This is a genomic window from Cyanobium gracile UHCC 0139 (assembly GCF_034931325.1).
In the GTDB taxonomy this organism is placed as follows: Bacteria; Cyanobacteriota; Cyanobacteriia; order PCC-6307; family Cyanobiaceae; genus Cyanobium; species Cyanobium gracile_B.
The window spans coordinates 114,227-165,802 of the sequence record NZ_JAYGHX010000006.1 but is presented as its reverse complement, the minus strand read 5'-3'; the positions used below and the strand labels follow the sequence as shown (position 1 = coordinate 165,802).

General features: G+C 66.8%; 67 protein-coding genes and 2 pseudogenes (1 of these 69 running past the window's edge). 32 read left to right on the top strand and 37 right to left on the bottom strand.

Annotated features, from left to right (window positions below):
• Nucleotides 1-3: 3 nt before the first annotated feature.
• Complete coding sequence (locus VB738_RS11295; protein WP_323305824.1) at nt 4-681, bottom strand: MerR family transcriptional regulator; 678 nt, start codon at nt 679-681, stop codon at nt 4-6.
• A gap of 163 nt (nt 682-844) precedes the next feature.
• On the opposite strand from VB738_RS11295, the gene VB738_RS11290 reads away from it, so the two are divergent.
• Nucleotides 845-1,591 (top strand): M28 family peptidase, encoded by a 747-nt coding sequence (locus VB738_RS11290; protein ID WP_323305823.1) that lies wholly within the window; start codon nt 845-847, stop codon nt 1,589-1,591.
• A gap of 21 nt (nt 1,592-1,612) precedes the next feature.
• On the opposite strand, the gene VB738_RS11285 is transcribed toward VB738_RS11290, so the two are convergent.
• Together VB738_RS11285 and VB738_RS11280 are read right to left on the bottom strand one after the other, a co-directional pair.
• The gene (locus VB738_RS11285; RefSeq protein WP_323305822.1) at nt 1,613-3,151 is read right to left on the bottom strand and encodes a SulP family inorganic anion transporter; all 1,539 of its coding nucleotides are present in this window, start codon (nt 3,149-3,151) and stop codon (nt 1,613-1,615) included.
• A 157-nt stretch (nt 3,152-3,308) separates the two neighbouring features.
• Entirely contained in the window at nt 3,309-3,986 is a 678-nt protein-coding gene (locus VB738_RS11280) for a peroxiredoxin-like family protein (protein WP_323305888.1), read from the bottom strand.
• A 175-nt stretch (nt 3,987-4,161) separates the two neighbouring features.
• Here VB738_RS11280 and VB738_RS11275 point away from each other — a divergent pair, with 175 nt between their 5' ends.
• Nucleotides 4,162-4,410, top strand: a complete 249-nt coding sequence (locus VB738_RS11275) for an AbrB/MazE/SpoVT family DNA-binding domain-containing protein (RefSeq protein WP_323305821.1) — start codon at nt 4,162-4,164, stop codon at nt 4,408-4,410.
• Nucleotides 4,407-4,832, top strand: a complete 426-nt coding sequence (locus VB738_RS11270; RefSeq protein ID WP_323305820.1) for a type II toxin-antitoxin system VapC family toxin — start codon at nt 4,407-4,409, stop codon at nt 4,830-4,832. Before VB738_RS11275 ends, VB738_RS11270 begins: the two co-directional genes overlap by 4 nt.
• On the opposite strand, the gene VB738_RS11265 is transcribed toward VB738_RS11270, so the two are convergent.
• The 6 genes from VB738_RS11265 to VB738_RS11240 all read right to left on the bottom strand — a co-directional run bounded on the left by VB738_RS11265 (nt 4,829) and on the right by VB738_RS11240 (nt 10,386).
• Entirely contained in the window at nt 4,829-6,364 is a 1,536-nt protein-coding gene (locus VB738_RS11265; protein ID WP_323305819.1) for a cryptochrome/photolyase family protein, read from the bottom strand. The two genes, VB738_RS11270 and VB738_RS11265, sit on opposite strands and share 4 nt — an antisense overlap.
• Nucleotides 6,365-6,374: 10 nt before the next feature.
• Nucleotides 6,375-7,673 carry an FAD-binding domain-containing protein gene (locus VB738_RS11260; RefSeq protein WP_323305818.1) on the bottom strand — a complete coding sequence of 433 codons (1,299 nt, stop codon included), beginning with the start codon at nt 7,671-7,673 and terminating at the stop codon, nt 6,375-6,377.
• A 179-nt stretch (nt 7,674-7,852) separates the two neighbouring features.
• Nucleotides 7,853-8,698 carry a hypothetical protein gene (locus VB738_RS11255; protein ID WP_323305817.1) on the bottom strand — a complete coding sequence of 282 codons (846 nt, stop codon included), beginning with the start codon at nt 8,696-8,698 and terminating at the stop codon, nt 7,853-7,855.
• 11 nt (nt 8,699-8,709) lie between these two features.
• Nucleotides 8,710-9,177, bottom strand: a complete 468-nt coding sequence (locus VB738_RS11250; RefSeq protein WP_323305816.1) for a hypothetical protein — start codon at nt 9,175-9,177, stop codon at nt 8,710-8,712.
• Between the two features lie 51 nt (nt 9,178-9,228).
• Nucleotides 9,229-10,203: an HAD family hydrolase gene (locus VB738_RS11245; RefSeq protein WP_323305815.1), complete on the bottom strand. Its 975-nt coding sequence runs from the start codon at nt 10,201-10,203 to the stop codon at nt 9,229-9,231.
• A 12-nt stretch (nt 10,204-10,215) separates the two neighbouring features.
• Nucleotides 10,216-10,386 carry a hypothetical protein gene (locus tag VB738_RS11240; RefSeq protein ID WP_323305814.1) on the bottom strand — a complete coding sequence of 57 codons (171 nt, stop codon included), beginning with the start codon at nt 10,384-10,386 and terminating at the stop codon, nt 10,216-10,218.
• Nucleotides 10,387-10,548: 162 nt separating this feature from the next.
• Between VB738_RS11240 and VB738_RS11235 the strand changes: the two genes are divergently transcribed.
• The 5 genes from VB738_RS11235 (at nt 10,549) to VB738_RS11215 (ending at nt 13,755) form a co-directional block, all read left to right on the top strand.
• Nucleotides 10,549-11,886 carry a cation:proton antiporter gene (locus tag VB738_RS11235; protein ID WP_323305813.1) on the top strand — a complete coding sequence of 446 codons (1,338 nt, stop codon included), beginning with the start codon at nt 10,549-10,551 and terminating at the stop codon, nt 11,884-11,886.
• 20 nt (nt 11,887-11,906) lie between these two features.
• Nucleotides 11,907-12,080, top strand: a complete 174-nt coding sequence (locus tag VB738_RS11230) for a hypothetical protein (RefSeq protein ID WP_323305812.1) — start codon at nt 11,907-11,909, stop codon at nt 12,078-12,080.
• Between the two features lie 19 nt (nt 12,081-12,099).
• Nucleotides 12,100-12,633, top strand: a complete 534-nt coding sequence (locus tag VB738_RS11225) for a thioredoxin family protein (RefSeq protein WP_323305887.1) — start codon at nt 12,100-12,102, stop codon at nt 12,631-12,633.
• Nucleotides 12,630-13,451: a cytochrome c biogenesis protein CcdA gene (locus tag VB738_RS11220; protein ID WP_323305811.1), complete on the top strand. Its 822-nt coding sequence runs from the start codon at nt 12,630-12,632 to the stop codon at nt 13,449-13,451. The genes VB738_RS11225 and VB738_RS11220 overlap by 4 nt, the downstream gene beginning before the upstream one ends.
• An 82-nt stretch (nt 13,452-13,533) precedes the next feature.
• Nucleotides 13,534-13,755: a hypothetical protein gene (locus VB738_RS11215; protein ID WP_323305810.1), complete on the top strand. Its 222-nt coding sequence runs from the start codon at nt 13,534-13,536 to the stop codon at nt 13,753-13,755.
• A gap of 148 nt (nt 13,756-13,903) precedes the next feature.
• Here VB738_RS11215 and VB738_RS11210 read toward each other — a convergent pair whose 3' ends face one another.
• Nucleotides 13,904-15,808, bottom strand: a complete 1,905-nt coding sequence (locus VB738_RS11210; protein ID WP_323305809.1) for an ATP-binding protein — start codon at nt 15,806-15,808, stop codon at nt 13,904-13,906.
• Nucleotides 15,809-16,051: 243 nt separating this feature from the next.
• Between VB738_RS11210 and VB738_RS11205 the strand changes: the two genes are divergently transcribed.
• The gene (locus VB738_RS11205; protein ID WP_323305808.1) at nt 16,052-16,777 is read left to right on the top strand and encodes a GAF domain-containing protein; all 726 of its coding nucleotides are present in this window, start codon (nt 16,052-16,054) and stop codon (nt 16,775-16,777) included.
• Here the strand turns inward: VB738_RS11205 and VB738_RS11200 are convergent.
• The gene (locus VB738_RS11200) at nt 16,754-18,235 is read right to left on the bottom strand and encodes a glycosyl hydrolase family 57 (protein WP_323305807.1); all 1,482 of its coding nucleotides are present in this window, start codon (nt 18,233-18,235) and stop codon (nt 16,754-16,756) included. The two genes, VB738_RS11205 and VB738_RS11200, sit on opposite strands and share 24 nt — an antisense overlap.
• A 119-nt stretch (nt 18,236-18,354) precedes the next feature.
• Here VB738_RS11200 and VB738_RS11195 point away from each other — a divergent pair, with 119 nt between their 5' ends.
• From VB738_RS11195 to ahr, 3 genes are all read left to right on the top strand, one after another.
• Entirely contained in the window at nt 18,355-18,999 is a 645-nt protein-coding gene (locus VB738_RS11195; RefSeq protein WP_323305806.1) for a rhodanese-like domain-containing protein, read from the top strand.
• Nucleotides 19,000-19,025: 26 nt separating this feature from the next.
• Nucleotides 19,026-19,286: a hypothetical protein gene (locus VB738_RS11190; protein WP_323305805.1), complete on the top strand. Its 261-nt coding sequence runs from the start codon at nt 19,026-19,028 to the stop codon at nt 19,284-19,286.
• Between the two features lie 98 nt (nt 19,287-19,384).
• The gene (gene ahr, locus VB738_RS11185) at nt 19,385-20,404 is read left to right on the top strand and encodes an NADPH-dependent aldehyde reductase Ahr (protein WP_323305804.1); all 1,020 of its coding nucleotides are present in this window, start codon (nt 19,385-19,387) and stop codon (nt 20,402-20,404) included.
• 33 nt (nt 20,405-20,437) lie between these two features.
• On the opposite strand, the gene dcd is transcribed toward ahr, so the two are convergent.
• The 4 genes from dcd to VB738_RS11165 all read right to left on the bottom strand — a co-directional run bounded on the left by dcd (nt 20,438) and on the right by VB738_RS11165 (nt 24,183).
• Entirely contained in the window at nt 20,438-20,962 is a 525-nt protein-coding gene (dcd, locus tag VB738_RS11180) for a dCTP deaminase (protein ID WP_323305803.1), read from the bottom strand.
• Between the two features lie 34 nt (nt 20,963-20,996).
• Nucleotides 20,997-22,304: a hypothetical protein gene (locus VB738_RS11175; protein WP_323305802.1), complete on the bottom strand. Its 1,308-nt coding sequence runs from the start codon at nt 22,302-22,304 to the stop codon at nt 20,997-20,999.
• The gene (locus VB738_RS11170) at nt 22,294-23,844 is read right to left on the bottom strand and encodes a class I adenylate-forming enzyme family protein (protein ID WP_323305801.1); all 1,551 of its coding nucleotides are present in this window, start codon (nt 23,842-23,844) and stop codon (nt 22,294-22,296) included. Before VB738_RS11170 ends, VB738_RS11175 begins: the two co-directional genes overlap by 11 nt.
• Before the next feature lie 126 nt (nt 23,845-23,970).
• Nucleotides 23,971-24,183 carry a type II toxin-antitoxin system HicB family antitoxin gene (locus tag VB738_RS11165; RefSeq protein ID WP_323305800.1) on the bottom strand — a complete coding sequence of 71 codons (213 nt, stop codon included), beginning with the start codon at nt 24,181-24,183 and terminating at the stop codon, nt 23,971-23,973.
• Between the two features lie 71 nt (nt 24,184-24,254).
• Between VB738_RS11165 and VB738_RS11160 the strand changes: the two genes are divergently transcribed.
• The gene (locus VB738_RS11160) at nt 24,255-24,395 is read left to right on the top strand and encodes a hypothetical protein (RefSeq protein WP_181280148.1); all 141 of its coding nucleotides are present in this window, start codon (nt 24,255-24,257) and stop codon (nt 24,393-24,395) included.
• An 85-nt stretch (nt 24,396-24,480) separates the two neighbouring features.
• Here VB738_RS11160 and VB738_RS11155 read toward each other — a convergent pair whose 3' ends face one another.
• The 6 genes from VB738_RS11155 to VB738_RS11130 form a co-directional block, all read right to left on the bottom strand.
• On the bottom strand, nt 24,481-24,714 hold the full coding sequence (locus VB738_RS11155) for a DUF4926 domain-containing protein (RefSeq protein ID WP_254972442.1): 234 nt from the start codon (nt 24,712-24,714) through the stop codon (nt 24,481-24,483).
• Nucleotides 24,715-24,717: 3 nt separating this feature from the next.
• Nucleotides 24,718-25,047, bottom strand: a complete 330-nt coding sequence (locus VB738_RS11150; protein ID WP_323305799.1) for a DUF6883 domain-containing protein — start codon at nt 25,045-25,047, stop codon at nt 24,718-24,720.
• A gap of 122 nt (nt 25,048-25,169) precedes the next feature.
• Complete coding sequence (locus VB738_RS11145) at nt 25,170-25,376, bottom strand: hypothetical protein (RefSeq protein WP_323305798.1); 207 nt, start codon at nt 25,374-25,376, stop codon at nt 25,170-25,172.
• Nucleotides 25,377-25,411: 35 nt separating this feature from the next.
• On the bottom strand, nt 25,412-25,630 hold the full coding sequence (locus VB738_RS11140; protein ID WP_323305797.1) for an addiction module protein: 219 nt from the start codon (nt 25,628-25,630) through the stop codon (nt 25,412-25,414).
• A gap of 101 nt (nt 25,631-25,731) precedes the next feature.
• Nucleotides 25,732-26,094 carry a DUF86 domain-containing protein gene (locus VB738_RS11135; RefSeq protein ID WP_323305796.1) on the bottom strand — a complete coding sequence of 121 codons (363 nt, stop codon included), beginning with the start codon at nt 26,092-26,094 and terminating at the stop codon, nt 25,732-25,734.
• Nucleotides 26,091-26,408: a nucleotidyltransferase family protein gene (locus VB738_RS11130; protein WP_323305795.1), complete on the bottom strand. Its 318-nt coding sequence runs from the start codon at nt 26,406-26,408 to the stop codon at nt 26,091-26,093. Before VB738_RS11130 ends, VB738_RS11135 begins: the two co-directional genes overlap by 4 nt.
• A 60-nt stretch (nt 26,409-26,468) precedes the next feature.
• Here VB738_RS11130 and VB738_RS11125 point away from each other — a divergent pair, with 60 nt between their 5' ends.
• Entirely contained in the window at nt 26,469-26,879 is a 411-nt protein-coding gene (locus tag VB738_RS11125) for a hypothetical protein (RefSeq protein ID WP_323305794.1), read from the top strand.
• Here VB738_RS11125 and VB738_RS11120 read toward each other — a convergent pair.
• The 6 genes from VB738_RS11120 to VB738_RS11095 all read right to left on the bottom strand — a co-directional run bounded on the left by VB738_RS11120 (nt 26,814) and on the right by VB738_RS11095 (nt 29,112).
• Nucleotides 26,814-27,314, bottom strand: coding sequence for a GNAT family N-acetyltransferase (locus VB738_RS11120; RefSeq protein WP_323305793.1), 501 nt, complete (start codon nt 27,312-27,314; stop codon nt 26,814-26,816). The genes VB738_RS11125 and VB738_RS11120 overlap by 66 nt on opposite strands.
• A complete protein-coding gene (locus tag VB738_RS11115) occupies nt 27,314-27,526 on the bottom strand; it encodes a DUF1778 domain-containing protein (RefSeq protein WP_323305792.1) in 213 nt (70 codons plus the stop codon). Before VB738_RS11115 ends, VB738_RS11120 begins: the two co-directional genes overlap by 1 nt.
• Before the next feature lie 155 nt (nt 27,527-27,681).
• Nucleotides 27,682-27,912, bottom strand: a complete 231-nt coding sequence (gene brnA / locus VB738_RS11110) for a type II toxin-antitoxin system BrnA family antitoxin (protein ID WP_323305791.1) — start codon at nt 27,910-27,912, stop codon at nt 27,682-27,684.
• Nucleotides 27,899-28,162 (bottom strand): BrnT family toxin, encoded by a 264-nt coding sequence (locus VB738_RS11105; RefSeq protein WP_323305790.1) that lies wholly within the window; start codon nt 28,160-28,162, stop codon nt 27,899-27,901. The genes brnA and VB738_RS11105 overlap by 14 nt, the downstream gene beginning before the upstream one ends.
• A 483-nt stretch (nt 28,163-28,645) precedes the next feature.
• A complete protein-coding gene (locus VB738_RS11100) occupies nt 28,646-28,891 on the bottom strand; it encodes a type II toxin-antitoxin system HicA family toxin (protein WP_323305789.1) in 246 nt (81 codons plus the stop codon).
• Nucleotides 28,888-29,112 (bottom strand): 2-oxoisovalerate dehydrogenase E1 subunit beta, encoded by a 225-nt coding sequence (locus VB738_RS11095; RefSeq protein ID WP_323305788.1) that lies wholly within the window; start codon nt 29,110-29,112, stop codon nt 28,888-28,890. Before VB738_RS11095 ends, VB738_RS11100 begins: the two co-directional genes overlap by 4 nt.
• A gap of 550 nt (nt 29,113-29,662) precedes the next feature.
• Between VB738_RS11095 and VB738_RS16465 the strand changes: the two genes are divergently transcribed.
• From VB738_RS16465 to VB738_RS11080, 4 genes are all read left to right on the top strand, one after another.
• A complete protein-coding gene (locus tag VB738_RS16465) occupies nt 29,663-29,893 on the top strand; it encodes an HNH endonuclease (protein ID WP_416233178.1) in 231 nt (76 codons plus the stop codon).
• Nucleotides 29,812-30,369 carry an HIT family protein gene (locus VB738_RS16460; RefSeq protein ID WP_416233177.1) on the top strand — a complete coding sequence of 186 codons (558 nt, stop codon included), beginning with the start codon at nt 29,812-29,814 and terminating at the stop codon, nt 30,367-30,369. Before VB738_RS16465 ends, VB738_RS16460 begins: the two co-directional genes overlap by 82 nt.
• A gap of 101 nt (nt 30,370-30,470) precedes the next feature.
• A complete protein-coding gene (locus VB738_RS11085) occupies nt 30,471-30,695 on the top strand; it encodes a hypothetical protein (protein ID WP_323305786.1) in 225 nt (74 codons plus the stop codon).
• A 71-nt stretch (nt 30,696-30,766) separates the two neighbouring features.
• Complete coding sequence (locus tag VB738_RS11080; RefSeq protein WP_323305785.1) at nt 30,767-31,753, top strand: ImmA/IrrE family metallo-endopeptidase; 987 nt, start codon at nt 30,767-30,769, stop codon at nt 31,751-31,753.
• 2 nt (nt 31,754-31,755) lie between these two features.
• Here the strand turns inward: VB738_RS11080 and VB738_RS11075 are convergent.
• Nucleotides 31,756-32,643 (bottom strand): annotated as a pseudogene (locus tag VB738_RS11075) (hypothetical protein).
• An 802-nt stretch (nt 32,644-33,445) separates the two neighbouring features.
• Nucleotides 33,446-34,288 carry a thymidylate synthase gene (locus VB738_RS11070; protein ID WP_323305784.1) on the bottom strand — a complete coding sequence of 281 codons (843 nt, stop codon included), beginning with the start codon at nt 34,286-34,288 and terminating at the stop codon, nt 33,446-33,448.
• A gap of 483 nt (nt 34,289-34,771) precedes the next feature.
• On the opposite strand from VB738_RS11070, the gene VB738_RS11065 reads away from it, so the two are divergent.
• Both VB738_RS11065 and VB738_RS11060 read left to right on the top strand, forming a co-directional pair.
• Nucleotides 34,772-37,954 carry a DEAD/DEAH box helicase gene (locus VB738_RS11065; protein ID WP_323305783.1) on the top strand — a complete coding sequence of 1,061 codons (3,183 nt, stop codon included), beginning with the start codon at nt 34,772-34,774 and terminating at the stop codon, nt 37,952-37,954.
• Nucleotides 37,955-38,005: 51 nt separating this feature from the next.
• Complete coding sequence (locus VB738_RS11060; protein ID WP_323305782.1) at nt 38,006-39,637, top strand: DUF3427 domain-containing protein; 1,632 nt, start codon at nt 38,006-38,008, stop codon at nt 39,635-39,637.
• A gap of 14 nt (nt 39,638-39,651) precedes the next feature.
• On the opposite strand, the gene VB738_RS11055 is transcribed toward VB738_RS11060, so the two are convergent.
• Together VB738_RS11055 and VB738_RS11050 are read right to left on the bottom strand one after the other, a co-directional pair.
• On the bottom strand, nt 39,652-40,092 hold the full coding sequence (locus tag VB738_RS11055; protein ID WP_323305781.1) for a putative toxin-antitoxin system toxin component, PIN family: 441 nt from the start codon (nt 40,090-40,092) through the stop codon (nt 39,652-39,654).
• A complete protein-coding gene (locus tag VB738_RS11050) occupies nt 40,076-40,318 on the bottom strand; it encodes a hypothetical protein (RefSeq protein WP_143594041.1) in 243 nt (80 codons plus the stop codon). The genes VB738_RS11055 and VB738_RS11050 overlap by 17 nt, the downstream gene beginning before the upstream one ends.
• A gap of 106 nt (nt 40,319-40,424) precedes the next feature.
• On the opposite strand from VB738_RS11050, the gene VB738_RS11045 reads away from it, so the two are divergent.
• The 6 genes and pseudogenes from VB738_RS11045 (at nt 40,425) to VB738_RS11020 (ending at nt 42,512) form a co-directional block, all read left to right on the top strand.
• Nucleotides 40,425-41,033 (top strand): DUF3427 domain-containing protein, encoded by a 609-nt coding sequence (locus VB738_RS11045; protein WP_323305780.1) that lies wholly within the window; start codon nt 40,425-40,427, stop codon nt 41,031-41,033.
• Nucleotides 41,034-41,109: 76 nt separating this feature from the next.
• The gene (locus tag VB738_RS11040; protein ID WP_323305779.1) at nt 41,110-41,307 is read left to right on the top strand and encodes a type II toxin-antitoxin system HicB family antitoxin; all 198 of its coding nucleotides are present in this window, start codon (nt 41,110-41,112) and stop codon (nt 41,305-41,307) included.
• Complete coding sequence (locus VB738_RS11035; protein WP_323305778.1) at nt 41,307-41,438, top strand: type II toxin-antitoxin system HicA family toxin; 132 nt, start codon at nt 41,307-41,309, stop codon at nt 41,436-41,438. The genes VB738_RS11040 and VB738_RS11035 overlap by 1 nt, the downstream gene beginning before the upstream one ends.
• 39 nt (nt 41,439-41,477) lie before the next feature.
• A pseudogene (locus VB738_RS16455) lies at nt 41,478-41,762 on the top strand (hypothetical protein); the annotation flags it as partial.
• Between the two features lie 68 nt (nt 41,763-41,830).
• Nucleotides 41,831-42,157 (top strand): nucleotidyltransferase family protein, encoded by a 327-nt coding sequence (locus VB738_RS11025; protein WP_323305776.1) that lies wholly within the window; start codon nt 41,831-41,833, stop codon nt 42,155-42,157.
• Complete coding sequence (locus VB738_RS11020; RefSeq protein ID WP_323305775.1) at nt 42,120-42,512, top strand: DUF86 domain-containing protein; 393 nt, start codon at nt 42,120-42,122, stop codon at nt 42,510-42,512. Before VB738_RS11025 ends, VB738_RS11020 begins: the two co-directional genes overlap by 38 nt.
• A 21-nt stretch (nt 42,513-42,533) precedes the next feature.
• On the opposite strand, the gene VB738_RS11015 is transcribed toward VB738_RS11020, so the two are convergent.
• Nucleotides 42,534-42,674, bottom strand: coding sequence for a hypothetical protein (locus tag VB738_RS11015; RefSeq protein ID WP_323305774.1), 141 nt, complete (start codon nt 42,672-42,674; stop codon nt 42,534-42,536).
• 126 nt (nt 42,675-42,800) lie between these two features.
• Here VB738_RS11015 and VB738_RS11010 point away from each other — a divergent pair, with 126 nt between their 5' ends.
• The 3 genes from VB738_RS11010 (at nt 42,801) to VB738_RS11000 (ending at nt 43,800) form a co-directional block, all read left to right on the top strand.
• Nucleotides 42,801-43,034, top strand: a complete 234-nt coding sequence (locus VB738_RS11010; RefSeq protein WP_323305773.1) for a nucleotidyltransferase family protein — start codon at nt 42,801-42,803, stop codon at nt 43,032-43,034.
• A 128-nt stretch (nt 43,035-43,162) separates the two neighbouring features.
• A complete protein-coding gene (locus VB738_RS11005; protein WP_323305772.1) occupies nt 43,163-43,408 on the top strand; it encodes a FitA-like ribbon-helix-helix domain-containing protein in 246 nt (81 codons plus the stop codon).
• Nucleotides 43,408-43,800 (top strand): type II toxin-antitoxin system VapC family toxin, encoded by a 393-nt coding sequence (locus VB738_RS11000; protein ID WP_323305771.1) that lies wholly within the window; start codon nt 43,408-43,410, stop codon nt 43,798-43,800. Before VB738_RS11005 ends, VB738_RS11000 begins: the two co-directional genes overlap by 1 nt.
• A 7-nt stretch (nt 43,801-43,807) precedes the next feature.
• On the opposite strand, the gene VB738_RS10995 is transcribed toward VB738_RS11000, so the two are convergent.
• The 3 genes from VB738_RS10995 to VB738_RS10985 form a co-directional block, all read right to left on the bottom strand.
• Nucleotides 43,808-45,481, bottom strand: a complete 1,674-nt coding sequence (locus tag VB738_RS10995) for a protein adenylyltransferase SelO (protein WP_323305886.1) — start codon at nt 45,479-45,481, stop codon at nt 43,808-43,810.
• A gap of 102 nt (nt 45,482-45,583) precedes the next feature.
• Nucleotides 45,584-46,165 carry a Uma2 family endonuclease gene (locus tag VB738_RS10990; RefSeq protein ID WP_323305770.1) on the bottom strand — a complete coding sequence of 194 codons (582 nt, stop codon included), beginning with the start codon at nt 46,163-46,165 and terminating at the stop codon, nt 45,584-45,586.
• 33 nt (nt 46,166-46,198) lie between these two features.
• Nucleotides 46,199-47,767 (bottom strand): FAD-dependent monooxygenase, encoded by a 1,569-nt coding sequence (locus VB738_RS10985; protein WP_323305769.1) that lies wholly within the window; start codon nt 47,765-47,767, stop codon nt 46,199-46,201.
• A gap of 228 nt (nt 47,768-47,995) precedes the next feature.
• Here VB738_RS10985 and VB738_RS10980 point away from each other — a divergent pair, with 228 nt between their 5' ends.
• Nucleotides 47,996-48,484, top strand: a complete 489-nt coding sequence (locus VB738_RS10980) for a hypothetical protein (protein ID WP_323305768.1) — start codon at nt 47,996-47,998, stop codon at nt 48,482-48,484.
• Here VB738_RS10980 and VB738_RS10975 read toward each other — a convergent pair.
• On the bottom strand, nt 48,456-49,556 hold the full coding sequence (locus VB738_RS10975; protein ID WP_323305767.1) for a serine hydrolase domain-containing protein: 1,101 nt from the start codon (nt 49,554-49,556) through the stop codon (nt 48,456-48,458). The two genes, VB738_RS10980 and VB738_RS10975, sit on opposite strands and share 29 nt — an antisense overlap.
• Between VB738_RS10975 and VB738_RS10970 the strand changes: the two genes are divergently transcribed.
• Nucleotides 49,542-50,402, top strand: a complete 861-nt coding sequence (locus VB738_RS10970; protein WP_323305766.1) for a hypothetical protein — start codon at nt 49,542-49,544, stop codon at nt 50,400-50,402. The genes VB738_RS10975 and VB738_RS10970 overlap by 15 nt on opposite strands.
• Nucleotides 50,403-50,408: 6 nt before the next feature.
• On the opposite strand, the gene VB738_RS10965 is transcribed toward VB738_RS10970, so the two are convergent.
• Nucleotides 50,409-50,960 carry a PadR family transcriptional regulator gene (locus tag VB738_RS10965; RefSeq protein WP_323305765.1) on the bottom strand — a complete coding sequence of 184 codons (552 nt, stop codon included), beginning with the start codon at nt 50,958-50,960 and terminating at the stop codon, nt 50,409-50,411.
• 178 nt (nt 50,961-51,138) lie between these two features.
• Here VB738_RS10965 and VB738_RS10960 point away from each other — a divergent pair, with 178 nt between their 5' ends.
• On the top strand, nt 51,139-51,576 hold the beginning of the coding sequence (locus VB738_RS10960) for an efflux RND transporter periplasmic adaptor subunit (protein WP_323305764.1). 777 nt of this gene lie beyond the right edge of the window; 438 of the gene's 1,215 nt are visible here — the first part of the coding sequence; its start codon is at nt 51,139-51,141; its stop codon lies beyond the right edge, outside the window.

The window sequence follows — 51,576 nt, the reverse complement described above, 5'->3', positions numbered from 1 at the left end:
GGGTCAGCGGGAGGCGTCGTCGAGCAGGGCGTTGAGGCGGTCCAGGAGGTGCTGGAGCCATTGCTGGCGCCGGGGGCCGGCAGGAGGCGGCAGCACGGAGTCGCGGACGTGCACTTCGATGCCGGGGGCGAGGGTGAAACGCAGCCAGCGGCTGCCGTTGTCGCTGGAGCGGGATCCGGTGGGAGTGCGGTCGGAACGGGAGCGGGAGGACAGGGGTTTGTTGAGCATCCCGAGAACGGAGCCCATCGCGGCAGCTTTTCGTGCGAAGGACAAAGAATCGCCTCCCGCAGCATCGGCGTCGTCGGACGTCCCCGAAAGATCCCGCAGGTAGCGCAGGGCCTCGTTGCCGGTGGCGACGGAGGGAGCGGCGGCCGCCGCCCCTTCCCCATCGAGCTGCTCCAGCTGTTGCTCCAGATCGGCGTCGGCCAGAACGCAGAAGGGAGCGATGGCGGAGAGACTCAAACCGCGCCGGGCCAGGGCGCGCACCAGCACCAGTTGCAACAAGTGCCGGTGGCCGTACACCGCGCTGCGCCCCTCCTTGCCGGGGCGATCGATCAACCCCTGGGTGGCATAGAGACGCACCGTGCGCGGCGAGATCTCCTCGTCCAGCAGCTTGCCGGCGACGAGGAGGAGTTCCTCGAGGCCGTAAAGGGCGTCAGCTGGGGCGAAGACCTTGACCATTCCCTAATTATCCACACTTGCAGTGCAGGTGTCAAGCGAGTAGGCTTCGTGCCCCATCGAACGCCTCGACATCGACCACCCCACCCCTGACCCCGCGCCCCTGCTGGAACACCTGCAGCACCTGGCCCGGCCCCGCCACGCCCGCTGGGATCCCATGGGCCTGATGGCGGTGCGCGCCTACCTGATCGAACAGCTGGGCGCCCTGGGGCCGGTGGAGGAGCACCACTTCCATGAGGGCATCGATGCGGGAACCAACCTGATCCTGCGGCTTCCCGGCCAGCGCCCGGAGCTCAATCCCCTGCTGGTGGCGGCCCACTACGACGGCCCCCTGCACTCGATCGACGCCGACGACAACGCCTCCGGCCTGGCGGCCCTGATCGAGCTGGCGGTGCACTGGAAGGCCCAGCCGCCCAGGCGGCCGGTGTGGATCGTGGCCTTCGATCAGGAGGAGTGGGGCATGCTCGGCAGCACGGCCCTGGCCAGGGAACTGCAGGCCGGTGGCCAGACGCTGAAGCTGATGGTGAGCCTGGAGATGCTCGCCTACACCACCGAAACCCAGAACTACCCCCATCCGGCGATGAAGGCGATCTACGGCGATCGGGGCGACTTCATCGCCGTGGTGGGCAACCTGGGCGCCGGCGCCATGCTGCCCGGCCTGGCCAGCCGGATGGGGAAGCACGTGGTCACCAAGGTGCTGCCGGTGCCCGATGCCGGCCGGGCGATTCCCGATGTGCGGCTCAGCGACCACAGCCCCTTCTGGGATGCGGGCTACGACGCCGTGATGGTGACCGACACCTCCTTCCTACGCAACCCGCACTACCACCAGATGAGCGACACGATCGACACGCTGGATCTGCCGTTTCTGGCGGCCGTCACGGAGGGGTTGAAGGAGGGGCTGGGGGGGCTGTGAGCCTGCCCCGATCGATCCGATTCAATGCGCCGGGCCCAGGCCCCGTCCCCCGCCACCGGCTTCCTCGGCCTGGCCGATGCGGGCGAACAGATCGGTGCTTTCGCGGTTGAGGTGCACCACCTCCACGGCGCTGCCGCCCAGCTTGAGCCGGCGGATCACCTGGTCGAGGGCGCTCACGCCGCTCTGGTCCCAGATATGGGCGTCGGCCATGTCGATCGTCACCCGGGCCGGGTGTTCGTGGATCTCGAACCCCGCCCGGAAATAGACACTGCTCACGAAGAACAGCTGGCCGCGGACCACATAGACGCGATGGTCGTCGCCCTCGAGGCGACTCTCCACGGCGATCACCTTGGCCACCTTGCGGCTGAACAGGATCCCGGCCAGGGCCACGCCGGCGAGCAGGCCGATGGCCAGGTTGTGGGTGATCACGGTGATTCCCACCGTGAGCAGCATCACGGCGGTGTCGCTCTTGGGAATCCGCCGGATCCCTGTGATCGAACCGATGTTGGCGGTGTTGATGGCGATCATCACCATCACGCCCACCAGGGTGGCCATCGGGATCTGGTTCACCCAGTCGCGAGCCAGCAGGATCATCGCCAGCAGACTCACCCCCGACGTCAACGTCGATAGCCGCGTACGGCCGCCGTAGCCCACGTTCATCACCGACTGCCCCACCAGGGCGCAGCCGGCCATGCCGCCGAACAGGGAACTGACGATGTTGCCGATCCCCTGGCCCCGGGCCTCGGTGTTCTTGTGGCTGGTCTGGTCAGTGAGGTCGTCGAGGATGTCCTGGGTCAGGAAGGTCTCCATCAGCCCCACCAGCGAGATCGCCAGCGCCGTGGGCAGGATCAGGCCCAGCGTGCCGAAGCTCAGGGGCACCTGGGGCAGGGCGAACTGCGGCAGGCCCGCAGGCAGCGTGCCCAGGCTCGCCACCGTGGGCAAATCGAGTCCGAGGCTGATCGAGATGCCGGTGGTGATCAGGATGGCGATCAGGGCCGACGGGACCACCCGGGTGAGGCGCGGCAGCAGATAGATGATCGCCAGGGTGAGCAGCATCAACGCCCAGACCGCCGGCAGCTGGGCGGCCTCGACCACCACGTTCTCCGGGTGAAAGACATCGAGCCCCAGCTGGGGCAGCTGGGCCAGCAGGATCAGGATCGCCAGGGCATTCACGAACCCCGCCATCACCGGCTGCGGCACGAAGCGCATCTGGTGGGCCAGCCGCAGGTATCCCCAGGCGATCTGGAACAGGCCGGTCAGCAGACCCGCCGCCAGCAGGTACTGCAGGCCGAGCCCGTCCCCCAGGGCGTCACCCTGCTGCACCAGGCCCGTCATCAGCAGGGCGGTGGAGCCGGTGGCGGAGGTGATCATCGCCGTGCGGCCCCCCACCACCGCCAGGGTCACCGCCAGCAGGAAGGCTCCGAACAGCCCCACGCTGGGGTCCACCCCGGCGATGCCGGAAAAGGCGATCGCCTCCGGGATCATCGCGAAGGCCACCACCAGGCCCGAAAGGATGTCGCGGTGGGGCTGGCCCCACCACTCCTTGATGGAGAAGGTCATGGGAAAGGAAGTGGACGACACAGACCCGTATCAGCACGGCAGGTCAACCGCGGCTGGAGCGGCAGACCGGCGGATACCGCAACAGCGGCCTACGGGGGTGTGATCGTCATGGGAAGGACCGTACCAGCCCGGACCAGGGGGGTTCCCGCCACCCACCTCAGCCCAGATACGGATCCAGGAAGCTCAGCGGCCGGGCCATGGTGGCCGAGAAGCCGAGGATGCCGGGGTCGCGGTGGCTGTAGAGCAGGGTGTCGTCGGCCTCCAGCAGATAGGTGCCGCCGCGCTGGGTGAGGAAGTCGTCGCGGGGGACGTAGGTGCGCCAGTGGCCCAGCACTTCGGCCATGTTGCGCAGCCGCACGGTGGCCAGCTCAAAGGGGCGCTGGAAGCCGCGGCCGCCGGCCCGTGCGAAGAACGACCCTTGGATCGGCGGCAGGGGGCCCGCCTGGATCGTCTCGTCGTCGGCGATGCGCTGGGGGGCGCTGCGATCGCCGGTGTAGCCGCGCAGCACCTCGGCCAGGGTGCCGGGGGAACCGAGGCCGGCGCACATCAGCAGCAGGTTGGGCCAGGGCCCGCCGGCCTGCTTCAACCCCTCGTAGAGCCCCAGGTCGCGGTGCAGGTCCGGCTGAGCATCCACCAGCAGCCGCTCGCTCGGGTAGCCGGTGAAGTCGCAGAAGCGTTCGCGGCCAGCCGCGTCGCCGATCCCGATTGCCAGCACGGCGATGCCGGCGGCCTGCAGCTGCGGCAGCACCGGCACCAGGGCCTGGGCGTACTCGAGGCTGTCGAAGTCGCCCAGCTGGCTGAGCAGCAGCACCAGCCGCCGCCGGCCGGGCCCCATGCCCTCCACCGCCGCCAGGCGCTCCAGCAGCAGGGCGGGGGCGGGCGGCCGGGTGGCGGCGGCGTCAGCGGAGGCGGTCACGGACAGGGCTGGGTCAGGGCGGGACCATGCTCGTCGATCCGCGCTGCTCGATTGATCCTTACCAGGTAAGACCCACCTTCAGGAGCCGGTGGCCATGCCAGCCGAAGACGCCGCCACCAGCTCGATCACCAGCAAGGGACAGGTCACCATCCCCAAGGCCTTGCGTCAGCAGCTCGGTCTGGCCCGAGGCGGTCGGGTCAGCTTCCAGCTGCTGGGCGATCACATCGAGGTGCGCTCCTGCAAGCCGGAGCAGCCGCTGCCGGCCGGTGGCTTCGGTCTGCTCAGGAGCCCTCGCCCGCCGGTGCCGGCGGACTTCGACCCGGCCAGCCTGCTGACGCCGTGATCGGCCTCGACGCCAACATGCTGACCCGCTATTTCGTGGAAGAGGACGGGGCCGATGCCGCCACTGAACGCCAGCGCCAGGCGGCCCGGCAGCTGATCGAATCGGGGCAGCCCCTGTTCCTGCCCAAGACCGTGGCCCTGGAACTGGAATGGGTGCTGCGGGGCTACTACGGCTTCGCGGCTGGGCAGGTGCTGCTGATGTTCGACCACCTGCTGGCCCACCCCGGCCTCAGCGCAGAAGATCGCCTGGCCCTGGAACAGGCCCTCGCCGGGCTGCGCAGCGGGCTCGACTTCGCCGATGCCCTGCAACACGCCAGCTGCCGTGGCTGCGACACGCTCGCCTCATTCGACGACCGGGGCTTCGGCCAGCGCATCCGCCACCTGAACCTGGCGCCCCGCGTCGTCGTTCCCAAGGCCCCTTAACGGGTGGCCCGCGCCAGGAACCCCTCGGCGGCGGCCTCGAGTGCCTCGCGCCGCTTGGGGTCCATCTTCTCCAGCAGCCGCACCATCATCGAAAGGCGGGGATTGGCCGCAAAGAAGGCACGGTGGCGGTCGATGAAGCGCCAGTAGAGGCCGTCCCAGACCTCGCACCAGGGGCCCTTTTTGTAGTCGCCCATTTTGAAGATGTAGTTGGAGCCGCCGATGTAGGGCTTGGTGGCGAACAGGCCGCCATCACTCATCTGGCCCATGCCGTAGACGTTCGGGCCCATCACCCACTCATAGGAATCCAGGTAGCGCTCCATGAACCAGCGGTGCACCTCACCGGGGTGGATCTCACACAGCAGCATCAGGTTGCTGATCACCATCAGCCGCTCGATGTGGTGGTTGTAGCCCAGGCGGTTCACCCGTTCGATCGCCGCATCCAGGGGCGGCAGGCCGCTGCTGCCGTCGTCCCAGCAGGGGGCGAGGCGGCGATGGTGGTCCCAGACGTTGGCGGCCGACTGGCGCTCACCATGCACCCGGTCGATGCCGCGCACGAACTCGCGCCAGCCGATCACCTGGCGCAGGAAGCCCTCCAGCGAGGCGATCGGCACCGGCTGGCCGCCCGACTCTCGGCACCGGGCGTGCTCCAGGGTGGCGGCGACCACCGCCGCAGGCGTCAGCAGGCCGATGTTGAGCAGGGGCGACAGCAGCGAGTGGTGCAGGGTGGCGTGCCGCTGGCTGAGGGCGTCTTCGAACGGCCCGAAGCCATCGAGGCGTTCCGCCAGGAAGCGCTGCAGCCAGTCCGCGGCTCCGGCCTGATCGAAGGGGATCCACAGGGGGCCCAGCTCGCCGGGGTGGTCGGGGAAATGGCGGGTGATCAGGGCGCGCACCGCCGGCTCGTGGGGGCTGGCCGCCACCGCCGGCAGCGGCGGCTCCACGTAGCCCTTGGGCAGCTTGCGGCGGTTCTCCACATCGAAGCTCCAGCGGCCGCCGGTGGGGCTGCCATCGGGCTCCAGCAGCAGCCCGAGGCGGCGGCGCTGGCGCTCGTAGAAGGTCTTCATGAACGGGCGGCGGCGGCCCTCGAACCAGCTCCGGCTGCCTGCCACCGATTCCAGGAACGCCGGTGAGGGCAGCACGGTGAGGCGCACGCCCTGCTCGTCGCAGAAGCGCTGCAGCCGCAACGCGAAGCTGCGGTCGGCCACCTCGGCCACCCGGAGCTCGCGGCCGTCCAGTTCGCCGTCCTGCGTCTCGCGGCCGCCGTTCAGCTCGACCGCCAGCCGCTGCCAGAACGGCACCCCCTCCGACTCCGGCAGCTCCCAGTAGCGCACCGCCACACCCCGCTCCAGCAGCGCGTCACGGAAGCTGCGCATGGCCACGAAGGTGTGCAGCAGCCGCAGGCGGTGGTACCGCCAGGTGCTGGCCACGGCCAGGTCCTCGATCATCAGCGCCCGCTGGCCGGGGACAAGCTGGAGGGGCGAGGGGCTGAGCCAGTCGGGGTGGAGCTGGTCGCCCAGGATCAGGGTCAGGGCCACAGGGTGAGGGTCACGAGGGTTGGGGCACCGGGGGGGCCCAGAGCCGGCGGTGGGTCTGCTCGGGGTCGTAGAGGCCCACCTGGCGCTCCAGATCGAAGCGGCGGGGGCTGCCGCCGAAGCTGCGCGGATCGGAGCCGACGCCGGCCAGGTAGGCCCAGTTGCCGGTGTTCAGGGCCGGGTGGGCGTCGATCAGGGCCCACTCGAAGAAGCGGGCACCCCAGGTCCAGGGCAACCGCAGCTCATTGACGAAGTGGGAGGCCACCCACTGACGGCCGCGGTTGGAGAGGTAGCCGGTGGTGAGCAGCTCGTTGAGCTGGGCGTCGATCAGGGGATGGCCGGCGTCGCCGCGGGTCCAGCGGGCGAAGCGCTTCCGATCTTCCACCCAGTCGGGCGGGCGCTGCTGAAGGCCGCCGGGGGCATGGAAAGCGTCGCCATGCTTCTGCTCCGACCAGAGGAAGAACTCCCGCCAGAGCAGTTCCTGCTTCATCCATTCCGAGCCCTCATCGGCGCCGTGGAGCTCCTGGTAGCGAAGAACCTCCCGCCAGATCCGCCGCACCGAAAGGGAGCCCACCCCGAGGAAGGGGGAGAACTTGGCGGAGAACTCGGTCCCCACCAGGCCGTTGCGGGTGGCTTTGTAGTCGCGCAGCCCGCTGGAGTCGAACAGGTAGTGCTGCAGCCGGGCCAGGGCCGTGGGTTCATCACCGGGAAAGGGGAAGGCGCTGCGGGGATCGCTGCCGGCCCCGGGCGCCGCCGGCGGGGGAACGGGCGGCACCAGCCAGGCGCGGGGGAAATCGTCCCAGCTGTCCCCCAGGCCGGCGAGATCCGGTGGGGGCAGCGGCGGTTCCGGGTCGCGTTCCAGGGCCCGGCGGAACGGGCTGAACACCCTGGGGAAACGGTCGGCCGCCACCGGCCAGGTGGCGAACAGGCGACTCTCCTCGGCGTGCAGCACCGCATCCGGCTGCACCTGGGGGCGGAGCTCGGCGAGGGCGGCCGCGGTGGTGAGCTGGGGGTGGTGGAGCAGGGCAACGCCCTGGGCCACCAGGCGGGCGTGCAGTGAAGCGAGGGCCTGGGCCTCCAGGCGCCGCTGGTGGGGGCCCCTCAGCCGCCGGGATTGGGGCCGGCAGGCCAGCACCAGCAGCCGCGCGCCGCTCTGGCGCGCCAGGGCCACGGCCCGGTGCAGGGCGGGCTGGTCATCAAGGCGCAGCTGGCCCTCCAGGGCCAGGGCGATGCTGGGGCCACCCGCCATGGTGCGTCGCCGGGGCGGCCAGCCTGGCAGGGGCGGGGCGGCCACCGCGAGGCTGGGCTCCATGACGGATTGCTGCAGGCCAGGACGGAGCGATTGCGCGTCTTAAGGATTGCTCTAGATTTTGCCTATGAGGGAGTTCCCCGTGCACCGATCCATCGGACTGCTGACCGCCACCGGCCTCACCGGCCTGGCCTTGGTGAGCCTGACCATGACCTTTCTGGGCTGAGCCGGCCCCCCCAGCGTCAGGGGGACGCCGACGGCAGGTAGCCCGTGCGGCGCAGGAAAGCCCGGAGCGCCTCGGGATAGCTGGCATAGCGCCGTTCCGGTTGCCGGCACTCACCCTTGTCGTTGTAGCCGGCCTCGCAGGAGGTCAGCCCCCAGTCGGAGCTCCGGTCGTAGAGGCCCAGCATCCGTTTCCAGCCGCTGTCGAATTCCCCCACCAGCGCCTTGGTGGCCACCCAGGCGGCCAGGAAACCATTGGCCTCGGTGCGCTGATCGGCGGGCTGCTTGAACCAGCTCTCCATCTCCTGCAACCGGCGCCGGTGCAGGGGCAACACCGCCGGCTGGTGGCTGATGTCGACAAAGCGTGGCCCCTCCAGCTGCCAGATCTGGCTGGGGGCGCTGCTGCCGGCGTAGCTGGCGAACTGGTAAAGGAACCGGTTGTCCACATCCACCAGCAGGAAGCGGCCGTTACCGAGCGGGTCGCTGGCACCGTTGGGGCCGCCATTCACCGGATCGCGGCGCACCTCGAACCAGCGGCGGCCATCGGGGCTGCTGGTGAGCACGCGGGTGTCGTTGCAGCAGTGGGCGCCGCCCGTGAACGTGGAGAGCAGCACCTCCGGGTAGGGGTTGGCGGGATCCATCTCCACCACCTGCAGCACCGAATCGATGCTGCCGGGGCCGATCCGAAGCGCCCCCATCAGCTGGCCCACCACCTTTCCGTCCACCCGGACGGTGGCCACCGGCTGGACCTCATCCATGCCATCGGGCTTGGGCTGGCGTCGGTTCTCCAGCACAGCCACCACGGGCCCATTGGCGATCACCGGACCGGGCGCCGGTGAGAGGGCCAGCAGCAGGGGCAGCAGCATCGGATCGATGCCTAAAGGCAGCCCTGGACCGAGATCCGGTAGCTGAAGCCCAGGGCGCCGGGGTCGCTGCTGGCCCCCACCTTGAAGTTCATCTGGCTGGCCTGCTTGCCCGGAATGGCGGGGAAGGGGCCGAACATGCGACCGGTGCCGATCGGCGGGTTCATGACTTCATTGATCACCTGCAGATTGCTGCCATCGCTGAACTTCATGAAGCCCTCAACGGGGTACTTGGCGTTGGCGTCGGAGGAGTTGGCCGTGAAGAAGAACTTGAAGCTGCTGTAGGGCTGGTTGACGATGAAGTCGGTGTTCCAGTTCTCCTTGCCGATCAGCTTGGCGGCGCCGACCCGCTTGGAGACGATCGGGGTGGTGCCATCGCCACCGATCGGCTGCAGGAAGGTGCAGCGCGGCTGGGCCTGGGCCGCCGGGCCGACACCGAAGACGAGCGAAGCGCTCAGCAGGGAGAGGGCCAGGACTTTCATGGCGAAGGATGGAGAGACATCAACCCTAGAACGCAGTGGCGAGCAGGGCCATCACCGGTCGAAGGCGAAGAGGCGCCGCCAATCGTTCTTGATGCTGATCACAATCCAGCCCTGCCGACGGGCTTCGTCGTGGAGTTCCTGGGTGAATCGGCCCACCCGCGTGTCCGGCAGCCCCAGAGCCGGGCCGTAGGCGTATTCGCGGTGGGCATCGTCATGGAGCACCAGCATCGCCAGCCGCGGGCCGGCACCGGCCTTGGTGTACTCCAGCATCTGCCGGTCGCCGGTGGAATTGCCGAAGGCGGCGATGGGTCGCCGGCCGATCATCAGCTGGATGCCTTCCGGCTTGCCGGCGTCGTTGTCGTTGAGCAGCAGCCGGGGCTCCTTGGTCAGGAAGGGCCGGCCCTGGCTGTCGTAGCCATAACGGGTGGCGCCGGCACTGCCGATCACCTGCTCGGGCGGGATGCCATACACCTCCTCGGCGTAGACCCGCACGAAGTCCTGGCCGCCGCCGGTGACGATGTAGGTCTTGTAATCGTTGGCGCGCAGGTAGCGCAGCAGCTCCTGCATCGGTTGGTAGGTGAGCGCGGTGTAAGGGCGCCGCCAGCGGGGATGGCGGGCTGTGGCCAGCCACTGACGCACATCGGCCTTGAAGGTCTCCAGGGGCATGCCGCTGAGGGCGGTGGCAGCCAGCCGCTCCAGGTTCTCCCGGGTGGTCACCGCCCCGGGCACCTTCTCGAGGATGAAGCGCACCTGCGGGTACACGGGCTGCTCCACCCAGAGGGTGCCGTCCTGGTCGAAGGTGGCGATGCGCTCGGCGGGCGGCACGAAGCCGGGGCTGGCGGGGTCCGTGGTCTGGCGGACGAAGCCGAGGATGCCGTCCCGGGCCGCCCCCGGATTCCAGGAGGGCAGCGGATCGGCCGGGCTGGCGGCTGGTCCGGCCCAGCCGGCCATGCCGGCCAGCATCGTGGCGGCGAGCAGGCCCCCCAGCAGCAACAGGAACCAGCGGCGGCGGCGGAGCAGGGTCACGGGGGGGCGGGCTCAGAACTTGCGCAGTTCGCGGCGGATCTTGAGCGGGTCGCCAGGGTGCTGCTGGTTGAGCAGCAGCAGCAGCGGCAGGCCGGCCAGCAGCAGGCCGATGGCGACCACGACCCCCAGAGAGACCGGCTGCCCGCCTTCCGGCGGCCTGGGCTTGCGGTTGAACCTGGCCATCGATGCGGGCGGCGGAGACGGCTGGCCCTTCAGTCTGCCGGGACCGGCCATTCCTGCCCGCAACGGCCGCTGATCCGCTCCCGTGATCCCGGTCCGCTGATCCCTGGCCCGCTCCCGGCGATGGGGTGAAAGGATTTGGCCCATCGCCCCAGCCGGTCCGCCATGGACGCTCCCACCCTGCTGCTCGCAACCGGAGGCCACCAGATCGAGGCGGCCGAGACCCTGATCGAGGTGGGCCGCTTCATCGTGATCCTGTTCGCCGCCAGGGCCCTGGCGGAGCTGATGGTGCGCTTCCGCCTGCCGGCCATCCTCGGCGAGCTGGTGGCGGGGGTGCTGATCGGCGTTTCCGGGCTGCACCTGATCCTGGCGCCGGAGCTGGGGGGCCAGCTCAACGCCCTCGCCGAGGGCAGCATCGCCGCCCTCGCCCACGTGGGCCCCGACCAGGTGCGGGAGATCTACGACCACGGGTTCAGCAATCTCCAGGCGGTGGCGAAGATCGGCCTGCTGGCTCTGCTGTTCCTCACCGGCCTGGAGAGCGAACTCGACGAGCTGATGGCGGTGGGGGGCCAGGCGATCACGGTGGCCCTCACCGGGGTGGTGCTGCCCTTCGCCCTGGGCACCTTCGGCCTGCAGTTCCTGTTCGGCGTGCCGCTGCTGCCGGCGATCTTCGCCGGTGCCGCCATGACCGCGACCAGCATCGGCATCACCGCCAGCGTGCTGGGGGAGCTGAAGTTCCTGCGCACCCGGGAGGGGCAGACGGTGATCGGCGCCGCCGTGCTCGACGACATCCTCGGCATCGTGATCCTGGCGGTGGTGGTGGCCCTGGCGGGCGGCGAAGGCTTCAGCCTCGGCCCGATCCTGAAGCTGATCGCCGCAGCCGGGGTGTTCGTGGTGGTGGCCCTGTTCCTGAGCCGCACCGCCGCCCCCCCCTTCGATTGGCTGCTCGATCGCCTCAAGGCCCCGGGCGAGGTGGTGGTAGCGGCCTTCCTGGTGATGTCGCTGGCCTGCTTCGCGGCCCAGGCCTTCGGGCTGGAGGCGGCCCTGGGGGCCTTCGCCGGTGGCCTGATCCTCAGCGGCTCGCGGCACCGGCACGCGATCGAGGAGGCGGTGAAGCCCCTGGTGGCCCTGTTCGCCACGGTGTTCTTCGTGCTGATCGGCAGCGGCATGGACCTCTCGGTGCTCAACCCCTTCAACGCCGCCAACCACGAGGGGCTGGTGATGGCGGGCTTCCTGCTGGCGGCCGCCGTGGTCAGCAAGGTGGCGGCCGGCTGGAGCTATCTCAGCAGCGGGCCCACCAACCGGCTGGCGGTGGGGCTGGGGATGATGCCCCGGGGCGAGGTGGGCCTGATCTTTCTGGGGCTGGGCACCCAGACCGGGGTGCTGGGGCCGTCGCTGGAGGCGGCGATTCTGCTGATGGTGATGGGCACCACCTTCCTGGCGCCGGTGCTGCTGCGGCTGGTGCTGGCCGACGCCGGTGAACCAGTCGAGGCGACAGTCTGAGGCCGCCGGGCCGTGGGACAGTGGCCCCAGCTCGCCCCCTGCCCGTGGCCAACGACAGTGATACCCCCCGGTCGGTGATCGTCGGCCTGCTCCTGGTGATCGGCTCCCTCGCCGGCCTGGCCCTGCTGGTGTGGGTCACGGTGGTGATGCTCGACCTCAAGCACCTCAACACCTCCGGCTTCACCCTGCCCTGAGGACATCCGGTTGGCGCCTGTGGCGGTACTCAGGGCAGTCACGTTCAGGGCCGCCATGCCTCATCCGCTCACTGCTCCCCTCACCGCTCTGGCTCTCACGCTCGGGGGAACCCACGCCTTGGCGCTGCCTGGACCGTTGGCGACCGGCACCTGGCCATCCGCCACGCTTGTCACCGAAAGGGTCGCCCAGGCACGGGCTGGCTCCCTCGCCCCCTCGCTGCAGGGCAAACCCGTCGTGGTCGACATCTATGCCAGTTGGTGCTCGAAGTGCCAGGCGATCGGCCCGACCCTGCGCTCCCTTCGGCAACAGCAGGCCGGCAAGGCCACGTTCCTGAAGTTCGACGTCTCCAATGCCACCCAGCTGACGAAATCGCGCGAAACAGCCCGTGCCCTCGGCCTTGGTCCGTTCCTGGAGGCCAACCGCAGCCAGCCCTCGCTGGTGGCCGTGATCGATCCTGCCAGCGGCGCCACGGTGCAGACGTTCCGTGCCAGCACCGATGAGCGCGCCTACATCGCGGCGATCAAGAAAGCCCAGTCGATGATCAAACCGTGAGCAGCTTTGCCCTCCGCAGGAAAGGCCTGGCCTTTCTCATGCTCGTGGGTGGGCTGGCCCTGCTGGGGGGGCTGGCGCTCCATTGGCTGCCCGTGATCGGCATGCGGATGGATCTGGCGATCCAGTCAGCGTCGCAGGCCTACGCCGATCGGCTCGAGGCCCTGCCCGCTGGGCCGGGCCTTCTGCTTCCCCTGTTCGCATTCTGCGGCGGGGTGTTGGCGAGCGTGTCGCCCTGTGTGCTGGCCATGCTGCCGCTGAACCTCAGCTACATCGGCACCCTCGGGCCCATCAGCCGACTCCAGGCCATCCGCAGGGTGGCGGGATTCGTCGCCGGCACCGTCGTGGTGCTGAGCCTGTTCGGGCTGATCGCCTCGTTCGCCTCAGCCATCGTGGTGGACCACCGCGGCCCGGTCCATCTGGTGGTGGGGCTGATCATCCTGCTGATGGGCCTGAACCTGGGCGGTTGGTTGCCGCTGACGCTGCCCCGCCTGCCCGAGCTGCCTGCTGCCGGCGGTCCGTTCCTGGTGGGGATGGGCTTTGCTCTGGTGAGCTCCCCCTGTGCCAGTCCGGTGCTGTTCTCGGTGCTTGCCGCAGCCGCGGTCACCGGCTCCACCGCGGTGTCCGTGCTGACGATGGTGAGCTATGCCCTGGGGTACACCGCTGTGATTGCCGCCTCCAGCCTCTGGGTCGGCCTGATGAGCGCCTCCCGGCGACTGCTCGACCACGCCGACACCCTCACCCGGGTGAGCAGCCTGGTGCTGTTGGCGGCGGGGATCTACACCATCGGCCAAGGGCTGATCACGACCTGGCGAACCTGAGCGCGCACAGCTGGGAGAATCGTCAGGCCTGCGTCCGGCCCCCCGGACCCCGCTGGCTCCATCGCACAGGGGAACGGAGGCGATGGCGGGTTTCCTGAAACTCAGCCTGGCCATGGGAATCGGCAGGCTTCATCGCGGCATCATTCTCTGGGCCGGGCTTCTCTTTTTCGTGATGGCCAGCGTGGCTGTGATCTGGCTGGAGAACAGCTGGGTGATCCGGTCCATGGGTGTGCTGGCCTCCGGAACCCTCGCCTCCGCCACCTGGCTCTCCGTGCTGGCAGGGAAGCCCTTCACCATGGCGTAGGCCCGTCAACAGGTCGATCAGTCTCTTGCGACAACGCCGGATCAGGGCTCAGCTTCACTGAGCCCTGAAGACACTCGAGTCCCCCCCTGCCCCTTCGGCAGCGAACAGGAGGCTCCACCAGGTGTGCCGTGGTGGGTGGGCCCGACGATCACGCTCCCGGGCCAGGGTTCGGCGATCCAGGCCATGGTGGGCTGCCATCCCTGGCTGGGAAGGGCAGGCCACGGGCATGGGCGGCGACCAGGCTGGCCATGAGGGCCTCGGCCTTGAGCGGCTTGGCGAGGACATCGTTCATGCCCGCCCGCAGGGCGGTCTCCCGGTCCTCGCCGCTGGTGAAGGCCGTGAGCGCGACGATCCAGGGCCAGTCCGGCCGCCCGCTGCAGGAGCGGATGCGGCGGGTGGCCTCCAGGCCATCGAGCCGGGGCATCTGTACATCCATCAGAATCAGGTCCGGCTTGAGCAGCTGCTGACACTCCAGCGCCTCCTGGCCATCGACGGCGGCGTGGGGCTCGTAGCCGAGCCGACGCAGCATCAGGTCGCAGAGCCGCCGGTTCACGGCGCTGTCGTCCACCAGCAGGATGCGCAGCGGATGGCGCGCCGCGAACTGGTCCACGGGCGGCAGGGACGGCTCGGGAGCGGGAGAAGCGTCAGGAGCGGCGGCGCTAGCGGCGTCCACCGCCTGCACGGGCAGGCGGAAGCGAAACACACTGCCCCGGGCGGGGGTGCTCTCCACCTCGATCGTGCCGCCGAGGGCCGCGACGAGCTGCCGACTGATGGCCAGCCCCAGGCCGGTGCCGGCCCGGGGGGCGTTGGCCGTGGTGCCCAGCTGGGAGAAGGGCTGGAACAGGCGCTCCAGCTGGTCGGCGGCGATGCCGACACCGGTGTCGGCGACGGCGAACTCCAGCAGGGTGGTTTCCTGCTGGGGTGGGTTCGGCCCAGCCCCCGCCCGCGCCGCCAGGTCTCCGGCCTCCACCGAGACCACGACGCTGCCGGCTTCGGTGAACTTGATGGCGTTGTCGATCAGGTTGAGGAGGATCTGGCGCAGGCGGATCGCGTCGGTGACGATGGCCTCAGGTAGCTCCGACGGCACCACCAGGACCAGATCGATCGACCTGGCCAGGGCGAGGCTGGAGCAGGCGGCGATGGTGTCCTGCAGCAGGGGACGCAGCAGGCAGGGGGCCAGCTCCAGCTCCAGGTGGCCGGACTCGATCTTGGTGAAGTCGAGGATGCCATTGAGCAGGGTGAGCAGGGATTCCCCGGAGCTGTGGACGATGTCGAGACACTCCCGCTGCTGCGGTGAGAGCTCCGTGGCCAGCACCAGCCCGGTCATGCCGATGACCCCGTTGAGCGGGGTGCGGATCTCGTGGCTGAGGGTGGCGAGAAAGGTGCTCTTGGCCCGTTCGGCGGAAGCCATGGCCCCGAAAGCCCTGGCACGGGCCTTGAGGGAGCGGCGATGGAAGTTGGCCGCCAGCACCGAGAACCCGGCACTGCCGAGAAGGCCGAGCAGATAGGAGAGCTGCAGCGGGAACTCCTTGCGTCGCAGCTGGGCCAGCGAGATGTCGATCCCCACGAAACCCACCAGCTCCCCATCGCGGTCGCGGATGGGGGCAAAGCCGCTCATGAAGGATCCGAAATGATCGGTGTAAGGCCTGGTGCTGACGGTGACCATGCCGGTACGGGCGGCACGCCGGGCATCATCGGAGGGATCGACGTAGAGGTCACCGACGCTGACGGCGCTGGCGGGGACGCCGGGGTTCTGGATGTAATAGGTGCTGTCGAGCGTGTAGCGAAGTCCTTCCGGCGTGACGATGAACACGTAGGCGTAAAAAATGTCGGGCACGAGCCTGCGGAGCCGCAGCAGGGGTGCGGTGGCGCGGCGGTAGTCCTGATCCCCCGTCTGCTCCGGCCTGGTGATCGCGGAGACGAGGGTCGGATCCATCGTGCTGGCGGCGACGCTCACCAGGTTGTGCAGGTTGTCGCGCACCTGGTTGCGAAGGAGTCGGGTGGCGTTCCAGTAACTGGCGCTGAGAGCCACCCCCGCGACGGCGAAGATCATGGCGGCCAGCAGCACACTCTCGCCGCGAATCCGCTGGCGGCTCCATCCGGCGCTGGGATCGCCGAACAGACGGGTGAACGGACCGGCCAGACGTCCTCCGCGCGAGCCAATCCTCTGGTCTACCCGGTCAGCATCCCGAGCGTTACCGACCCGGCGCCCATCGGGGCAGGGGTGAGGAGATGTGAACCGCGGCGGGGCCCCCGAAAGGCCTTGCCTACGTTCGATCAAAGGAGGGGATTCCCCATGCGCGCGAACGTGGCTCCCCGCGAGGCGGCACGGCTGGAGGCCCTGAACGATTACCGCATCCTGGACACGGAGAGCGAGCAGTCGTACGACGACATCACCTTCCTGGCCGCCCAGCTCTGCGAGGCGCCGATCGCCCTGATCAGCCTGGTGGATGCGGATCGTCAGTGGTTCAAGTCCCGGGTAGGTCTGGCGGCCAGCGAAACGAGCCGGGATGTGTCCTTCTGCGCCCACGCGATTCTCGGCGACCAGACCCTCGTGGTCCGGGATGCCCGTGAGGACGAACGCTTCCGGGACAATCCGCTGGTCTGCAGCGAACCCAACATCGTCTTCTACCTGGGGGTGCCCCTGTGCACACCGTCGGGGGCCAAGATCGGCACCCTCTGCGTCATCGATCAACGGCCCCGGGAACTCAGCGACCTGCAGATCCGCTCCCTCGAGACCCTGGCCCACCAGGTGGTGCTGCAGCTGGAACTGAAGCGGATCTCCGACCGGCTGGCCGCCGCCCTGGAGCGCATCGAGGTGATGGAGACCCTGATCCCGATCTGCTCCTACTGCAAGGGCATCCGCAACGATCAGGGCTACTGGCAGACCGTGGAATCCTTCATCAAGAGCCACGACAACGTCGAGTTCTCCCACGGCGTCTGCAATGCCTGCATGGCCAGGTACTTCCCCGAGGTGGCTCCGCTCCCGGAAGGCGCTTCAGCCGACGGCGCCCACGGCTGAGGCGCCCCTGGCGATCGCGGCCTCCCCGCGCTGATGGATGTCGCGGGCGTAGTCGGTCCAGGTGCCCTGGCCCCAGTAGCGGAAGCAGCTGGTCTCCAGCAGCAACACATGGAGCAGGGCCTCCTGGTAGGGCTCGCTCCGGGTCACGGCGGGATCCTCGGCCACCAGGGGATCGAACACCTGGTGGAAGCGGGCGCTGAGCTGGTTCATCGGTTCCAGCACGTTGGCGTAGCCCTCCACCCAGCTGAGGTCGTTGGTCCAGGAGGCGCCGGCCATGGAGAAGGAGGGGTCGCCCGCCTGGAGCTCGGCGATGGCCGCCTCCAGGGCCTGCGGGGTGGGGGTGGCGCCGACGCGCTGCCACAGCCGGTGCTGCCCCACCGCCTGGATGTCCGGGAAGGCAGAGTCGCCCACCCCGGCGGCCTCGAGCAGTTCGAGGAACTCGCTGCCGTTGATCGCCACCGTGCCGGCACTGCCGCTGCCCTGCTCGGCCAGGCGCCGATGGGCCTGGAGGAAGGCGGGCGGGAACTCGTTCATCATCACGCCGCCGTTCTCGCCATCGGCGATCTGGGCCACCAGCGCCGGCACCGACGTGCCGCCCAGGGGAATCCGGCCCAGCCCCAGGGCCTCGTAACAGGGCTGCATCTGGCCCACCAGCTTGGTGTCGGAGCCCTGGGTCTTGATCAGCGCCGTGATCGCCACCTCCTCGCCGCTGGAGCTGCGGGCCACCAGCCGGTTGGGGAGCAGCGTCTGCTCCCGGCTGAGGCGGCTGCCATCGGGGTTCTCGACGCTGTGCTCCTGCACCAGCAGCCAGCGGTAGCCGCAGTCGCGCAGGGCGCTCACGAAGGCGAAAAGGGTGTCGGGGTGGTTGGGCAGGTGCATCTCCGGGGGCGAGAAGCCCTTCACCCGCTGCAGGGCCTCGGCGCCGAAGAGGGCCGCGAAGTGGTGCTGCCAGGCCAGGATCTGCAGCTTCAGATCGGGGATCGGCGTGGAGGGGGCGACGGCATGGCTCCAGAACGTGCCGAGCCACTCCACATGGGGCACGACCGAGGGATCACAGGCCAGGAACGTCAGCGCCTCGAGGATGTCGGCGCGGCCCATCTGCTGGAACCCCCAGAGCAGATTGCCGGAGTAATCGAGCATGATCCGCGGGTTGGCCCCCTCGGCGATCAGCTGGGGGATCAGGTCGGCCAGGCGCCGGTAGCAGTGGGCGAAGGGTTCGGCGTTGTGGTTGTCGCCCTCGCCGGGGTGCTCGAGCATGTATTGGAGGTGCGAGATCAGCGCCCCGTCCGCCCCGGCGGGGATGGTGGGCTGGTGCATGTGCAGCGCACAGGCGAAGGCCGAGGTGATCGAGGCGAGCTGCAGGTTGCTTTGGGGCAGCGCCACGGTCCGGGGCTGCTCCACCAGGGCCAGGATCTCGGCTTCACGGCCGGCGATCGGCGGCAGGGGATGGGTCGGCATGGCGTTGCTGGGGTGCCCGCGCGCTGGGCAGGTCGTGAGGCTCAGTCTGGGGGCCAGGGGCGAAACGACATGGCCTGGGGGCACCGCCGCCACGGCCATCCCTGCGCCAGGCTGAAGCCATGGAGCCCACGGTGCCAGGAGACCCCCCCGCCATGACGGCCCCGGGCCGGCGCCGGCGGCGGCGGCGGCGCGTGGTCGTCGCCGCCACCAGCGCCGCCGCCATGGTCGCTGTTGCGGTCGGGCTGGCGCTGCACGGGCTCGGCGTGGGCCGCGGTGGGCCGGCCCCGGGCACCGCCGACAACGCGCTGGCGGCCGAGGTGGGGCGCCGTTATGGGGGCATGAAGCGTCTGCTGTTTCCCGGCCAGCCGGAGATCTCCGTGGCCGAGTGGCTGGCGCGGCCCATGGACCGGCCGGCGGTGCTGGTCGATGTGCGCGAGCCGCACGAACGGCGCGTCTCGATGCTGCCCGGGGCGATCACGAAGGAGGACTTCGAGCGCAACAGCGCCCGCTACCGCTCCTGGCTGGTGGTTCCGTACTGCACCATCGGCCTGCGTAGCGGCCTTTACACCCGGGAGCTCAGGGGCCGGGGCTTCGCGGTGCGCAACCTGGCCGGCAGCGCCCTGGCTTGGGCCCATGCCGGCCTGCCGTTCGAAACGAGCGGCAAGGCCACCCGCCGGGTGCATGTCTTCAACGCCGACTGGAACCTGCTGCCCCGCGGCTATGCGCCCGTCGTCACGAAGGCGCCGCCGGCCAGCGGCCCCTAGGGTTTGAAGATGTGAGGAGCCGAAAGATGCCGAAACCACCCCTCGCCCTGGCCGCTGCGCTTCTGGCCCTGCCGGTGCTGATTCCCGGGCCGGCCCTGGCCCAGAAGCGGATTCCCAAGCTGCCGGGTTACAACGAATGTCCGCTGGGGTATGTGAATGACCTCAAGCAGCACTGCAATTCGCCGATCTACTACGAGGTGCGGCCCACCAACGGCAAGCCCTGTCTTTCGGGCTGGATGAACATCGGGGCGGGCTACTGCAAGAAGAAGACACTGGGGATTTTCTGAGGCGCCAGGCTGGATGGGGGGTCACATCAAGGTGAGGCGGACAGGGATGGGCCGCTCTGCCTAGGATCGCTTCCCAGGTTTCCATGCCCGCCGATCCCATGACCGCACCGATCCAGGCCCTGGCTGCCCCCGGTGCCGGGCAACCGCTCCAACCCTTCGCCTACACCCCCGGCCCGCTGGGCAGCGAAGAGGTGGAGATCGCCGTGGAGAGCTGCGGCATCTGCCACAGCGATCTCTCCATGCTCGACAACGATTGGGGCATGACCGCCTATCCATTTGTTCCCGGCCATGAAGTGATCGGGCGGGTTGTCGCCCTCGGGGAGCACACGAAGCGCCTGAGCATCGGCGATCGGGTTGGGCTGGGCTGGTTTTCCGGCAGTTGCGGTGCCTGCGATCAATGCCTTTCCGGCAACCAGAACCTCTGCCTCAAAGCCGAGGCCACCATCGTCGGTCGTCACGGAGGCTTCGCCACACGGGTGCGGGCCAAATGGACCTGGGTGGCTCCTTTGCCGGAAGGCCTTGATGCTGAGAAGGCCGGCCCCCTGCTCTGCGGAGGGATCACCGTTTTCAACCCGATCGTGGAGCTCGGCATCCAACCCACCGACAGCGTGGCGGTGATCGGGATCGGCGGCCTGGGTCACATGGCCCTGAAGTTTCTGCGGGCCTGGGGATGCGACGTCACCGCCTTCACCACCAGCGACTCGAAACGGGAGGAAGCGCTCCAGCTGGGCGCCCATCGCACCTTGAACTCGCGCAACGCCGAAGAGCTGGCCGGGGCGGCGAGCAGCTTCGACTTCATCCTCAACACCACCAACGCCAACCTCGACTGGAACACCTACATCGCCGCCCTCAAACCCAAGGGCCGGCTGCACACCGTGGGGGCCGTCCCTGAACCGATCGCCCTGGCCGCTTTTCCGATGATTCTCGGGCAGAAGAGCCTTTCCGCCTCACCCCTGGGGAGCCCTTCCACCACCGACAAGATGCTGCAGTTCAGCTGTCGCCACAGCATCGCTCCCACCACGGAGTTCTTCCCCCTGTCGAAGGCGAATGAAGCCCTGGATCACCTCCGCTCCGGCAACGCCCGCTACCGCATCGTGCTGATCAACGACCTGGGGTGAGGCCCGCCGCCCAGCATCAAGAGATTGGAACGGTCAGAAGGAGTCTTCCGTCTGGCCGGCGAAGCGGCCGGCGTAGCTCTCGATGCCCTGCAGCTTCTGAAACACGAACTGGCAGATCGCGGTGCCGGGATGCACGGCAAGCGGAGCGGGACCGAAGTTGCTCATCTCCAGCACCTGCTGGCTGTCGATCCCCGGCCCCATGAAGGGGGCGCTGATGTGCACCATCAGGCCCAGCCGCGCGAAACGGCTGCGGCCCTCCAGCCAGCCGCAGAGGCCGGGGCCCAGACGCAGCCGCTCCTGGGTGATGCCCAGCACCGTTTCGCCCGGCATGATCAGAATGTGCTGGCCCGGGGGCACCACGATCTTTTCGGTGAGCGTCCGGTAGTCGGTGTGCTCGCGCACCTCGATCACCTCGTGCACCTTGCGGAACACCCGAAAGGTGGGGGCGAGGGTGAGGTCGAGGGAGGCGGGGCCCAGCCGCTCGGGAACGAAAGGCGTGACCCCGATCGCGCCCGCTTCGATCGCCTGCAGGATCGCCTCTCTGCCGAGAACGGACATGGGTTTCGCTGGGCACAGGCGAGCGTGGATTGTCTCAGGCGGGCGGCCGGGGCCCAGCGGCCAGGTCGTCGATGGACTGCTCCAGGAGATCGCGGCCGCTGTCGTACACGACGCGCGGCGCCGGCCGGCCGGCCTCGGTGGCGCCCAGTCGGCGGGCGGCGCCGCGGCGTCGCTTCAGCTGGGGATCGGCGTGGCGGGTCGCCTGGGCCCAGGCCTGGCGGCGCCGATTGCGGGCGGCGATGGCACGGTTGCGCCAGTGCTGCAGCGGCAGGCGGGCCAGGGGCAGGAGCAGCAGCAACAGGGCGTAGCCGATGGCGAATCGGGCCAGCCAGGCCACGGGGGGCAGCCAGGCGGGCGTGATCGCCAGCAGCCACGGCGCGAGCACCAGCAGCGCCCCGACGATCAGGCCATAGGCGGCCCGTTGCCCGACGCCGGCCCGGCTGAAGCGAAAGGCCCGCTCGCGCAGGGGCGGCACCGGCCCATCAACGCGGGCCGCTCTGGCGGGCAGGGAGGGGAAGCCATAGATCAGATCCCCGTCCTCGCTCACCTCGGGGCGGCCGTCGAAGCGCAGCAGCACCGGCAGCATGGCGGCATCGGCGAGGTCGCGGCGGCGGTCGGGATCGGCGGGGCAGTCGGGCAGATCGAGCAGCGGGGCGAGGTCCTCGGCGATCACCACGCCACCGCGCTGGCGCAGGACGGCGCCGATGCGGCGCCAGCGCTGCGGCTCGAGGCGGGCATTGGGATCGCCATCGCCGAACAGGATCGAGAACACGGCGCTGAGGAAGCCCAGGGCGGCCGGATCGGCGCCCTCGCCGGGCAGGTCCCAGAGCAGGCTCCACAGCTGCTGCGGCGTGACAGAGGAGGAACCCCCGCGCGCCGGGGCCCGGAGGCCGGAGGCGAGCAGATCCAGGATCGAGAGGGGCACCTGGGCCAGCCCCTGCAGCAACGCCAGGCCGGCATCGTCGCCGTCGTCGCTGGTGAACAGCCGCACGATCAGCAGCACCGACAGGATCACCACCACCAGGGTGGTGACCAGCAGCAGCACCACCCCGAAGCTGAGCCGGATCAGCCGGGCGGCCAGACGCAGGGCCGCCTGCAGCCGGGCCTGCAGGCGCCGGCGGCCGCTGAGGGCCAGCAGCCGCATGCGCAGCGCCGGAGGGAAGACGAACAGCAGGGTGCCGTCCTCGGCCACCTGCAGATGGCCGGACACCTCGGCCACCAGGGCCAGCAGCGCCGGCTCGACCTCCTGCAGGGACAGCCCGGTGCCGGCGGCCGCCTCGCCGACGCTGCAGCGGCGCCCGCGGTTGCCGATCCAGTCGAGCAGGGAGGCCTCAACCGGCATGCAGCCCCTCCGCCGCCAGCTGCCGCAGGGCCAGCCGGTCGGTCTTGCCCACGGGGGTGAGGGGCAACTGATTGAGCACACGGATCTCCTCCGGCGCCTTGTAGCCGACGCGGGCCCGGGCGAAGGCGATCAGTTCGGCTTCGCTGGGGGCGGGCTGGTCGTGGCGGAGGGTCAGGTAGGCCCGCACGTTCTCGCCGTGCACCGGGTCCTGGATGCCGATCACCCCCACCAGATCCACGGCCGGATGCTCCGAGAGCGCCTCCTCCACCTCCTGGGGGCAGATGTTGGAGCTGTCGTGGACGATGATCTGCTTGCGGCGGCCGCAGAACCAGAAGAAGCCGTCGGCGTCGACCCGCATCTCATCGCCGGTGTCCAGCCAGCCCTGCTGGATGGTGTCGGCGGTGGCCTGGGGGTTGTCCCAGTAGCCCGTCATCATCGAAGGCGCCTGGATCCAGAGGCGGCCCTGCTCGCCCGGGGCCATCTCGTTGCCGTCCTCATCGCGCAGGCTGGCGCTGAAGCCCGGGCAGAGCCGGCCGACGGAGCCGATCCGGTTCGGGCCCGACGGGGGTGCCAGGGTGGCGTAGCCGATCTCACTCATGCCGAAGCATTCGTCGATCCCGAAGCCGGCGGCCCGGCGGAACTCCTCCTGCAGCTGATGGGGCACCTTGTCGCCGCCGCTGATGCAGAGCCGCACCGAGCCCAGATCCGTCGGCTGGAGCTGGTCATTGCGCAGCAGCTCGAACAGGGCGGCGGGCAGCATCAGCAGCACCGAGGGCCGGTGGCGCCGCAGCAGGGTTTCCACGGTGGCCGCATCGATGCGGCTGGCGATCGCCGCGGAGGCGCCGGCGGCCAGGGCGGCCAGGACAAGGCCACAGGAGGCGAGGTGGGCCAGGGAGCTGCCGGCCAGCACCTCCTCGCCGGGCCGCAGTTCGACGGCCTGGATCAGGGAGGTGAGCACGGCGGCAAAGCTGGCCCGGGTGTGGGTCACACCCTTGGGCCGGCCAGTGCTGCCGGAGGTGAAGAAGAGAAAGCAGGGCTCGTGGGCGGCCAGATCGGGCCAGGGCTGGGCCTCAGCGCCGGCGGGTGCCGCGGCCAGCAGGGGCTCGAAACCGGTGGGATCGTCGATGCGATGGCAGCCCAGGGGCAGCCCGCCCGCCACGGCACTGGCCTGCACATCGGCCAGCCGTTCGCCGTGGAACACCAGGGCCGCGGCGCCGCTCACCGTCAGCGCATGGTCGATCTCCGGGGACACATAGCGGTAGTTGAGCGGCGTGAGCACCAGGCCGCTGCGCAGGCCGGCCAGGTAGTGGACGACCAGCTCCACCCGGTTGGGGATCAGGGAGGCGATCCGGTCGCCCCGCCGCAGGCCCAGCCGCTGGTAGGCCCGGGCCAGCCGCTCCGCCTGCCGCTCGAGCTCGGCCCAGCTGAGGCTGTGGACCAGATCCTGCAGCGCCGCTGCCGCCGGGTCGCGCCCCAGGCCGGCCTCCAGGAGGCGGTCCAGGTCGATCAGGGGGGCCAGGGGCAGGCCGTGGTGGGGCATGGAGCGCCGTAAGCCCGCCCACTCTGGCAGCGCTTCCTGGTCGGGGGACTGCATGGGGGCAGACCATCGCGGAAGGCAGACGCTTGAGGTTCGTGGTTCAGCGGTGGCTGAGGAATTCCTCCAGGGTCATGCCGGCACCACGATCTGCTGCAGGCCCACGAAGTCGCTTTCCAGGACCGGCTCGCCGTCCTCCAGGAGCATGGCGATCACCTCCTGGAGGTTGGCCTGCAGCTCATCGAGGGTCTCCCCCTGGCTGTGGGCGCCGGGGAAGCCCTGGACATAGCCCACAAGCATTCCTGTGTCCGCGCAGCGCTCGATGACGGCGGAGAACGTATGCACAGCCTCTGCTTCTTTCAGTGGATTCATCGTAGGCAACCCGCCAGGTCTGGCCGAGGGGGGTGATGGAGGGCATGGCATCGCGACAGGGCTTCTCCTCCGCAAGTGCCACCCCCTGTCACACCCGCCAGCGCCTGCGCGAGACCACCGCCGAGCAGATGCGCATGAGCCACATCGACCCACCGCTCATGCTGCAGGAACTGCTGGGCCTCTGATTTACCAGGCAACAGCCAGTCCCGCCCCGGCGCACGACGTGGCCCGGCGGATCCTGGCAAGCGAGAAGCTGAACGATGTCGAATCTCAGGGATTGGCCGTAGCCAATGAACGCACAGCGATCAGATCCTGATCACCAATTGCTCGGAGGCTGCTGCTTGAAAGCGTCAACAGCGATTGGGTGCGTCCCGATGCAGCGACAAACTCAACCTCGAGATTTGCCGGGTCGTGAATAGCTACGACAGCACCGAGATCGCCCAACTGCAGACCAGCCTCAGGAATGTCGTGGGTGAGAGCAACTGTCTGGTGCAAGACGAACATGACTTACTCCGGAAATGCGGTGACGAGCCTTGGCTGTCTGGAATGATCGGGGATCAGCCAGACCGTTCTGAATGGTCTGGATGCTCCGTTGGGGCCTTTCAACGTAGCACTGATGACTACTTTCATCCCATAGGCTCTGATCTCGATCCGCTGAACCGTCCCAGTCTGGCCATGGTGGAGCAGATCATCACGAAGTCGGGTCCAGGATTCAACGGTGTAGCCGAGTGAACTAAAGACGCTTGCCTTGAAGCGACCAACTGGATGCGTGTCTGAGAGCAGATAGTCGCAGATCTTGGCTTCGTCAACGATCGCGTTGTCTGCATGGGGGAGCATTCGTGGGCCAGGGTGATCGCCGGGGCTTCTCCTCCACAAGTGCCACCCCTGTCTCACCCAGCAGTGGTGCGTTCAGGTGCGCTGCTGCCAGCGCCGGGGATCCTGACGGCCGTGCAGGGCAATCACCAGGATTCAGCACCCTGCTCTCGGAAGTACACGGCATAGGGAAACCTCCGCAGCACGAGCCTGCGGGTCTGCCCGTGAATCAGGGGGAAGGATCGGGGATCGCGGCGGATGCGCTCCACCGCAGCAGCGAAGGCTTCAGCGAAGTCCCGAGCCAACGCCGGCTCAATCCGGTCGTACCAGCGCTGCGTTTCCAGCAGATCCACCACCGCCTCAGGTAGACGGCGGACTGAGGGCGGAGTCATCCGATGCCAAGCTGGCTCCGCACCTCATCCCAGGGCACAGCCGCTTCGGGGTCGTCGCGATGGTTCGCCCAGCGCCGGTCGAGTTCGGGGTAGAGGGCAGGGTTCACCGGCAGCGCCCCATCACGGGCCTGGTTATCAAGGCTGTCCCAGAGGGCGATCGCCAGGGCCAACCGCTCGCTCGGCGGCAGTTGCAGCAGGTCAGACATGGGCGCCATCGCCACCACACCCAGCGAGGGACTCACTGTAGGCACGGTCAAAAGGGGGCAAAGGAACTGGAGAGATGGATGCCATGGCGCATGAGCTACGTGGTGCCGATTCATCCGTTCTCCAACAGGTCTTGAACCGCATGGATCAGGCCGGGCAGCGACTGTTCACAGATGACAAGAATTTGTTCAACATCAAGATCAAAATACTGGTGAGCGATGACATCGCGGAAACCCATGGCCCCTTTCCAGTCGATATGGGGATAACGATTCTGTAGGAGGCCAGGATACAGGCGCTCCAAACGCTTCAAAGATTCACCGGCTGCGAGGAACTGCATACAGATCACATCCAGAGCATCTTCTCCTTCCTCCTGATCCAGCAACTCAGGATTGACGATCAGAGCCTGGGATTTGCGCTGGGCACGCTTGAGCGCGCTCAGGAGGCTCAACAGGACATCCTTCTGGTCCTCCGTCACGCCGTGAGCCCCTCCTGCTCAATACGCTTTCGGAGGGTTGGGGCCATACGCTCCCGCAGTCGCACCAGGTCGACGGGACACTGCATCAGCTCTTCCAGCTCCTGCTTCAAGTGCACCAGGGCGTAGGGCGTGAGAGGGTCCAGCTGGACCCAGACATCGAGATCGCTGTCTGGGCGGGCATCGCCGCGGGCAACGGAGCCAAACAAGCCAAGCTCCACCACATGAAAACGGCGGTGCCAGTCCAGCTGGCGCTGGCGGAGGCGGTTGAGCACCTCTTCGGCCGTGAGAGGGGTTGGCGGTGCTGTCCGGGTCATGGGTCCATTGTGCTGGCCCTCTGGGCAACGGTCCAATGCCACCCCAGCCAGGAAGCCCCTATGCCCCCGACCCCCTCCGCCACCTACGGGCGCCTGCGGCACTCCATCGCCAAGCGCATGCGCATGAGCCCCATCGACCAACCGCTGATGCTCCTGGAACTGCCCGGCCTCCGCAGCCCAGCCCCCGCGCAGGACGTGGCCCGGCGGATCCTGGAAAGCGCATGGTGGGCCGGGTTCACCTTCAACGGCATCACCGCCCATGGCGATGGCCACGACAGCCTGAGCGATGGCGAGCGCGACGCGCTGCTGGAGCTCTGCCGCCAGCGCCTCGATGCCTTCCGCGAGCAGCCCGATCAGTGGCTTAGTGAAATACCACGTTCGCCGATGCGCCCGGGGCCGCAGAGATCAGAAAGGCAAGGTGGCAGCCACATCCGAGAGACGGATCAGCAAGGTGTCGGGGTCGATGGGTGAGGGATCAAAGCCCATGTGGAGATAGAAGCTGCGGGCTTCCGCGGAGGCAGCATGAACCACGATGCCTCGCACGCCGATCTGTGTGCTGGCCTGCAGCACCCGCTCGAACGCATCGGCGAGCAGGGCGCGAGCGATGCCGTGTCCCTGGACACGGCGACAGACCGCCAACCGCGCCAACACCACCACGGGGATGGGATCAGGCCTATTGCGCCTGAAACGCCAAGGGGCTGAGGCCACGGCCACCGCGCCGGAGGCCAGAGCCACATAGGCCATGACGACATCGTCACCATGGCAGACCACGAAGGTGCGCGTCGCACCGCTTTGTTGGTTGGTCAGGGCACGCTGCTGGAGCCAGTGGTCGAGGCTGGAGTCGCCGCAGTCAAAGCTGACGGTGCTGTGGTGCTGCGCCAGCGGCTGGGGCGCCAGCAGATCCATCAGCGTTGCCAGGGCCGCGGTGCCGTCATGGTGCGCTGCTGGCGATCCGTGGGGCTGGGCGGAGCATCGAGCTGGCGGAGAAACTGGTCAAAGTGCTCGGGCGAAACGGCCTGCCAGGCCTGCTGCACCAGCAGTTCACGGGCGGCATTGCGGGCCGCCTGCAGAACGAAGTCGGTTCGGGTGAGGCCGGAGGTACGAACCGCGCGATCCATCAGCGCCTGATCGCATGGTGCCTATCGACAGGGGCATCACGTTGGGGCACATCTGACCGGCGCAAACCATGGCCTGGAGCGCGTAAAGCGCTGCGGCTGCTGGATCCCATTGGGGTGCGGCCTCATCCTTCTGGATAGACGTCACAGCTCGGGGTTCACGTAGACGTCCGCTGCTCCAGCCGCTCCGCCAGCCACACCTTGATGATCGACTGACGGGTGACACCGAGCCGGCTGGCCTCACGATCGAGCTGGTCGATCATCCACACGGGGATGTCGACATTGACGCGTTTCTGCTCCAGTCGACGGCGACGGGCACCGCCGAGGTCGAGGGCCTCGAGCACGGACTCGCCAGCATCAAAACGTTGATCGAAATCAGAACTGTTCATAGAGCTCCACCTCTTCGGGTCTGGACCGCCGAACGGAAATCAATCGGATGCGCCGGTCGCGATAGGTGATCACGTCCGACCAGTGCTTGAGGCCGATCCTGCCGATCACTAGAAATCTTGGCTCTCCGGTGGTGCGGGCCGGAACCTCCAGGAGCTCCGAATCGTTCCAGAGCTGCTGGGCAGCAAGGAAGTCAATGCCGTGCTTGGCAAGGTTGGAATCACTCTTGACCGGATCGAACGCGAACTCCATAGGGCGCTTATTCTATACCTTTTCGGCTCTCTGGGGCATCTCCGAATCAGAACGCCCCCGTCCTCGGGACAGGCTGTTGGATCCCGGTTCTCTCCCGTCTGCCTGCCGTCCACCCTTACAACGACGGGCCCTTTTCCACGCCACGGACGAGAGCACGGGTCGGAGACTGGGGCGGCACAGCCACGCCAGAGGGGATCCCAGCAGGGGCGATCGCCTGCCGGGCCGCCCAAAACCAAACCTGGCCCGGTCGCCCCGCAGCCGCCGGCATCGCTCCATGGCCTCCGGCCCCTCCGCTGCCTTCCTTCGCCTGCGCGTGTTCATCGCCGAACGCATGCGCATGAGCCCCATCGACCAACCGCTGATGCCCATGGAACTGCTGGGCCGCCGCAGCCCCGCCCCCGCGCAGGACGTGGCCCGGCGGATCCTGGAAAGCGCATGGTGGGCCGGGTGCTCATCCGAAAGATCGGCCACACAGCCCAGCCCTCAAAGATCCAGGCTGCCGATCAGCTCTTCGATCGAGCAGCCCAGCTGGCTGGCCAAATCCTTGAGGATCTGCCGCAAAGTGCCGACCCTCAGGGGCTTGTGGGCTGGAATGGTGAGGTGCTGCTGCTGGCCGTCAGAGCTTCGGCTCAGCCGCATGTGACTGCCTGTTTGACGCGTCAGCACGTAGCCATGGCGCCGCAGGCGCTCGGCCAGGAGCTGGCCGTTGACGTCCCGCGGAATCCTCACAGGGCCAGCAGTTCCTGCCTCACGTGATGGAGGCGGATCAGCGGCGGCGCCTGGCCCGGATCGAAGTGGCAGACGACGGCGTCGCGGATCTCCTGGTGGAGGTCCTCAAGCGTGTCGGCCTCGGTGTGGATGGCGGCAGCGGCTGCACTGGCCCGGTAGGAGCCGTCCTCGGCTTCCTCGACGACGAAGAGAATTTCCTGCATGGCGCCCTCCAGTGGCACCAGTCTTGCAGCGGTGGGCGGGATGCTGACTCTCTCTAGGCAAACGGACTGGGGCGGCACACCCACACCCGCAGCCGGGTCGGATGCAGCCGCCACGCGCCCACACCAGAAGGATTCCCAGCAGGGGAGCCAGCCTGACGGGCCGCCCAAAACCAAACCTGGCCCGGTCACCCGGCAGCCACCACCATCAACTCCATGGCTAACAGCCCCTGTGCGGCCTTCCTTCGCCTCCGCGCGTACATCGCCAAGCGCATGCGCATGAGCCCCTTCGACCAACCCCTGATGCTCATGGAACTGCTGGGCCGCCGCAGCCCCGCCCCAGCCCACAACGTGGCCCAGCGGATCCTGGGAAGCGCATGGTGGGCCGGGTTCAGCTTCAACGGCATCACCGCCTATGGCGATGGCCACGACAGCCTGATCGGCGGCGACGCGTTGAGCGATGGCGAGCGCGACGCGTTGCTGGAGCTCTGCCGCCAGCGCCTCGATGCCTTCCGCGAGCAGCGCGGCGAGGAGGTGTTTGCCCACCGCAGCCCGATCAGCGGCTCGGTGAATACAGGGCGGCTCCGACGCCATCAGCAACCTGCAGGCCCTCTGCTTCCGCTGCAACGCCAGCAAGCGCGACGGCTGTTTGCCTACGCAAGAGGGCGCACCGACTTCCGCGGTGTGCAGGCCAGCTACGGCCACCGCGAAGCGGGCTGCGTGCTCTGCGCGCTGGAGGGCAGCGGCCGGGTGCTGCTGGAGAACGAGCTGGCGCTCTGCATCGCCGATGCCTACCCGGTGAGCGGGGGGCACAGCTTGGTGATTCCACGGCGGCACGATGCAGACGGGATGACGCTGCACCAGCCGGAGTGGAACGCCGTGGTGGAGTTGCTCAGGAAGCGACGTGAGCGGCTCAGTTCACAGGACGAAGCGATTTCCGGCTGGAATGTGGGGTTGAACTCAGGCGAAGCGGCAGGGCAGTCAGTGTTTCATGCCCACTGGCATCTGATTCCGAGGCGAGAGGGGGATTGTGAACAGTCGCGGGGTGGGGTTCGGGGGGGGGGATTCGTCAACGACAGAGACCTGGAGAACGAGCTAGAAAGGGCCAGCAGCTCTGAACTTCGCACAACGGATTGGATTCATCATCGAGATTACATGACCTTAACTGCATCAATGCCCACTCTCCACCTTGAAGGCCTGCAAACCCAACAGTTGTCCTACCATTCCCCAAAGAGTGCCGTTAGGCCAGTCAGCCATAAAGCACAAGGCCAGGAATGATCGTAGCTTATTCCACCTCAGACCTTCGCAGAATAACTACCAGCAAGGAAGCCTGCGAAGCCACTCACGGAGTGGCCGTAGCAGAAGATATAATTGCGTCTATGGCCGAGCTGGCCGCGGCAGAGTCAATGGAAGAACTTCTTGTTACTATGATCTGGCAAGTCATTGACAAAGTGCGCGGTGAGGCGATAATGCGCGGGCCTTCTGGTGTCGAGATCCAAGTCGTGGAAAATCACGCTCGACCATGCGACGTCCGGCAAGGCAATATTGTAGATTGGTCATTCGTACGTCGTGTCAAGATTACTTCTATCCAAGTAAAATCATGATTAACTCATGCGCCGACTCCTGGGTGTCATGCCCAGGCAAGACCGTCAGCAGGATGCTTTGGTCACGCGGGATGAATCTTGATGACTTCCAAGCCAATATTGGATGGACAGAGACCCAGTGTGACATGCTCTTCAAAGGGACTCTCCACATAGACGAGGAGGTTGCAGCAGACCTAGCACGCACGATAGGACCCTCCAAGTCCTTTTGGATTCAGCGAGAGACTGGCTACCGCGAAGAGCAAACATCTGACTCTAACTGGTTAAAGCAGCTACCCGTTCGTGAACTGGTTCGCCTTGGCTGGATTGCAGATAAAAGTTTAGACGGAAATCGCCAGGCAGTACTAGATTTTTTTGGAGTCAGTTCTCCTACAGAGTGGTCTAATTACTGGCCTCCAGTTGTGCTTTCAACTAACTTCAAGCACACTTTTGCCTTTGAATCTGAGATTGCCTCAGTAGCTTCCTGGCTTCGGAGAGGCGAATTGTTAGCAGATCAAACCGACTGCCAAGAATGGTCTGACCAACTGGCACGCGAATCGATCTCTACAATTCGGAGGCTGACTCGGATCAAAGACACCAAACTAATGATATCCAAGCTGGCTTCCATCTGTGCAAGCTTCGGGGTTGCTGTCATCGTCGAAAAACCTCCACAAGGGTGCCGCGCGACTGGAGCAACTAGATGGCTATCGCCATCTCGAGCACTTCTCTTACTTAGTGGCCGCTACCAAACTGATGATCATTTCTGGTTTGCTTTCTTTCATGAGTTAGGTCATTTGATCCTGCATCGAAACCAAAAGACCCAGATTGAAATGACCGGCAGCTCCTCTAAGCTAGAGAATGAGGCAAATAAGTTTGCCCAGGATGCAATAATCCCATCCGATCGCTGGGCAGAACTAAGCAGTCTTCCGAAACATCTCAGGTCGATAGTTCGCTTTGCCGCTTCTATAGGAGTTTCGCGTAGCTTGGTCGTAGGCCAGCTACAGCACATTGGCAGAATCCATCATTCCGAACTTAACTGGATGAAGAAGAAGTTTAATATCTCTAATAATTCGCTAGAGTAGCTCTACCCACGAAAGCGTTTATATCTCAATGGGCTCTTCTGCCAATTACATATGCTATCCTCCATTTCTTGAGCTCCAACTCCGAGAGCACCAGCAAGCTCCATGAGCCATACGTCAATAACACGTGCCGATGCTTGGACCCCAAACATCATTCTGGCACCTCTTATGGGGCCGGTTGAGCCGCTAAGGTAAAGTGAGTTAGGCGATATGTCTACCAACCGTGTTTTGCCCAGCATGGCTAGATAATCAAACTTCGCTGTTCTGCCAAAGCGGTGCACTGAGTTTAGTGCATTTTACAAGATCTGGAAGTGTGGCATTCTTCTAGTTGCGGAAATGGCTGATGTGGCAGCCATGAGCGCTGCGTGAGACCCGAATGGTCGAACCCATTCGACATAACTACCCATACATTTACCAATGTGGTGCTTACTCTCATATTTGCGATGATTACCAAAACCACCGGGAAGAGTGCCTGCAACATAATCAATCCAATCCTGAAACTCATTCAAGTTATCTGTGGTTTCATGCCAAGTCCAGCACCTCTGTCCAAGCCCACCGTAAACCGCTCTGGCTAGAGCCCATCCAGAGCTAGCTGAAAGGCCAAAGTGAGTAAAGATGTAGATAAGCCAAAATGCCTCTTCAGAGTCACCTGAACGCTGATGATAGATTGCTGCAAGGAGTGGATCAAACAAATGCGAAGAGGGATCAGCTCTGCTAGCGCTGATCTGACGCTGCGAACGAACAGATACATACATTACCCTTCGCTTACTGTCGATTAGCTGCCTGATATAGCATTCCAATGCTCCTTCTGGCTCCAGGCCAGGAAGCGCCCTCGTAAATTGGTGATACTCACTGAGGACACTGCGGATCGAGTTGACTTCAGCTTCCTGCATGACTCTCATTGGCCCTCAATCTCCTGAGAAAGCCAGCGACCAATGTTCCTTACAACTTCCTTAGTCACTCCGAAGCTACTCTGGAGATTGTGATTATAGCCTAGGACTACTACCTGCCTCCGAAGATCAATGCCCCCTATATGGTTCACAATGCCACGATACGCGAATCCTGGCACGTTGCCGCCACGGCTTCTTGAAAGCTCCCAGTTGGGCATTTGAGACTTCTTTAGAGTGTCTGGTATGAGTAATTGGAACTGTCGAATAACAGATTGGCCGTTTAGGATGAGAGTTCGCACCTGGGAGTCTCTGACAAGACGACCGATTGTAGAATTAGAGCTCTCCAAGAGTAGGCGCTTACTTTCTACTGGTAATGTCCCCCATTTCTCCCATGTGGCAAATGGCACGAGATCTAGATGACATGCAGGGAAGAGGTTACTATAGTAAGATACTCCACATGATGTCATGATGCAATCAAGCCGCTTAAACCACCTGTCATAAGGATTGATATCAAAGTACCGAGTACAGCGCTCTTCTATCCTCTGTATGTCATCAACACTCGCATCCGACCACGCATCAAGCCCTAGTGAGGTGAGGGTCTGAAAACGCCTCTTGGAGCCATCGAGTTCAGAGCCGTCCTGCCCGATGAATTCCCGATTGCTTGGATTGATGCCAAGAGAAGCCAAGGATGACTCAGCAATGCGGCCAAACACAGGAATTGGAGAGCTCCATGGGATTACATTGCAGTCCAGGATGCTTGGGCTACAGTGATCAAAAAATGCCAAAAGATGCCTAATCTCGTTAATCAACGGCATTTCCGACGGACGGCATCAATCTTTTTAAGCACAAAGTCACTATAGAAGGATGTTGGCGCTTGCTCCTTTATCAAGAAAAGGGCTTCTAACGTACGTTGAGGTGTTACAACTCGAGCTGTACACTTTCTCCACGCTGAGAAGGCTATGACAAGGAAACCAATATCTTGCCAATAGGCCGATAGCCCGGACAGTTTGCGGAGGAGTTCCTCCATCTCCATGCTTCCGCGTGCGCATGCTTCGATCTCAAGAAGGGCCTGAATGGAATCCCGATGATTCCCCAGAGGCATCTCAGGCATGGGGCATTCAGGCATAAAATGCTCTCCCAAGAAGACTTGGGCATCAGCGGTATCGTGTTCATAAAGATGAAGGCTCCCAGCCATATGTACATACTCACCCAGCGAGATGCCAAGTTCTGATGCGACCAATTCCTGTATCATTGTGAATGCGAAGATATCATGAGGCAAACCTAGGTAAACATCACTGGAGCGCATAAAGGCTACTAGATCCAACTTATCATCACGGATCAGGAACTGGAGAACGCATGTACAAGGAACATCGTTCAGGCGACTAACAGATGAAACATCTTTGCGGTCAAAAAGCTGTATGACGGCCCTTCGGGTCGAAGGATGATCGCGCAACATAGAAGTCACATGGGCTAACTGGCCACCCTCCGGCCCTCCGACAAGACGCGGTCCGTATGCTCCCGCTATGGTACCGTTTGCCTCGGCTTCTTTCCTATAGGCAGTGACGTAGTAAGCAATAAACTCCACATCATCGCGCCCAGATAGATACCACAATAGCTCACCGACTGCACTGAATATCGTTCCCCTCATATCACTCCAACTAATTCTACAACGAGGATTCTTGAGCCGAAGAGTAGAGCCTCGTAGCTCCCGGAATGATCCACGCGTGGCAGTACAGCCATCTCCAAGACTGGTTACTGCAGCTACAGCGCCCCGGAGAAGGTCGTCTAAGGTTGAAGCCTCGTATTCCATGGCTTGGGATTGCTATCTCAAGATTAATGGCATTGAACATTGTTGGCTCCCAAGGGAACTCATCTGGCTGGCAAGCCGCCTAGCCCGCCCCCGCTGGCCATAGGCTAACTGTCATTATCGATTTGGCAGTCCCTGTGTTTAAACGCCAGTTGTCGATGATGCTAGCTTGGCCTGTGGAAGCGAACTAGAGAATAATGGGACTCATGAAATCCTCATACATTGATACTTTGCCAGTCTAGCTGGTCTCTCCAAGAGACGGCAGAGCCTATTCTCACTCTTGGCGCCACACGGTAAGCGCGTTAATCCATTGGTTCCGATCTCATGCCTGACCAGCCAGGCCCCACTGGCCTCTATTGCCATCCCCTCAGTAATGCTTTATACCTTGTTTTGGCCAACCAGCCTTCAGCTTTACATCAGCTAGTTCCCCTCGACCCCGCCGAAGCCCCCCAACGCCTGGCCCGCTACCTGCGCCAGCTCAGCGAAACGGCCCTGGCTTCGCTCTCCGAAGCCCAAAGGCAGCAACACCAGCTGGCCCTGGTGAACCGGATCGTGGCCCTGCTCCACCAACAGGCACCATCCGCCATCCACCCCGGCGACCAGCTCCACCCCAGCGCCCGCTTGCTCCAGGAGCTGCGCGCTGCTCCCCTTCCGCCCGGTCAGGCTCCCATCACCAGGCCGCTCATCCCTCTGGCCGACGGCACCCTGCTTGTGAACGCCCCCAGCGAACCCAGCGTGGGGATGGCGCTCCAGGCCGAAGTCCCCTCCGCCGATCGGATCGACCTGCTCTGCGCCTTCATCAAGTGGAGCGGCCTTCGTTTGCTGCAGCCCGTGCTCAGCGCCTACCTGCAGGCGGGCGGTGAGCTGCGGGTGCTCAGCACCGTGTATCTCGGCGCCACCGACCGTCGGGCCCTCGACTGGCTGGCTGAACACGGTGCCCAGGTGCGCGTCAGCACCGACACCCGCCGCACCCGGCTCCATGCCAAGGCCTGGCTGTTCCATCGCCGCACCGGTGCCAGCACCGCCTACATCGGCTCCTCAAACCTCTCCAGCGCCGCCCTGCTCGATGGCCTGGAGTGGAACGTGCGTCTGGCGGCGCTGGAAACGCCCGCAATGCTCAAGAAGTTCCAGGCCAACTTCGACGCCTATTGGGAAGAGGGCGAGTTCGAGCCCTACGCCGCCACACCCGACGACCAGGCCCGGCTCGACCATCAGCTCGCCGTCGCCCGTGGCGATGACTCCGCCACCCCCACCGCGCCGCTCGCCTGGTTCCACCTCCGGGCTTATGCCTACCAGCAAGAGATGCTCGATCAGCTGGAGGCCGAGCGCTCCCTGCATCAGCGCTTCCGCAACCTCGTGGTGGCCGCCACCGGCACCGGCAAGACCGTGCTCGCCGCCTTCGACGTGGCCCGCTTGCATCGCGACTTTCCCGAGCAGTTCCCCTTCCCCGAACCGCCGCGGCTGCTGTTCATCGCCCACCGCAAGGAGATCCTGCAGCAGGCCCTGCTCACCTTCCGACAGGTGCTGCGCGATGGCTCCTTCGGCGAGCTGCAGGTGGATGGCGAACGGCCCAGCGACGGGCGCCACGTGTTCGCCTCCGTGCAGTCCCTCGCCCAGCAAGATCCCGCCACCATCCAACCCACCGCCTACGACGTGGTGATCGTGGATGAGTTCCACCACGCCGCCGCCGCCAGCTACCGGCGATGGCTCGATCACCTCCGTCCCAAGCTGCTGCTCGGCCTCACCGCCACTCCCGAGCGCGCCGACGGGCTCGACATCCTCCAGTGGTTCGATGGCCGCATCGCCGCTGAGCTGCGCCTCTGGACGGCCCTCGACCAGGGCCTGCTCAGCCCCTTCCACTACTTCGGCATCGGCGACAACACCAACCTCGCCGCCCTCGCCTGGCGCCAGGGCGGTTACGTGCCCGCCGAGCTCTCGAGTCTCTACACCGGCGATCACCACCGCGTGGCCCTGATCCTGCGCCAGCTCCACGACAAGCTCGCCGATCCCCAGCGCATGCGCGCCCTCGGCTTTTGCGTGAGCGTGGAGCACGCCCGCTTCTTGGCGTCCCAGTTCAACGCCGCCGGCCTCGCCGCCGAAGCCCTCAGCGCCGACTCCCCCCGCGAGCAACGCCAGGACGCCCTGCGCCGCCTGGCCGTAGGCGAGCTGCGCATCCTCTTCGCCGTCGACCTGTTCAACGAAGGGCTCGACATCCCCTCCATCGACACCGTGCTGCTGCTGCGGCCCACCGAGAGCGCGGTGGTGTTCCTGCAGCAGCTGGGCCGGGGCCTGCGCCTCTCCCCCGACACCGGCAAGAGCTGCCTCACCGTGCTCGATTTCATCGGGCAGCAGCACCGCCGCTTCCGCTTCGACCAGCGCTTCCGCGCCCTGCTCGGCGGCAGCCGCCGTCAGCTGGAATCCCAGCTCGATCAGGGCTTTCCGTTCCTGCCGCCCGGCTGCCGTCTGGTGCTCGATCGTGTCTCCCAACAGGCGGTGCTGGCCAGCCTGCGCGCCAGCATCCCAAGGCAGAAAGCCCCGCTGCTCGGCGAACTGCGCGCCCTGGCCTCGGAGGGTCTGATCGGCCCCGGCTCAGGCCTGGCGGACTGGCTGGAGGCGCTGGCCATGGAGCCGGCCGACTTCTATGCGGTGCGCGGCGCCGGCTTCACCAGCCTGCGGCGCGAGCTGGGCTGGCTCCCTGGCGACCCCCATCCCCTGGAGGAGTCGCTCACCCGCGCCATCGGCGCCGGGCTGCTCCACCTCGACGATCCCGATCGCCTGCGCATCACCGCCGCCGCCCTCTCCGACCCCACACTCCCCGATCCCGGGTTGATTGGCGACCGCGAGCGCCGCCAGTGGCTCATGCTCAGCGCCCAGCTGTGCGGCACCGGCAAACGCTGGCGGCCCCTGCCCGATGCCCTCGCCCTGCTCTGGCAGGCATCCGCCTGGCGCGACGAACTGCGCCAGCTGCTGGGCCTGCTGGCCGAGCGATCAGGCCGCCGCCTCCACCAGCTGCCCTGGGCCCTGCCTATCCCAGTGCGCGTGCACGGCCACTACAGCCGCGCCGAAATCGAAGCCGCTTTCGGGATCCTGCGCGACGACGCCCCCTGGATCCACCGCGAAGGCGTCCTCTGGCACGAACCCAGCCAGACCGATCTGCTGTTCGTGACCCTCAACAAGAGCGAAGCGCTCTTCTCCCCCTCCACCCGCTACCGCGACCTGGCCCTCGGCCCGTCCCTGTTCCACTGGGAGAGCCAGAGCACCACCACCGCCGCCTCCCCCACCGGCCAGCGCTACATCCACCACGAGGCGCGGGGTTCAAGGGTGCTGCTGTTCGTGCGGGAGCATCGGCGCGAGGGCGGTCGCGCCGGGGGTGTCACCGAGCCGTTTCGGTGTCTGGGGTTTGCCCGCTACGAAAGCCATGAGGGGGAGCGCCCGATGGCGATTCGCTGGCGGTTGGAGCGGCCGATACCGGCGGGGTGGATGCAGGGGATGGGGCTGGCGGTTTGAGGGAGGCCGCCAACCCCGAGCGCACCGGCGGCGAGGACATCCTCCATTGGTTTGACGGCCGCATCGCCGCCGAGCTGCGCCCTGAGCCTCCACGACGGCACCGACCTCTCGCGGATCGAGTGGCGCCGCAACGGCTACACCAGCGAAGCCCTCACCAACCTCTACACCGCCGATGACGCCCGCCTGCGCCTGATCCTGCGCGAACTGGCAGACAAGGTCACCAACCTGGATTCGATGCGGGCCCTGGGCTTCTGCGTGAGCGTGGAGCACGCCCATTGGATGGCCCGCAAGTTCGTGGCCGCCGGCCTGCGCGCCGCCGCCCTGGAGGCCTCCAGCCCCCGGGAGCAGCGCGCCGCGCAGATCCGCCGCCTGCGCTCCGGCGAGGTGCAGATCCTGTTCGCGGTGGATCTGTTCAACGAAGGCCTCGACATCCCCGAGATCGACACGGTGCTGTTCCTGCGGCCCACCGAGAGCGCCATCGTGTTCCTGCAGCAGCTCGGCCGCGGTCTGCGCCTCTGCCGGGGCAAGAGCTGCCTCACGGTGCTGGACTTCATCGGCCAAGCGCACCGGAGCTTCCGCTTCGACCTGCGCTACCGCGCCCTGCTCGGTGGCACGCACGACCAGCTGGAGCAGCAAATCAAAGACGGGTTTCCCTTCTTGCCGGCCGGCTGCAGCCTGCAGCTCGATCGGGTGTCGAGCGAGCGGGTGCTTTCAAATTTGCGCGAGTCGCTGCCCACGCGCCGACCCCAGCTGCTCGCCGAGGCCCGCCGCCTCGGGCGCTGTTCCTTGGCGGGGTTGCTGGAGGGGCTCGGGATGGAGCTGGGGGAGTTTTACAAGGTGGCGGGGTCGTGGGCGTTGCTGCAGCGGGAGATGGGGTGGGTGGCGGCGGGGGCGACCACCGGCGATGAGGAGCGGCTGGGGCGTGGAGTGGGGCGCCTCCTCCACCTTGACGACACTGACCGTCTCTCGTTCCTGCTCCAAGGCCTCGTCAGTCGCCAGCAACCCCAGGCGCAGAGCCTGAGCGAGCTGGACCGCCGGCGTTGGCGCATGCTGCTGCTCCAGCTCTGGGGAACGTCGCCGGATCGGCTTGGTCTGCAAGACGCGCTGGATCGCCTCTGGGCCTGTCCAGCCTTTCTCGATGAGCTGCGCGACCTGTTCGCCCTCCTGTTGGAGCGCACCGACCACCTCGCCCCTCCCCTGGTGTGGGATCAGCCCGTGCCCCTGGCTCTCCACGCCCGCTACAGCCGCGCCGAGATCTACGCCGCCTTTGGATTGATCACCGATACGCAGCAAACCACCGGCCAGTCGGGGGTGTTGTTCGATCGGACCACCCAATGCGACGTCTTCTTCATCACCCTGAAGAAGAGTGAGCGCCTGTTCTCCCCCACCACTCGCTACGACGACTACGCCATCTCCCCGCTGGAGTTCCACTGGGAGAGTCAGAGCAACACGCGGCAAGCCTCACCCACAGGCCAGCGCTACATCCACCACGTTGAGCGCGGCAGCCGGGTGCTGCTGTTTGTGCGGGAGGAGAGCAAACGCGGCGGGGTGACGCTGCCGTTCCTGTGTCTGGGCTTCGCGGATTACGTGAGTCACGAGGGCGAGCGGCCTATGGCGATCCGTTGGCGGTTGCAGCGGGCGATTCCGGCGGCGTTCGTGCCGGAGTTGGCGTTGGCGGTGTGAGAGCGCGGAGCTGATCAAGGCTTATCCCTTTGGCCCTCTGGTTCCTGCAGGCGCCTCATGGCCTCCCTGGCAAGAACAATCGCAATCCCTTGAAACTTGCCCAAGGCCAAGAGGTCGTCATCGCCAGAGACGATCAGATCGGCGAGGCCACCAACGGCCGCAGCCAGGACCTGATCGTCGTCGGGATCCCTACTGACGGGACCTCCCAGATCAGCAGGTTCCACGCGCTGAACCAGGGCGGCATAGCCATCAAACAGATCGGCAATCCTCACACCAAGCCGAAAAATGGGCTCTCTGAACTTCGGTCGCTGCAGCACGCCTTCCAACTCGGCGAGAAGAGGAACGGTACTGATCAGCTGAACCCGCCCAACAACGGCCGCATCCATGAGCTGCCCGGGAACTCCCTGCCAGATCAGGGCGGAGAGAGCCGTGTTGGTGTCAAGAACCAGCCGCAAGTCGTTGCCCCTTGCGGTAAGCGCTGATCTCCTCGTTGATCTCTTGCCGGGTCAGCACCTCCGGCGGGTCAGCAGCAAGAGCAGCCCTTGCGTCTTGCAGACGGGCAATGCGGTCTGAGGCCAGCTTGGCCCGCAGCAGGCGCTCGATCGCTTCTGGCGCCAGCAGACCAGCTCCGCTGGCTTCCGCCGCTAGCGCATCAGGGAGGGTGATCTCAATGGTGGTCAAGCGTGCACCCCAACCATGCTTGCCTCTGAGGGTAGCCGGCATCTCCACCCAGAGGTACAGCCCACAGGCCACGCCGCGAGCAGATCCGCCGCCTGCAGGGCAGCACGTGCCCCTGGCCGAGGCCCTCGTCCGGCTCTGGGCTGCCGCCGACCTCCGCGCCGAGCTGGTGGAGCTGTTCGCGCTGCTGCTCGAGCGCACCGACCACTTGGTGGCGCCGCTCGACTGGGGCCGCGCCGATCCGCCCCCCATCCCCCTGAAACTCCACGGCCGTTATGCCCGCGCCGAGGTGTTCGCCGCGTTTGGGTTGTTGAACGAGGCCCGCCCTTTCCCCGGCCGTGAGGGGGTGTTCTTTGACGAAGCCACCCAGTGCGATGTCTTCTTCATCACCCTCAAGAAGTCCGAACGCCTGTTCTCCCCCACCACCCGCTACAACGACGTCGCCATCTCCCCGTGGGAGTTCCACTGGGAGAGCCAGAGCCTCACCCGGGAAGCCTCATCCACGGGCCAGCGCTACATCCACCATGCCGAGCGTGGCAGCCGGGTGATGCTGTTCGTGCGGGAGGAAAGCAAGCGCGGCGGGGTGACGCTGCCGTTTCTGTGTCTGGGGTTTGCGGATTACGTGAGCCATGAGGGGGAGCGGCCGATGGCGATTCGCTGGCGGTTGCACAGGGCGATTCCGGCGGCGTTCGTGCCGGAGCTGGCGTTGGCGGTTTGAGGAGGCTGGGGGGCGTCGTGGAAGAGGCCAGCCCCAGGCCGCTTAGCCTGAACGCAAGACAGGAAGTGAGACCACCATGAGCTACCGCATCCGGCTGTTGGAAACCGAAGAAGGCTGGTCGGTGAGCTGTCTTGACCTGCCGGGCTGCCACTCCCAGGGGTCCAGCCGGGAGGAAGCACTGGCGAACATCCGCGAAGCGATTGCCCTCTGGCTGGAAGTGGAAGCTGAGGAGGGTGGCGTGCGCAGTGTGGAGACGTTGGAACTTGCGATTTAATGCCGCGCCTGCCGGGGATCAGTCAGAAGGAAGTGGTGAGGGTGTTTCTCAAGCTGGGGTATCGGATCGTCCGCGAGTCGGGTCATCTGATCCTGAGCAATGGTGAGCGGCGCCTGGTGATTCCCCCGTGATGCAGGGCAGACGCCTGAGCAGTTCCGCCAGCTGCTCTGAGGGCCGAAGAGGAGAGCCTCAGCGGTGCCCTCGCCCCCTGCGGCCACGACCACAAGGCGATCGGCGCGCACGGCCGCCACCGCGAAGGCGTGCTCAGGCACCAGAGCAGCGCCACCGACCTGCTGTTCATCACCCTGCGCAAAAGCGAAGCCCTCTTCTCCCCCTGCACTCGCTACCGCGATCTGGCCCTTGGCCCCTCCCTGCTCCCCTGGGAGAGCCATGAGGGCAAGCGGCCGATGGCGATCCGCTGGCGGCTGGAGCGGGAGATCCCGGTGATGGGGATGCGTGGCTGTTCCTCGCCATCCCTGGTTTGGCGGTTTGAGGGAAACCATGGCTCCGTTAGCCTGACTCCATGGAGACGGTTGCCCCGCTGCTGCCATTATTGGCCGATCGGCTGGAGCCCCTAAGGCGCCTGTGCAGCCGCTACGGCGTTGATCGGCTGGAAGTGTTCGGCTCGGCGGCGAAGGGTTTGTTTGACCCTGCCAGCAGTGACTTGGACTTCATCGTGAAGATGACGGGCCAAAGGGAGCCGGGCTACGCCCGACGCTTCTGTTCCTTCGCCGATGAACTGGAAGCCCTCTTCGGCCATCCAGTGGATCTGTTAACGGAATCCATGATCCACAATCCCTATTTCCGGAAGGATGTGGACGCCTCACGCCGGATACTCCTCGAACTCTGAAATGAGAAGGGAGGCGCTGAAACGCCTGCTTGACGCCCTTGAGGCTATCGAGGCGATTGAACGCTTTATCGAGAACTGCACGCTTGACCACTACCTTGACAATGAGCTGATCCAATCAGCGGTGGAGCGCAAATTCGAAATCATTGGCGAAGCTCTCAAGCGGGCCCTTGAGGCCGATCCGAGTGTGCTCACGATCATTCCCGATCTACGCCGCATCATTGGAACACGGAACAGAATCATCCATGTGTACGAAGCCGTGGATCAGCTGATTCTGTGGGACTCGATCCAGAATGACCTGCCTGGCCTGAAAAGCTCTCTATTGACTGTGTTGGATAAGGATCCTCCCATTCCTTAGAAACTTTTCAGACTGCCAGGGTTAAACTATCGAGGACTTCCCCATGGTCGAGGGCATCACGAACGGCAGAATCACCTTCTCGGGCGAGTAGCACTCCACCAACAGCTGCGTGAACGCCAACAGCGCCTCGCGGGTCACCTGAGGTATCGGGGTGGTGGTCATGGGCTTCATCACCGCGAAGGGGGGCTCGCTCGCCTGCCCAGCGCCACCGACCTGCTGTTCCTCGCCATCTCTGGCGTTGGCGGTTTAGCGTCATCCCAGGCCAGTCCTGAGCATTCACTGCCGGCCATGGACGTCAGTTCCGAAACGTTGATCAGCCGGTTGCGCCAGCACGCGCCCGTCTGGAGTGAGAGTTTTGGCGTGCGCAGCCTGAGGATCTTCGGCTCCTGGGCCCGTGGCACGGCAACACCGAGCAGCGATGTGAATCTGCTGGTGGCCTTCGACGGACCTGCCCCGGCCAGACGCTTCTATGGCCTCCAGCTGTTCCTGGAAGACCTGCTCCAGCAACCTGTCGACTGGTGACCGAGCAAGCACTTCGGCAGGAGCTCAGGCCTGCGGTGGAAGCGGATGCCATCACCCCCTGACGGCAGTCCAACATGCATGCAAAGCGCATGCGCTGCGAGTAACCTTGTATCACGACTGGCGCAGCCATGCCATCCCTGCAGATCCGCGACCTGCCTGAGCCGCTGCACCGGTTGCTGCAGCACCGCGCCCAGGTGCACAAGCGCAGTCTCAGCCAGCAGGCACTGGTGGATCTTGAGGCCATCGCCGGCGAGGATGGGCGAGAGCGTCGCCGCCTGGTGCTCGATCGCATCGCCCGGCGCGGGCCCCTGGCCACCGCGCTGGCCGGAGATCAGACGCCGGAAGCGCTGATCCGCGCCGACCGCGAGGGCTGATGGCCCTCGCCTGCGTTCTCGATGCCTCGGCTGCCGTGCGGCTGATCCTTGGGGATCCCGCCGCTGCTGCCGTGGCGGAGCAGATCCGCGAGGCGGCCGTGGTGTTGGCCCCGGAGCTGATGCTCACCGAGCTGGCCAACACCCTCTGGAAACTGCAAAAGGCTGGTCGCCTGGCTGATCTCGATCCCCAGCAGCTGCTGGCCGAGGCCCGCGATCTGGTGGATCGGGTGGAACCCAATCGCCACCTGCAGACCGAGGCCCTTGCCCTGGCCTGCCATCACGATCACCCCGTCTACGACTGTCTCTATCTGACGCTGGCCCGGCGGGAAGCCGCCACCTTGATCAGCCTGGATCGTCGCCTGCAGCAGCTGGCCGAGCGGGTGCTGCCCTGAGCGCCCTTCAGGACGAACAGCTGTAGTGCGACACCCCTCCGGCGTTGAAGAACTCCCTGGGCTTGAGGCGGTCGTAGGTCGCCGCCAGTTCCGCAGGAAGCGCGTCGTAGGGATGGCGGAACACCTCCTGCAGCTCCCTGACCAGGCCGTAATCACCTTGCGCCGCCTGTTCGTAGGCCGGGGCGATCAGCCATTCGCGCCAGGTGACGGCGGGATTCACGCGTTGCATTGCAGCGGCTGTCTCGCTGGGGTCGCCGCCTTCCGTGATGCGATCCCGCCAACGTTGCAGCCACTGCGTCCATTGCCCATCGAGCTCCTCTGAGCTGGGCTGGTAGAAACTCTCCTGCAGGGCAAAAACCTGCTCGGGGATATCCGACAGTCTGCGGAAGAAGATCGTGTAGTCGGCCTTGGAGGCCACCATCAACTGCAGCAGGTCCTGCACGAGCTCGGCGTCGTAGCGGATCAGGCCGAGCTTGCTGGCCCACATCGCGTCGAGCTCCTGGGCCATCGCTTCTGCGAAGCCGTCGCGGATCTCATCCAGCCTTGCCAGCGCCTCTGTGTTGCCCTCGAGCAGGGGCCGGAGAGCGGTCCAGAACATCTGGAAGTTGGCTTCTGCGGCCACCGGCTGGTTGAAGAAAGAGAAATGCTGGCCGCCACCGGTCCAGGGCTGGAAGCGGGGGTCGAACAGTTCGCAGAAGCCGAACGGGCCGTAGTCGAGGGTGTAGCCGCCGGCGGCGCAGTTGTCGCTGTTGAAATTGCCCTGGCAGTAGCCCACCCGCATCCAGTTCGCCACCAGAGACGTGAGCCGTCCGCGGAACAACCTCGCCAGTTCCACCACCTGATCAACGAAGTCCAGGGCCGGATCAATCTCCTGCCGGTAGTTGCGCTCGATCAGGTGCTGAACAATCAGCTCCAGCTCGTTGCGCGCCTCCGGATGGGCACCGCTGCGGGCGCGGCGGGCGAACAGCTCCAGCTGGCCGACCCGCAAAAAAGAAGGGGCCACCCGGGTGGTGATCGCCGCCGGGTTGTCCACCAGGACGTCGGGATCGAACGAGCGGGAGTTCGCCGAATACCAGGGCCGGCGCACGGTTTCCGATCCCGACACATAGAGCGTCAGCGAGCGGGAGGTGGGCACCCCCAGGGCATGCATCAACTCCTGCGCCAGAAACTCCCGCACGCTGGAGCGCAGCACGGCGCGGCCATCGGCGCCACGGCAGTAGGGCGTCGGGCCACCGCCCTTGAGCTGCATCTCCCAGCGCCGGCCGCCAAAGAGGCCTTCAAACACGGAAATCGCCCGGCCGTCGCCGTAGCCGTTGCCAGTGCCGAACGGGCACTGCTGGATGTATTCGCTGCCGTAGATCGAGAGGGCATAGCCCGTGGCCCAGCCATAGGGCCGCATCGGCGACCGGGCCGCCGTGATGTCGCCCGAGAACAGTCGGCGGAACGCTTCGTCATGGGCCAGCCCATCGCCCAGGCCCAGCTCGGCGAAGAGGGTGGGGCTGTTCGCCACGAGCTCCGGCGCCGGCAGCGGGGTGGGAGTCACCGGCACGTAATGGCCGGAGAACACCTGGCGGGGCCGGTGATCCTGGCCATCAGCGGTGGCCTGGGGATCCGCCCGCAGGGAATCCAGCAGCGAGTAGTCGGCCCGCTGGGCAAAGTCCGCGAACGAGGTGGTTGCCACTGCTGTCGGCACGGCTTGCTCGATGGCTGTCGGCACGGGTCTCTTACTGACGCTGGGGTCACCATCCTGGCGAGCAGCACCCGCACGGTGACGAATCACCCGTCAGCCGTCCCAGAGCTCCGCCAGATCCAGCCGCAGCCCGGGGAGTTCCGGCTCGCCTTCCAGCACCGCCAGCCCCTCCAGCCGCTGCGGTTCGCCACTGGCGTGCCACACCTCCACACCACGGCTTTCGGGCAACAGCAGCCAGCCCAGCCGGGCCCCGTTCACCTGGTAGGTCGCCATCTTGCGGCGCAGGTCGGGCAGCCGGTCGGATGGGCTGGCCAGCTCCACCACCAGATCCGGACAGAGGGGCGGAAAACCCTGGCGCGCTTCGCTGGAGAGGGCCTGCCAGCGCTCCAGCCGCACGGCGCTGGCATCCGGACTCAGCACGGAGCCATCGGGCAGCAGGAAACCGGTGGAGCTGTCGAACACGCACCAGCCGGGCTGGCGGCGGGCCCACAGACCCAGCTGGACCGCCAGCTGGTGGTTGCGCCGCCCGGTTTCGCCGCCTGCAGGGGTCATCTCGATCAAACGCCCGTCCGCCGCCAGCTCCAGCACCGCCTCCGGATTGGCCGCGCAGAGTTCGGCGAACTGGGCCGGCGTGAGCCGCAACGCGTCGCTGAGTTGGCGGGGCAGGGTGAGCATGGCCCTGCTGAGGCGCAAACAGATCCTTTGATCCTAGGCAGGGTTCAGGCGGCCCATCACCAGCCCCCCATACCGCCGCACCGCGTTGCGGTGATCCACGTCGGCCCTCAGGCCGATGAAGCCGTCCGGCCGCACCGCCAGCAGGGTCAGGGGCCCCAGGCCCAGGCTGGCTGCTTCCTCCAGACGCAGAGACACCACCGCCTCCACCAACGCCAGCGGCAGCGAGCCGGCGGCCCGGTCGGCCTCCAGCTCGGCCTGCAGGCTGGAGAGTGCTTCGGGGGACAACTCGGGGCCAGCCAGCAGCAGCAGCGTGTGGCCGCAGCGGTGGGTGAGCGCGTGCAGCAGGGACGCGCCGGCCCCGGGCGGCAGCGCGATCGTGGTGGGCAGGCGCTGTCCGGCGCCAATGGGCTGGCCCTCGCCACCGCCGATGATCGCCGAGCCGGCGTAGCTGACATTCATCTCGGTTTCCGCCACCACCTCCTGTTGGCGGGCCACCGGGTTGGCCAGCATGGCGGCGATCGCCCGGTCGCGGGTGGCGCGCTCTCCGCTCTCCTGCAGCCCGTGGGCCTGCTCGGTGGCATCGCCCGAGCGGCAGATCTGCTGGGCCACTGGACGCCGCTCCTGCTCGTAGCTGTCCAGAAGGGCGGAGTCCGCGGCGCCGTGGTGCACCAGGGCCAGCTTCCAGGCCAGGTTGGCGGCATCGTGCAACCCGCCGTTCATGCCGTGCCCCTCGGCCGGGGAGCACACGTGGGCGGCATCGCCGGCCAGGAACACCGGCCCGGCGCGGAAGCTGCTGGCCACCCGGCTGTGGCAGTGGAAGCGGCTGGGATTCTCCACGGCGCTGAAACGGGCCTGGGGCAGGTAGCGCCCCAGCACGGCGGCGGCCTCGGCCACCAGGTCCCCTTCCTCGGCGGCGGGCCGCAGGTACACCCGCCAGCGCTCGTCGGGCAGGGCCGTGAGGATCAGGGGCGAGGCGTCCAGATACGCCGCGTTGACCTCGTGGCTCTCAGCCCAGCCCTCCACCGCGGCATCGAACACGGCCCAGGGGCGACTGATGCCATGGCCCTCAAAGTCGAGTCCGCTCAGCGCGCGGGTGGTGCTGCGCAGGCCGTCGCAGCCCACCACCCAGCGGGCCTGCACGGCGTGCTCCTGCTCACCGCAGGCCACCGTGGCGCTCACCCCCTCGCCGTGGGGCGCCAGAGCCACCAGCCGGCAGGAGCGCTGCACCGCGCCGCCCTGGCTCTCGAGATGGTCGGTGAGGATCGATTCGGTCACCTCTTCGGAGAGGCCGAGGTTGAAGCCGTAGCGGCTGCCGCAGTCGGCCAGATCCAGTTCCCCCAGCCGCTGGCCATCGGCGTGGATCAGGATCCGGCGCTGCCGGCAGCCCGCTTCGAGAAACCGGTCCACCAGCCCCAGCGCCTCGAAGATCTCCAGGGAGAGGGGGTGGATCACCGTGGCCCGGTCCCAGTGCAGGGCTTCGGCGCGGGCGTCGATCAGCAGGTTGGGAACGCCGCGGCGCTGCAGTTCCCCCGCCAGCAGCAGGCCGGTGGGACCCGCCCCCACCACGAGCACGCAGGTCTGGCTGGGAAGGGATGACGGCATGGCGCCCGGGCGGGTCGAGCTAGTGAGGGCCAGCGCAGGGCACACTAAACGCACCACAGGGGCTCGGTCCTGGCCAACCCATTCCGCTCCCTGGCCGCCGCCACGACCGTCGGCCTGGCCGGGGGCCTGGCCCTCAGCACGGCAGCGGCGGCGGCGGCCCCCAACGGCACCTGGCTGTCCCAGCCCCAGATCTGGTATTACGCCTCCCGGCAGTCGCTGGACAGTGTGATGGCCGACATCCGGGGCAGCGACTTCAAGGTGGTGTTCCTCGATGTCCGCAAGGTGTCGGAGGCGATGCAGCGGGAGGCGGCCCAGGCGGCGCGGCGCCAGGGACTGCTGCCCGTGGTGTGGGTCCAGTCCCCCCAGTACCGGGGGTTGCGGATCGACCAACTGGTTCACGAAGCCCGCCATGGCGACGCGATCCAGGTGGATGACCACTTCTTCGCCAACTACTCCCTGCAGGACTTCTACCTGCTGCGTCGGCTGTATCCCAAGCCCATCTTCTGCAGCATCCAGCCATTTCAGGCCAGCCTGGTGCCCACGGCGGGCTGCAACCAGCTCGATGTGCAGTGCTACAGCGCCCCGCAGTTCCAGCCGTGCCTCAAGCTGGCCGACCGGCTCGGCGCCGTGGTGAGTCTTTCGAGCGAGAACACCCTCAAGTACCGGAGCCAGCTGGGTCAGCGCTCCTTCAACACCTTTCTCTGGCAGGGGCCCTGACGGGCGGGGCGTCCTGCGGCGCCAGGTGGGCGCCGATCGCACGGAAGATGTCATCGGCGGCATTGCAGTAGCCCCCGCTGGCATCGAAGGCCCCTTCGTCGAAGGTGACCGCCACCGCGATCGCGATCTTGCGTGACGGCAGGTAGGCCATCACCCCGGCCTGCCCGGAGAACAGCGGGTTCTGCAGCAGCCAGGGGCCCGAGAGGACGATCCCGATCCCATACGTGTAGAAATCGCCCAGGGTGGCGCAGGTCGCACAGCCCTCGATCGGCCGGCCGAAACCCCGCAGCGTCGGAGCGATCTGCAGCCTGTGGCTCTGGGGCGACAGCAGCTGTCCCGTCCCGATCGCCTCGGCGGAGGTGGCCATGTCGTGGATGGTGGTGAACTGCACCGCCCCGCGGGTGATCGTCCAGGACGGATTCCAGTAGGTCGACTCCTCGTAGAAGCGCGTCCCCGCCGGGATGCCGAGGCTCTGGCGCCGTTCCGACGAGAAGGCGTGCAGCACCGGCGGCGCGATCGCGGGCGTTCCGCCGGGGTCCCGCGTGTTGCGGAGCTTCAGGGGCCCGAAGATCCGCTCCTGCATCAGCACGGGCATCGTCTGGCCCGTGATGCGCTCCAGCGCCAGGCCGAGCAGGACGTAGTTCGTGTGCGCGTAGTTCCAGCTCGTGCCGGGCTCGTACCAGAGCGTCTTCAGGTCCGCGTAGGCGAGCAGGTCCTGCACCGAGAACTGCCGGAACGGGTTCTCGAGCAGCGTCTTCTCGAACGCGGCATTGCCGATCACGTAGTCGCGATAGCCGGAGGTCATCCGGGCGAGCTGGCCGAGGGTGACCCGCTCCGCATTCGGGATCTCCGGCAGCCACGTCGCGAGCTTGTCGTCGAGGCTCACCCTGTTCTCGTCGACCAGTTGCAGCAGCAGCGTCGCCACGTAGGAGATGGCGATCGCACCGTTGCGGACGTGCATGTCCTCCGTGGCGGGCACCCCCGTCATCGACTCGCCCATCGCCTCGGTGACCACCTGCTTGCCGTCGATCGTCACCCGCACGATCACCGCCCTCAGATGGTCGTCGGCCATGCGCTGGCGAACGATCCGCAGGATGGCGGCCGCCTGGGGTGGGACCGCCGGCGGGGCCCCGTCGGCGGTCCCGGCCTGGACGGGGCCCGCTCCGCCCAGGCAACCCGCCAGAAGGGCACCCAGGACCCGTCGTCCCTGTGGGGCGAACCAGCGACGATCCACACCGGCTCGCTCAGTAAGCGGCAACGCTACGCGCCCTGGCGCCTGCCGATCCCGGTGAGCTTCCTACCCTGCCCCTGGTTGCGACGTGCCATGCCCAGCCCCCATGGCCTGCGTCGCTGGGCCGCCCCGCTGCTGGTGGTTGGTGCGCTGAGCGGGGCGATGGCCACGCCCGCGGCAGCCGGCCCGCCGGCCACCCCTCTGACGCTCACCTTTGCCGGTCAGACCTACCGGCTGCGCTGGTCGTCCCAGCACCAGCACGAGTTCACCCCGGCGGGCCAGGAGGACCTGAGCCGGTGGACGGACATGGTCACCATCAACACCTACCCCGGGGTGAGTGACGGCGAGGGGCTGGCCGAGATGGCCAACCGGGCCCTTGGCAACTACCGGCGCCACGGGGCCACGGTGCTGCGCACGGCTTCCATTCCCCGCACCGCCGACCGGCCGGCCGAGCACCTGGTCTTGGCCCTCTTCCCCACCCGCGCCTTCAGCGAGGCCGTCTTCGCCCGCTGGCGCCTGACGGACGGTCGCGGCACTGCGGTGATCGTCAGCCACCGCCTCTATGGCCCGAAGACGGGGGACGCCATGGCGGCCTGGTTTCGGGCGAACGGGCCCGCCATGGAGCGTCGCCTGATGGCCCTCGATCCGATTCCCTCGCACCGGGTCCTCGAGCCGACCGGCCCCTGAGCACCCCTACGGCTCCGCCGGCGCTGGCTGCCCCTCCAGGAAGGCGATCACCTCATCGCACCAGCGGATCCACTCCTGCTCGAACAGGATGCCGCGCCGCAGGGTGAGGTAGCGGTACTGCTCCTGCAGCGGCAGGGCCGGATGGCTGTGGAACAGGGCCTCCTTCTCCCGATAGGAGGCGAGCTGGCCGGCATGGACGGCGCGGCGGCGGCGCACCTCCGCCAGCAGCTGGGCGGGCTCGGCGTAGGGGCCGCCGAGCACCTTCACCAGCAGGTCCTCCCGGATGGGGGTGGGCAGCGACGGCTCGGCGGCCCACTGGCTGAGCTCCCGCCGGCCCGCCTCGGTGATGGCGTACACCTTGCGGTCCGGCTTGCCCTGCTGGGGCACGACCTGGCAGCGGACCCAGCCGTTGGCCTCGATCCGGGCCAGCTCCCGGTAGATCTGCTGCTGGCTGGCGGTCCAGTAGCAGGCCATCGTCTCCTCGAACTGCTTGCTGATGTCGTAGCCGCTGGCCTCGCGCTCGCAGAGCACCGTGAGGATCGTGTGTGCCAGGGCCATGGCAGGAGGGGGAGGAGGCAGCGACTGGGGAATCGATCCTGGCCCAGCCGTCGCCGAACCCGGTTGACCTACTCAACATGTTGTGCATACACTTTGGCGCATACCCAATCTGTTGCATAGCTCTGTGCCTGGCGCAGGTCATGCCTGGCAGAGGGGGTCCCGCCGCCGCTGTCCCCCCATGGATTCCGCCACCGCGACGCCCCCAGCGACGCCGCCAGCGCTGCTGAGCGCCCTGCAACGGATCCGCCAGGGCGGGCCCGCCTCCTGGGGTCGGCCCCTCGCGATCGCCGCGGCCGGCGCCGGCCTCGCCGTTGCCGCCGTGGCGGTGACCCGGCCGCCCCGCCCGCCGCTCCAGCGTCCCCTGCCGGTGGCGGTGGTGATGGCCCAGCCCGTCAGCCGGTACCTCACCAGCCGCGACTACACCGGCGAGGTGGTGGCCGGCCGCAGCAGCAGCCTCGGCTTCGAGCTCCCCGGCACCCTTGAGCGGGTGCTGGTGGAAGAAGGCGACCGGGTGGTGGCCGGCCAGCCCCTGGCCCACCTCGACCGCCGCCGGCTCCGGGCCCAGCGCCAGCAGCTGCTGGCCCAGCGGGACGTGGCCCGGGCCGCCGTGGAGGAG

What these genes read in the sequence shown, in the direction of transcription:
- VB738_RS11025 (WP_323305776.1), top strand. Translation starts at nt 41,831, where the DNA reads ATGGAGACGGTTGCCCCGCTGCTGCCATTATTGGCCGATCGGCTGGAG.
- VB738_RS11125 (WP_323305794.1), top strand. Translation starts at nt 26,469, where the DNA reads ATGCCCCCGACCCCCTCCGCCACCTACGGGCGCCTGCGGCACTCCATC.
- VB738_RS11035 (WP_323305778.1), top strand. Translation starts at nt 41,307, where the DNA reads ATGCCGCGCCTGCCGGGGATCAGTCAGAAGGAAGTGGTGAGGGTGTTT.
- ahr (WP_323305804.1), top strand. Translation starts at nt 19,385, where the DNA reads ATGACCGCACCGATCCAGGCCCTGGCTGCCCCCGGTGCCGGGCAACCG.
- VB738_RS11020 (WP_323305775.1), top strand. Translation starts at nt 42,120, where the DNA reads ATGTGGACGCCTCACGCCGGATACTCCTCGAACTCTGAAATGAGAAGG.
- VB738_RS11295 (WP_323305824.1), bottom strand. Translation starts at nt 681, where the DNA reads ATGGTCAAGGTCTTCGCCCCAGCTGACGCCCTTTACGGCCTCGAGGAA.
- dcd (WP_323305803.1), bottom strand. Translation starts at nt 20,962, where the DNA reads ATGTCCGTTCTCGGCAGAGAGGCGATCCTGCAGGCGATCGAAGCGGGC.
- VB738_RS11280 (WP_323305888.1), bottom strand. Translation starts at nt 3,986, where the DNA reads ATGGGGCCCGGCCGGCGGCGGCTGGTGCTGCTGCTCAGCCAGCTGGGC.
- VB738_RS11290 (WP_323305823.1), top strand. Translation starts at nt 845, where the DNA reads ATGGCGGTGCGCGCCTACCTGATCGAACAGCTGGGCGCCCTGGGGCCG.
- VB738_RS11120 (WP_323305793.1), bottom strand. Translation starts at nt 27,314, where the DNA reads ATGGATCTGCTGGCGCCCCAGCCGCTGGCGCAGCACCACAGCACCGTC.
- VB738_RS11285 (WP_323305822.1), bottom strand. Translation starts at nt 3,151, where the DNA reads ATGACCTTCTCCATCAAGGAGTGGTGGGGCCAGCCCCACCGCGACATC.
- VB738_RS11015 (WP_323305774.1), bottom strand. Translation starts at nt 42,674, where the DNA reads ATGACCACCACCCCGATACCTCAGGTGACCCGCGAGGCGCTGTTGGCG.
- VB738_RS10975 (WP_323305767.1), bottom strand. Translation starts at nt 49,556, where the DNA reads ATGGCCGACGACCATCTGAGGGCGGTGATCGTGCGGGTGACGATCGAC.
- VB738_RS11150 (WP_323305799.1), bottom strand. Translation starts at nt 25,047, where the DNA reads ATGCTCCCCCATGCAGACAACGCGATCGTTGACGAAGCCAAGATCTGC.
- VB738_RS11210 (WP_323305809.1), bottom strand. Translation starts at nt 15,808, where the DNA reads ATGATCTTCGCCGTCGCGGGGGTGGCTCTCAGCGCCAGTTACTGGAAC.
- VB738_RS11215 (WP_323305810.1), top strand. Translation starts at nt 13,534, where the DNA reads ATGGCGGGTTTCCTGAAACTCAGCCTGGCCATGGGAATCGGCAGGCTT.
- VB738_RS11000 (WP_323305771.1), top strand. Translation starts at nt 43,408, where the DNA reads ATGGCCCTCGCCTGCGTTCTCGATGCCTCGGCTGCCGTGCGGCTGATC.
- VB738_RS11155 (WP_254972442.1), bottom strand. Translation starts at nt 24,714, where the DNA reads ATGTTCGTCTTGCACCAGACAGTTGCTCTCACCCACGACATTCCTGAG.
- VB738_RS11275 (WP_323305821.1), top strand. Translation starts at nt 4,162, where the DNA reads ATGCCAGCCGAAGACGCCGCCACCAGCTCGATCACCAGCAAGGGACAG.
- VB738_RS10970 (WP_323305766.1), top strand. Translation starts at nt 49,542, where the DNA reads ATGGTCGTCGGCCATGCGCTGGCGAACGATCCGCAGGATGGCGGCCGC.
- VB738_RS11205 (WP_323305808.1), top strand. Translation starts at nt 16,052, where the DNA reads ATGCGCGCGAACGTGGCTCCCCGCGAGGCGGCACGGCTGGAGGCCCTG.
- VB738_RS11235 (WP_323305813.1), top strand. Translation starts at nt 10,549, where the DNA reads ATGGACGCTCCCACCCTGCTGCTCGCAACCGGAGGCCACCAGATCGAG.
- VB738_RS11190 (WP_323305805.1), top strand. Translation starts at nt 19,026, where the DNA reads ATGCCGAAACCACCCCTCGCCCTGGCCGCTGCGCTTCTGGCCCTGCCG.
- VB738_RS11195 (WP_323305806.1), top strand. Translation starts at nt 18,355, where the DNA reads ATGGAGCCCACGGTGCCAGGAGACCCCCCCGCCATGACGGCCCCGGGC.
- VB738_RS11085 (WP_323305786.1), top strand. Translation starts at nt 30,471, where the DNA reads ATGGCCGAGCTGGCCGCGGCAGAGTCAATGGAAGAACTTCTTGTTACT.
- VB738_RS11160 (WP_181280148.1), top strand. Translation starts at nt 24,255, where the DNA reads ATGGCATCGCGACAGGGCTTCTCCTCCGCAAGTGCCACCCCCTGTCAC.
- VB738_RS11105 (WP_323305790.1), bottom strand. Translation starts at nt 28,162, where the DNA reads ATGGAGTTCGCGTTCGATCCGGTCAAGAGTGATTCCAACCTTGCCAAG.
- brnA (WP_323305791.1), bottom strand. Translation starts at nt 27,912, where the DNA reads ATGAACAGTTCTGATTTCGATCAACGTTTTGATGCTGGCGAGTCCGTG.
- VB738_RS11115 (WP_323305792.1), bottom strand. Translation starts at nt 27,526, where the DNA reads ATGGATCGCGCGGTTCGTACCTCCGGCCTCACCCGAACCGACTTCGTT.
- VB738_RS11080 (WP_323305785.1), top strand. Translation starts at nt 30,767, where the DNA reads ATGAATCTTGATGACTTCCAAGCCAATATTGGATGGACAGAGACCCAG.
- VB738_RS10965 (WP_323305765.1), bottom strand. Translation starts at nt 50,960, where the DNA reads ATGGCCCTGGCACACACGATCCTCACGGTGCTCTGCGAGCGCGAGGCC.
- VB738_RS11130 (WP_323305795.1), bottom strand. Translation starts at nt 26,408, where the DNA reads ATGACCCGGACAGCACCGCCAACCCCTCTCACGGCCGAAGAGGTGCTC.
- VB738_RS11040 (WP_323305779.1), top strand. Translation starts at nt 41,110, where the DNA reads ATGAGCTACCGCATCCGGCTGTTGGAAACCGAAGAAGGCTGGTCGGTG.
- VB738_RS11070 (WP_323305784.1), bottom strand. Translation starts at nt 34,288, where the DNA reads ATGAGGGGAACGATATTCAGTGCAGTCGGTGAGCTATTGTGGTATCTA.
- VB738_RS10985 (WP_323305769.1), bottom strand. Translation starts at nt 47,767, where the DNA reads ATGCCGTCATCCCTTCCCAGCCAGACCTGCGTGCTCGTGGTGGGGGCG.
- VB738_RS11010 (WP_323305773.1), top strand. Translation starts at nt 42,801, where the DNA reads ATGGACGTCAGTTCCGAAACGTTGATCAGCCGGTTGCGCCAGCACGCG.
- VB738_RS10990 (WP_323305770.1), bottom strand. Translation starts at nt 46,165, where the DNA reads ATGCTCACCCTGCCCCGCCAACTCAGCGACGCGTTGCGGCTCACGCCG.
- VB738_RS10980 (WP_323305768.1), top strand. Translation starts at nt 47,996, where the DNA reads ATGGCCGACATCCGGGGCAGCGACTTCAAGGTGGTGTTCCTCGATGTC.
- VB738_RS11175 (WP_323305802.1), bottom strand. Translation starts at nt 22,304, where the DNA reads ATGCCGGTTGAGGCCTCCCTGCTCGACTGGATCGGCAACCGCGGGCGC.
- VB738_RS11200 (WP_323305807.1), bottom strand. Translation starts at nt 18,235, where the DNA reads ATGCCGACCCATCCCCTGCCGCCGATCGCCGGCCGTGAAGCCGAGATC.
- VB738_RS11065 (WP_323305783.1), top strand. Translation starts at nt 34,772, where the DNA reads ATGCCTGACCAGCCAGGCCCCACTGGCCTCTATTGCCATCCCCTCAGT.
- VB738_RS11170 (WP_323305801.1), bottom strand. Translation starts at nt 23,844, where the DNA reads ATGCCCCACCACGGCCTGCCCCTGGCCCCCCTGATCGACCTGGACCGC.
- VB738_RS11005 (WP_323305772.1), top strand. Translation starts at nt 43,163, where the DNA reads ATGCCATCCCTGCAGATCCGCGACCTGCCTGAGCCGCTGCACCGGTTG.
- VB738_RS11260 (WP_323305818.1), bottom strand. Translation starts at nt 7,673, where the DNA reads ATGGAGCCCAGCCTCGCGGTGGCCGCCCCGCCCCTGCCAGGCTGGCCG.
- VB738_RS11240 (WP_323305814.1), bottom strand. Translation starts at nt 10,386, where the DNA reads ATGGCCAGGTTCAACCGCAAGCCCAGGCCGCCGGAAGGCGGGCAGCCG.
- VB738_RS11250 (WP_323305816.1), bottom strand. Translation starts at nt 9,177, where the DNA reads ATGAAAGTCCTGGCCCTCTCCCTGCTGAGCGCTTCGCTCGTCTTCGGT.
- VB738_RS11140 (WP_323305797.1), bottom strand. Translation starts at nt 25,630, where the DNA reads ATGGCGCCCATGTCTGACCTGCTGCAACTGCCGCCGAGCGAGCGGTTG.
- VB738_RS11255 (WP_323305817.1), bottom strand. Translation starts at nt 8,698, where the DNA reads ATGCTGCTGCCCCTGCTGCTGGCCCTCTCACCGGCGCCCGGTCCGGTG.